Here is a 56,536-nt window from a genome sequence, read left to right on the forward strand (position 1 = left end):
CAATCCACACCAAACCGGAAGGCCCTCACCCGTTCAAGATCCCTCAGCCGAGATCTGGCTCACCCGTCCACAACCTCCCGGGACAGAACACCTAGGCGCCGTCGTCAGATGCGGTAGACGTGCGCGCCCACCTTGTACACACCGACATTGGGGTTGTCCGAGCACTTCGCGCTGGACGTTTTTCCGTTGCCCTGGCCCCGGCCGTACACGACCCACTGGGATCCACGAGGGTCGATGCAGATTACCTTCACTTGCTGACGCTCGAGCAAGGGCAGCATCCCTGTACATTTTGAGTAGCCGGTCCACGGCGCCTTGCTGGACTTCCACACGTCACATTCGGCCTTTTGGGCCCCGACCTCGCCCGCTGTGGCGCTCGGTGCGATCAGTAGAGATCCGGCTACTGCCACGAGAGTGAACGCTGAAGTGATTGAGCGTCTTTTCATCCCTGTTCCCCCTTGTGATGCTGGACTCAAGTTGCCCTTCGAAGATGACTCTCTGGTCGTGTGGGCAAGATGAAGAGTTGCTGGATCAGTGATTTCTCAGTGGTCGAAGGCGAAACCGACTTTGAGGACGCCGACATTCGGGTTGTCAGAGCATTTCGCGGTCGAGGTCTTGGCATTTCCTTTCCAGGGGCCGTAGGCGAGCCACTGAGATCCACGAGGGTCGATGCAGGTGACCTTCACGCGGAACTTGTCGAATTTTGCCATGCCGCTGCAGTAGGCAGAACCGGACCATGGTGCATTGTTCGACACCCAGGTGTTGCAGTCGCCGACTCGCACCCCTGCCGATGCGCTGGGCGCCAGCGTGAGTGTTCCCGCAGCGAGAGTGAGAGTGATTCCTGCGATGGTGGAGATTCTCTTTTTCACGGTTCCCCCTCCGTTTTTCAGAAAAGTCGGGCCAGGTGGTCGGTGCAGTGCCCGGTTTCCGGATGGTGAGATATTTTCCCCATTGCAGTGCGTAACTCTTTGAAAGGTTCGCACTGGCGTGAGTGAAGTGGTCGGTAAATTCTTATCAGTGAACGATCAGGTTTGGCAATGGGATAGGAAAATGTGCAGGTGAGGGTTGCTGAACGGAGGATTCCGTTCCGAATTCGTGCGAGTTCTCCATTCCGTGACATCTTGGGCGGTGATCACGAAGAGTAGTCAAGTGGTTGCTTCGGGGTGCCTGGTGGCTGGCCCCGTCGTGGTTCGCGACAATCCGATAACGACTGGTGAACGGGTGCTTAAGTGACATCTACGCGCGTTACGATCGCCGCGAAACCAGCGCCGGAAGAGGCGCTTCGGTCAGGTTTGAAGGAGCCTTCCCTTGCGCCGGGTATCCAAGATCACCGCTGCGTGTGCCGTCACCGCGACCCTCGCCCTCACCGCCTCCGCGTGCGGTGAGTCGTCCACCGAGAGCTCCGGCTCCGACAAGGGCAAGATGAAGATCGGCATGGCCTACGACGTCGGCGGTCGTGGCGACAACTCGTTCAACGACTCCGCCGCGCGGGGGCTGGACAAGGCGAAGGCCGAGTTCGGCGCCGAGACGAAGGAGCTCACCGCCAAGTCCGGCGAGACCCCCGCCGACCGTGAGCAGCGCCTCCAGTCGCTGGCCGAGGGCGGCTACAACCCGGTCGTCGCGGTCGGCTTCGCGTACAAGGACGCGGTCGACAAGATCGCCCCCAAGTACCCGAAGATCAGCTTCGGTCTGGTCGACTCGGTCTCCGACGCGAAGAACGCCGACAGCATCGTCTTCGCGGAGGAGGAGGGCTCGTACCTCGCCGGTGTCGCGGCCGCGCTGAAGTCGAAGGACGGACAGGTCGGCTTCATCGGTGGTGTGGACCTGCCGCTGATCAAGAAGTTCGCCGCAGGTTTCCAGCAGGGCGTTCTGGACACCAACCCGAAGGCCAAGGTGCAGATCCAGTTCCTGTCCACCGGCTCGGACCTGTCCGGCTTCGGCAGTCCCGACAAGGGCGCCGCCGCCGCCAAGGGCATGCTCGACAAGGGCGCGGACGTCATCTTCGCCGCCGCGGGCGGCTCGGGTGCCGGTTCGATCGAGGCCGTCGCGGGCAAGAAGGGCGCCTGGTCCATCGGCGTCGACTCCGACCAGGCCCTCGACCCGTCGCTGTCGAAGTACAAGGACACGATTCTCACCTCCGTCGTCAAGAACGTCGACGGCGGTGTCTACGACCTGGTCAAGTCCGTCAAGGACGGCAAGCCGCTGACCGGCACGCAGGCGTACTCCCTGGCCAAGGGTGGCGTCAGCCTGACCCCCACGGGTGACCACCTCAAGGACATACAGGCCAAGCTCGACGAGGCGAAGAAGAAGATCGTCGACGGCACCATCACCGTCAAGTCCACCCTCTGATCCGGCCGGCCCGGCCGATTCGGAACCGATCGTGGACGGGGGCCCGGCGAGCCGCTTCGGCTGTTCGCTCGGGCCCCGCCGCGCGTACGGATTCCGCTTCTTTCGCGTAGCCGTATGCGCACGGACTGCCACCTGCTGTCAGATGGTCAACGATTTGGTGATGCTACGCGCGTAGCACACGCGGGGCGCGGTACCTTTTCACGCTCCCTGTCACCTCCGTCCTGCGGGTTTCGTCCCGTCGCGTCCGTCCCTCCGTCCCTTCGCTTCCTTCGAGTTCTGAGCCCCATCGTTCCGAGTTCTGAGCCCCTGTCCCGTCGCCTCCCGCCCTCCGCTCCTGTCAAGGAGAGTGCGCCATCAACGCGTCCAGCAGTCCCCATGCCGTGGAACTCCGCGGTATCACCAAGCGGTTCCCCGGGGTCGTGGCCAACCACGACATCGACATCACCGTGCGCCGCGGCACCGTCCACGCCCTGGTCGGCGAGAACGGCGCCGGCAAGTCCACTCTGATGAAGATCCTGTACGGCATGCAGAAGCCGGACGAGGGCACCATCGCGGTGGACGGCGAGCAGGTCTCGTTCCACAACCCCGGCGATGCCATCGCGCGCGGCATCGGCATGGTGCACCAGCACTTCATGCTCGCCGACTACCTCACCGTCCTGGAGAACGTCGTCCTCGGCTCCGAGAAGCTGTATGGGATCGGCGACCGGGCCCGCGCGAAGATCAAGGAGATCTCCGACACCTACGGGCTCGGCGTCCGCCCGGACGCCATGGTCGAGGACCTCGGGGTCGCCGACCGGCAGCGCGTGGAGATCCTGAAGGTCCTCTACCGCGGCGCCCGCACCCTGATCCTGGACGAGCCGACCGCCGTCCTCGTGCCGCAGGAGGTCGACGCGCTCTTCGACAACCTGCGCGAGCTGAAGGCCGAGGGCCTGACCGTCATCTTCATCTCGCACAAGCTGGGTGAGGTGCTGTCGGTCGCGGACGACATCACCGTCATCCGGCGCGGTACGACGGTGGGCACCGCCGACCCGAGGAACACCACGACCAAGCAGCTCGCCGAGCTGATGGTCGGCAGCGAACTCCCGTCGCCGGAGACCCGTGAGTCGACCGTCACGGACGTACCGATGCTGACCGTCGAGGGGCTGCGGCTGAGCGCCACCGACCCGGACGGTGTGGTGCGCTCGGTGCTCGACGGCATCGGCTTCACCATCCACAAGGGCGAGGTCCTCGGCATCGCGGGCGTCGAGGGCAACGGCCAGTCCGAACTGGTCGACGCCATCATGGGAATGCGCCCCCTCGACGCCGGGACCGTCACCCTCGACGGCGCCGACATCACCCGCACTCCGACCCGCAGGCGCCGCGAGGGCGGCGTGGGCGTCATCCCAGAGGACCGCCACCGGCACGGGCTGCTGCTAGAGGCCCCTCTCTGGGAGAACCGCATCCTCGGGCACGTCACCGAGCCCCCCAACAGCAAGGGCGCGTTCCTCGACCTCAAGGGCGCCCGCGCGGACACCGAGCGGATCGTACGCGAGTACGACGTCCGCACCCCCGGCATCGACGTCACCGCGGCCTCCCTCTCCGGCGGTAACCAGCAGAAGCTGATCGTCGGCCGCGAGATGAGCCACCATCCCAAGCTGCTGATCGCCGCGCACCCCACCCGGGGCGTCGACGTCGGCGCGCAGGCGCAGATCTGGGACCAGATCCGCGAGGCGCGCCGCGACGGACTGGCGGTGCTGCTGATCTCCGCCGATCTCGACGAGCTGATCGGGCTCTCCGACACGCTGCGCGTCATGTACCGCGGCCGGCTGGTCGCCGACGCCGATCCCGGCACCATCACCCCGGAGGAACTCGGCTCGGCGATGACCGGCGCGGCCACCGGACACCTCGAAGCCGCGGACGGCCCGGCCCCCGACCGTGTCGCCGCCGACGCCACCAGCGGTACCGGCAGCGCCGCCAGCACCGAAACCGACCCCCGGAACGGGGGAGAGGACCGATGAAGAAGATCGACAAGGAGCGGCTGCTCCTGGGGATCGCGGCCCCCGTACTCGCGATCGTGGTCGCCTTCCTGGTGACCGCGCTCGTACTGGCCGCCACCGGCAAGGAGCCGTTCAGCGCCTTCGGCATCATGTTCGACTACGGTCTGAAGTCGGACAGCCAGGTCTACATCCTGAACAAGGCGACGACGTACTACCTCGCGGGTCTCGCGGTGGCCGTCGGCTTCCGCATGAACCTCTTCAACATCGGCGTCGACGGCCAGTACCGCCTCGCCGCCTTCTTCGCCGCCGCGGTCGGCGGCGCGCTGACCCTGCCCGGCGTCCTCCAGATCCCGCTGATCATTGTCACCGCGATGCTCGTCGGCGCGATGTGGGCCGGGATCGCCGGTGTCCTCAAGGTCACCCGGGGCGTGAGCGAGGTCGTCGCGACGATCATGCTGAACGCCATCGCGACGGCGATCATCGGCTACCTGCTCCAGCAGGGCCGCCTCGGCCACCTCGACGAGGCCGGCACGAAGATCTCCACCAAACCGCTCCCGGAGTCCGCGCACTTCTTCGAGTTCCCGACCACGCCGACCCCCGTCTGGGGCTTCATCGTCGTCGCGGCCCTCGCGGGCGTCCTGTACTGGTTCACGCTCTCGCGCACCCGGTTCGGCTTCGACCTGCGCACCGTCGGCCAGTCCGGCTCGGCCGCCGAAGCCAGCGGCGTGGACGTCAAGAAGATGGTCGTCACCTCGATGGTGATCTCCGGCGCGGTCGCCGGCCTGGTGGGCATGCCGACCCTCCTCAACGACAGCTACGAGTACAGCGGCGACTTCCCCGTGGGCATCGGCTTCACCGGCATCGCCATCGCGCTCCTCGGCCGCAACCACCCCGTCGGCATCGCGCTCGGCGCCCTGCTCTGGGGCTTCCTGGAGCGCGGCACCGGCAAGCTCGAGTTCGAGGGCTACGACAAGGAGATCGTCGGCGTGATCCAGGGCGTGATCGTCCTGTGCGTCGTCATCGCCTACGAAGTCGTCCGCCGCTACGGACTCAAGCGCCAGCAGAGCAAGGTCGGCGCGGAACTGGCCGCGCAGGCCGCCGCCCGCGCCAACGACCAGGCCGCCCGTACCAACGACCAGCAGGAGGTGTCGGCGTGAGTGCCACGGCGACTTCCACCCCGCCCGCCGCGGCCCCCAAGGTCTCCGGCGGCAAGGGCGGCCGCACCCGCCTCTCCCTCCCCGTCGTCCTGCTGATCATCGCGGGCGCCCTGCTCGCGCTGTCCGCCGTACGCGCCATCACCGGCGCCCAGGACGTCACCTCCGCCGGGCAGATCAGCGCGGCGCTCGCTATGGCCGTGCCGATCGGGCTCGCCGGACTCGGCGGGCTGTGGGCCGAGCGGGCCGGCGTGGTCAACATCGGCCTCGAAGGCATGATGATCCTGGGCACCTTCTTCGGCGCCTGGGCCGGTTGGCAGACCAACCCCTGGCTCGGCGTTCTGGCCGGTGTCGTCGGCGGGATGCTCGGCGGACTGCTGCACGCCGTCGCGACCGTCACCTTCGGCGTCGACCACATCATCTCCGGCATCGCCATCAACATCCTGGCGCTCGGCTTCACCTCCTACTTCGCCAAGCTCTGGTTCAACACGGGCGAGGCGGCGGCCAAGGGCGGCAGCCCGAAGCAGTCCCCGCCGGCCGACGACATCACCTCGGTGACGATCCCGGGCCTCTCCGACTGGCTGCACTCCATCGAGAAGCACCACTGGTTCTTCGTCTCCGACCTGGCGGGTGTGCTCGGCGGCCTGGTCACCAAGGTGTCGCTGCTGACGATCCTGGCCGTGGTCCTCTTCTGCCTCACGTTCTTCGTGCTGTGGAAGACCTCGTTCGGGCTGCGGCTGCGCTCCTGCGGTGAGAACCCGATCGCCGCCGAATCGCTCGGTGTCAACGTCTACCGCTACAAGTACATCGCGGTGATCGTCTCCGGCGGCATGGCCGGTCTCGGCGGTGCCTTCCTCTCGCTCGTCACCTCGCACATCTACAACGAGGGCCAGACCGGTGGCCGCGGCTACATCGGTCTCGCCGCGATGATCTTCGGCAACTGGCGGCCCGGCGGGCTCGCCATGGGCGCCGGGCTGTTCGGTTTCGCCGACGCGCTCCAGCTGCGCAACGGCGGCGAGTCCGTCCACGCGCTGCTCCTGCTGCTCGTGGTCGTCCTCGCGGTGCTCGCCGCCTGGAAGCTCTACCGCAAGAGCTTCGTCCAGGGCGCGGTCAGTGCCGTCGTCGCCACCGCGGTGCTGGTCTGGTACCTCGCCACGGACACGGTGCCCACCGAGTTCGTGAGCGCCACCCCGTACATCGTCACGCTGCTCGTCCTCTCGCTCTCCGCGCAGCGGTTGCGGATGCCGAAGGCGGACGGCATGCGGTACCGCAAGGGCCAAGGCAAGTGACGGCCCCCGCCGAGGTCGACTGGGCGGCGCTGCGCAGCGCCGCCCAGTCCGCCATGACGCGTGCGTACGTCCCCTACTCGCACTACCCGGTCGGGGCGGCGGCGCTCGTAGACGACGGGCGGATCGTGTCCGGCTGCAACGTCGAGAACGCCTCGTACGGCATCGGGCTGTGCGCCGAGTGCGGACTGGTCTCGCAGCTCCACGTCACCGGCGGCGGGCGGCTGACCCACTTCACCTGCGTGGACGGCGCGGGCGAGATCCTGGTGCCGTGCGGCAGGTGCCGGCAGCTGCTGTACGAGTTCGGCGGGCCGGAGCTGGTCCTTCAGACGCCGGACGGGCTGCGCACACTCGACGAGATGCTGCCGCAGGCGTTCGGACCGGGGCATCTGAACCCGTAACGACCTGGGGGCGCGAGCCCGCTCCCTATCGCCCCCAGGTCGTCACCCGCGGCGCCGGAACCGCCGTGGCCCCCGGTTTCGCCGGGGGCCGCGGCGGTTCACGGGAGACCCGCCCCCTCTCCACCCTCTATGCGCGTAGAGTCATACGGGACTCTTGCGCACGTACGTACAGGCCGGAAGGACTCCCAGGACATGGACGCCATCTCCGTCATCCGCACCAAGCGCGACCGGGGCGAGCTGACCCCCGAGCAGATCGACTGGGTCATCGACGCGTACACGCGCGGTGAGGTCGCCGACGAGCAGATGTCCGCGCTGGCCATGGCGATCCTGCTGAACGGCATGAACCGCGCCGAGATCGCCCGCTGGACCGCCGCGATGATCGCCTCCGGAGAGCGCATGGACTTCGCGTCGCTCTCCCGGCCCACCACCGACAAGCACTCCACGGGCGGCGTCGGCGACAAGATCACCCTGCCGCTGGCCCCGCTGGTCGCCGCGTGCGGCGCCGCCGTGCCTCAGCTCAGCGGCCGGGGGCTCGGTCACACCGGCGGCACGCTCGACAAGCTGGAGTCCATCCCCGGCTGGCGCGCGCACCTCACGAACGAGGAGATGCGACACGTCCTCGACACCACCGGCGCCGTCATCTGCGCCGCCGGGACGGCCTCGCCCCCGCCGACAAGAAGCTGTACGGGCTGCGCGACGTCACCGGCACCGTCGAGGCCATCCCGCTGATCGCCAGCTCGATCATGTCCAAGAAGATCGCCGAGGGCACCGGCGCACTGGTCCTGGACGTCAAGGTGGGCTCCGGCGCGTTCATGAAGACCATCGAGGACGCCCGCGAACTCGCCTCCACCATGGTCGCGCTGGGCACCGACAGCGGCGTGCGGACGGTCGCCCTGCTCACCGACATGGCCACCCCGCTCGGCCTGACCGCGGGCAACGCCCTGGAGGTGCGCGAGTCCGTCGAGGTGCTGGCGGGCGGCGGCCCGAAGGACGTCGTCGAGCTCACCCTCGCCCTCGCCCGAGAGATGCTGGACGCGGCCGGGCTCAAGGACGCTGACCCGGAGAAGGCCCTCGCCGACGGCTCGGCGATGGACGTCTGGCGCCGGATGATCTCCGCCCAGGGCGGCGACCCGGACGCCGCGCTCCCCCTCGCCCGTGAGCGGCACGTGGTCACGGCCCCGGCCACCGGCGTGCTGACCCGGCTCGACGCCTACGACATCGGCGTGGCCGCCTGGCGGCTCGGCGCCGGCCGGGCCCGCAAGGAGGACGCGGTGCAGGCGGGCGCGGGCGTCGAACTGCACGCCAAGCCCGGCGACCCGGTCACGGCCGGGCAGCCGCTGCTGACCCTGCACACCGACACGCCCGAGAAGTTCGAGTACGCGCTGAAGGCCCTGCCCGGCGCGTACGACATCGCCCCGGAGGGCACGGACTTCACCCCGACACCGGTCGTGCGCGAGCGCATCGCCTAACGACCTGGGGACCGATGGGGAGCGGGCTCCCTATCGCTCCCCAGGTCGTCACGCGGACCGCGCCAGGCGCACGCGTTGCGCCCCGGACCACCCGACGGGACCCCACTCCCGACCGGGGAACGCGAACGGCCCGTCCGGGCGGATTCCTCCGCCCGGACGGGCCGTTCCGGTGTACCGGTCGGTCCTACTTGCCGAAGTAGGCGTTGTAGATCGCCACCGAGGACTTGTTGCCCTTCTTGTCGGTGACATCGGCCTTGTAGGAGATGGACTTTCCCTTGGCCGGGTTCTTCACCGAGAGCTTGCCCGACTTGACCGCGGTCTTCTTCCAGGTCTTGCCGCCGTCGTAACTGACGTACACCGACAGCGACTTGAGGTTCTTACCGGCGGCAGCGCCCTGGACCGTCACCGGCACGGACGCGGTCTTGCCCGCGGTGACCTTGCCGTCCAGCGTCACGTTGGGCGTGAAGCGGACCGTGGAGACCGGCAGCGCGGTCCGGGTGCCGGTCTTCTTCGACTGGAAGGTCCAACTGGCGTCGATCCGGCCGGAGACGGCCGACACCTTGGGGGAGATCCGCACGGAGGTGGTCAGCCGGTAGTCGGCCGCGCCGGACGGCACGGCGATGGACTCGCCCTCCAGCGGGTTCGTGTTCTGGACGAGCTTCTTGCCGTTGCGGTACAGCACGGTCTTGACCGAACTGTAGGGCTGCGCACCGAGGTTGCCGCTCCCGTCGGCCGAGAGCGGCACGTCCGCGGTGAGCTCGTTGCCCTCGCGGAAGATTCCCAGACCGGAGCCGAGCGTGGGGCCGAACACCGCGATGTTGACCTTCTTCGCGTACGTGGCACCCGCCTTGAAGGACTGCGGGCCGCCGAGCGTGTAGCCCGACTCGACGTTCGGGTAGCCGTCCGGGTCCACCCCGTCTTCCTGCATGAAGCTGAAGTCCCACTTCACCTTGTCGGCGGTGGACACGTACGCGGTGACGGTGCCGGGCAGTTTGTGCGCGGACGCGGCACCCCAGGAGCCGGACGAACCGGGGAGCAGGCCCCACGCTCCGAAGCTGCCGCTCTTGCCCTTGGCGGACGCGCCGAGACCGACGTTCACCTTGGCCATCTGACCGGCGGTGAACTTCCGCTTGTACCCGGTCGCGGCCTGGGTCACCGGCCCGCCGACCGCGATGTCGTACCGGGTCGCGGCCCCCTTGGTCCAGGAGCCGATCCACTGCTGGGAGAGCGAGCCGTCCGTCACCTTCGGGCCCAGGTGCGCGGTACGCAGACCCTTGTACGACTGCAGGTACCAGCCGTAGCCGTAGCCGGTCTTCTTGGTGTCGAACTGGATCTCGGGCGCGGCCAGCACGTCCTTCGTGCCGGTGGCGGGCAGGGTGATCTCCACCGGCTTGGTCGTGCGCGCGTCGAGGGTCACGCTGGTGTTCTTGCTGATGTCCAGCCGCGGCTGGGACAGCCAGTCGGTGCCCTTGGTGCTGTCCTCCGGGTCGGTGTGCACGGCCGTGTTGAGCACGTAACCGCCCTTGGGCACGCGCACCTTCGCCGTGCCGTTCTCGCCCGTCGGGTGGAGCCACGTCTCGCGCCCCAGGCCGGAGAGTCCGGCCAGGTCGTTCTCGTAGAACGCGGCCGGCTTGCCGTCGCGTCCGATGACCTTGAGGGTGAGGTCGTACGACTCGATCTCGCGCTCGACCGCCGCGGCCGTGCGGACGGTCTGGCCGCCGCCGGTTGCGACGACGTACGCCGAGTAGCCGCCGTCGGCGCTGCCGCCGAGCCGGGTGTCCACGGTCAGCGGCACGTCGACGGTGCCGCCCGCGGGGACGGTCACCTTGTCGGAGCCGAGGGTGAAGAAGCCGGCCGGGGCGGGCTCGCCCTTCGGCCCGGTGCCGTTGACCGCGAGGTCGAGCGTGACGTCCGTCGTACCCAGGTTGCGGTACGTGATCTGCTTCGTGACCGGGGCGTCGTCGGTGTGCGGCCACTGCTGCACGCCGAAGTTCAGCGACACCGGGTCGGCGACGACGGTCTGGGCGATGGCCTTGTCGACGGCGATCCGGCCCGAACCCTGCTGGAACGGGGTGTACGCGCCCGGCTTCGTCGAGGCCGTGAGGGCCCCCTTGAGCTCGGCGTACTTCCAGTCCGGGTGCTGCTGCTTGAGGAGCGCCGCGGCGCCTGCGGCGTGCGGGGTCGCCATCGACGTACCGGAGATCGTCAGGTAGCCGGGCGGGTTCTGGCCCTCTTCCCGGTCGATGACGGAACCGGGGGCGGCGGCGGCCGTGATGTCCACGCCGGGGGCGGTGACGTCGGGCTTGATCGCACCGTCGCCGACGCGCGGGCCGCGGCTGGAGAAGTCGGCCAGTTGGTCCTTGTCGTCGACCGCGCCGACGGTCAGCGCGGCGTCCGCGCTGCCCGGGGAGCCGACCGTGCCGGCTCCGTCGCCCTCGTTGCCCGCCGCGATGGCGAACAGCACGCCCTTGTCGGCCGACAGCTTGTTGACGGCCGCTTCGAGCGGGTCGACCTCCGGGGTGTCCCCGCCGCCGAGGCTCAGGTTGACGACGTCCGCGCCCTGCGCGACCGCCCACTCCATGCCCGCCAGGATGCCGGAGTCGTCGCCGTAGCCGTCGTCGTCGAGCACCTTGCCCGCGAGCAGCTTCGCGTCCGGCGCCACGCCCTTGAACTTCCCGCCGGACTTGGTGCCCGTACCAGCGGCGATCGATGCCACGTGGGTGCCGTGGCCGAACCGGTCCTTGGTGTCGGACGAGGCGGAGAAGTTCTTCGCCTCCACCACCTGGCCCTTGAGGTCCGGGTGGGTGTCGTCCACACCGGTGTCCAGGACGGCGATCTTGACGCCCTTGCCGGTGTAGCCCGCCTTCCAGGCGGCCTGGGTGCCGATCTGCGGGACGCTCTTGTCGAGGCTCGCCTTGCGTACGCCGTCCAGCCAGACCCGGTCGATTCCCGCGGCCGCGGTGCGCTGGAGACCTCGCGACGGCTTGCTGGTGAGCGCCTGCCAGATGGCCTGGGCGTCGTCCACCGGCGTGGTCACCGACTCGGCGTTCAGCGACGTCAGGGTCCGGCCGACCCGGGTGTCGCCCGCGTCATGGACCTCGGCCTTCGCGGCCGACGCCCGCGCGCCCCGGTAGGAGACGATCAGCTTCAGGCCGGCCTTCTGGGCCCTGCGGATCTCCGCGCGGTTCAGCTCGGTGATGTCGAACAGCCGGCGGTCCAGCTTCCCGGAGTTGATCAGCCGGTGGGCATCGGCGGGGACGAGCAGGGTGTGCCCGTCGCGCATCTGCCGCTGCACGGGTATGTGTTCACGCCCCTTCGCGGGAACGAACCGCAGCACCCGTCCCTTGGCGTCCACCGTCACGCGGTCGCCGGTGATGAGCGTCAGCTCGTGCCCCGCCCCGGAGGCGGTGCCCGTCGTCCGGGCGGCGGCGGGCTGGGCCGCGGCCGGGGTGGTCATCCCCGCCGCGAGCGCCACGGCGGCGGCCGTGGCGATGGTCGAGACACACGCGTTTCTCACGTGTTTGCGCAACTCTCCCCCTGGAGAATCAGGCGGCCCACGAGGGCCACTGGTCAGTCGGCGCCGACGGTGGTGGCCGAGCGACCGAACAGCCGAGGGCTGAACGGTCGAGCAGTGAACGGCCGAACCGTCGGACCGCTGGTACAGACCGGTCATGTAACTAGAGGGGAAATCGATCGAACAGGTTCACAGGAGGCGTACGAATAACCGGAGTTGACGTAACTTCATCGCTCCGGGAGCGCGTGCGGGAGGCGAAGGCCGGGGGCGCGGGCCGCAACGGGGCCGTGGTGAGGCCGAGTACGGCGAGTGGGCGGGAATACGGAGCGATGAGTTTCGGCCGCGGGACCGGTCTGTTCTGACATGGAATCGATGACCCCGGACGTGCTCGTCGTCACCGGCCGTGTCACACGGGCCGTGGTCCCGGCACTCTGTGCCGAGCTGGAGTCCCTGCTGTACGACGCCGACGGCGCCGTACGCGTCCCGGACGACGACGGGGTCGACTGCGATGTGGGCGGCGTCGTGCAGGTGGATCTGGCCCTGGTCGAGGCCGTGGCGCGACTGGGACTCGTCGCCCGACGGGCGGGCGGCAAACGGCTGCGCCTACGCGACGCGCCACCCGAACTTCTCGCCCTGCTCGATCTGTTGGGACTGTCCGGTGTGCTGGACGTGGGGTACGGGACGGGGCGCGGAGGTTACGGTCCGGGCCCGGGACGGGGGGCGTAGGGCCCGGAGGCCGCGGAGGGGGCGCGGGGGCTCCGGACGGGGACCGGGGAAGCAGAGAGCGGGGCGCGGGGCCCCGGACCGGGACCCGGGAGGCAGGGAGCGAGGTCCGGGCCGTACGGGGCGCGGCCCCGGGGAGCGATGCCTGAAAGTGCGGCGCTCCAGGAGCGCACGCCTCCCGCCCCCTGCCCCGCTCACCGTCGGCCCCAGCCCCCGACCGCCGGCACCACTCGGCCCGCCACGAGCCCGTTGCGCACACCGCGCCGCATGCCGCGTCGGCCGCGTCTCAGACCGCGTCGGCCGCGTCTCACGCCGCGTCGGCGTCGAGCCGGTCCGGCAGCCCGAACAGCGGGAACCAGCGGGGCGTGTCCAGGAAGCAGTGCATCCCGGTGATGGAGCCCTCCACGATGTCGATGACCTGCACCGCCCACGGCACGAACCCCGGCCCTTCCGGGTTCGGCTTGTAGTGCGCGAACGCCGGGGTGCCGTTCGCCTCCGTCGCCACCAGGCGCGAGCCCGCACAGCTCGCGCCGATGGTCTGCATGAAGCCGGTGATGTCGGCACGCCCCCGGAGCCAGAGGTCGAACGGCGGCATGGTCATCACGGCGTCCTCGCGGAGCAGCGCGGTGAGCGCCGCCATGTCGTACCCCTCGAAGGCGGCGACGTACCGTTCGAGCAGTTCGCGCTGCTCCTCGTCGAGCGGGTTCGCGGTGTCGACGAGCCTGCCCTCGTGCTCCGCGAGGGTGGCACGCGCCCGCTGGAGGGCGCTGTTCACCGAGGCGACCGAGGTGTCGAGCAGTTCGGCGACCTCGCTCGCCTTCCAGGCCAGCACCTCGCGCAGGATCAGCACGGCCCGCTGCCTGGGCGGCAGATGCTGCAACGCCGCGACGAACGAGAGCCGCACCGACTCCCGCGCCACCGCGGCCTCCGCCGGGTCGTCGGCCGACGGCAGGATCCGCCCGTCCGGCATCGGCTCCAGCCAGGTCTTCTCCGGCAGCGGGTTGAGCGCGGCCTCGGCGAGCGGCGTCGGGCCCGACAGGTCGACCGGACGGGCGCGCTTGCTGCCCGCGTTCAGCATGTCCAGGCAGACGTTGGTGGCGATGCGGTACAGCCAGGAGCGCAGCGACGAACGCCCCTCGAACTTCTCGAAGTTGCGCCAGGCGCGCACCATCGTGTCCTGTACGGCGTCCTCCGCCTCGAAGGCCGAGCCGAGCATCCGGTAGCAATAGCCGGTCAGCTCGACCCGGTGCCCCTCCAGTCGGCTGTCGACGTCCGCCGTCCCCGCCGAGACCGTCAGATCACTCATCGCTCCACCCCTGTTGCACTGTGGCACAGATCACTTCAATACCTCGGAAGGTACCGGAGCCCACTGACAACAGGGGTGGAAAGCGGGGAAGCCGTGCCCGCTGCGGCACACCGCGAACGGGACGGTGAGGACCACGCGGCGCGGACGGGGTCAGGTGCCGGGCTTGCGCCCGTACACGTACACGTCGTCGCCGTTCTTCAGCAGCTTCCAGTACGCCTTGGCGTCGGCGTCCCGCATGTTCACGCAACCGTGCGACCCCGGGTTGTTCCACATCTTCAGGCCGACCGAGTGGAACGCCTGGCCGCCGTCGAAGAACTGCGCGTACGGCATCCGCACGTGGTAGATCGTCGAGAAGTGGTTGATGTTGCGCATGTAGATCTTCTTGGACCCGGTGCGGGTCTCGTACCCGTCCCGGCCGGTCCGTACGGGAACCGGGCCGTACTTCAGCTTGCTGCCGTCCTGGATCCAGGACAACTGCCGGGTCAGGTCCACGCACGCGATGCGCCCCTTGTTCGTGGGGCACTTCTTGTCCTTGTTGGGGGTCTTGCCGGCCGCCTTCTGGGCCGTGAGCGTCTTCATCGTGCGCCAGGTGACCGGCCCCGCGTAACCGGACGCCGGGGTGACCCCGTAGGTGTTCTGGAACGACCGGATCGCCTTGCAGTCGGCGGCCGACTGCTTGCCGTCGACCGGCCGGTGCAGGTACTTCTCGACCTGCTTCTGGTACGGCCCCGTGGACGTCGTGCAGGACGCCGCCTGCGCGGAACCACCGGTGCCCAGGACGACGGCGGGCACCGCCGCCAGACCGGCCACGGACGCCGCGAGTACGCGCCGCGTCCGGACCCCTCGTATCTTTCCTGCGACTCTCATGCCGCCGAACTCCTCTTCGCGCTCAGACAGGTGCTTTTGGCCACAGCACTAGACGCGCGTAGAGGAGTGGTTGGTTGTGCGGCGAATGTCTCAGTTCGGTACAGGTGCCGACGTCCCTGGTCAGGTACCGCGTCGGGTGCCCTGGTCAGGTACCGCGTCGGTGCCTGCGGACGTCGGCGTCAGTGCTGCGCGCACGCCGCCGGGACCGGCCGACGGCGCGCGGCCCGCGACCCGTACAGCGTGACCGAGACCACACCGAGGACCGCGAGCAGCCCCAGCGCAACCGTTCCGGGCCAGCCGACGGCGTGGAAGGCGACCGCGCCGAGCGTGCCGCCCGCGCTGGACCCCAGGTAGTAAGCGGACTGGTAGAGCGCCGACGCCTGGGCCCGGCCCTTCGTCGCCGTACGGCTCACGGCCGAGGAGGCGACCGCGTGCCCGGCGAAGAAGCCCGCCGTGATCAGCACCAGACCGAGGAGCACGAGGGCGACTTCGTCGGCGAGCGAGAGCAGTAGTCCTGCGGTGGTCGTGGAGACGGCCAGGTACAGCGCACCCCGGCGGCCGAGCCGGGCCACCAGCCTTCCGGCCGCGGCGGAGGAGACCGTACCGACGAGGTAGACCAGGAAGATCGAGCCGACGACACCCTGCGGAAGGTTGAACGGCTCCGCCACCAGCCGGTAGCCGATCACGGTGTAGACCGCGCCGAACACCGTCATGAACAGCGCGCCGATGGCGTACAGGCGACGCAGCAGCGGATCGGCGAGATGACCGCCCACCGTCCGCGCCACGGCCTTCGGGTTCAGCGACCCGGGGGTGAAGTGCCGTGCCCTGGGGACCAGGAAGTGGAACGCGACCGCGCAGACCGCGGCCAGCAGCCCGACCGCGCCGAGGGCCGCCCGCCAGCCCCATAGCTGGGCTGTCCAGCCGGTGAGGATACGGCCGCTCATGCCGCCGATGCTGTTGCCCGCCACGAACAGTCCGATCGCGGCCACCAGCGCCTTGGGCCGCACCTCCTCCGCCAGGTACGCCATCGCGGAGGCGGGCAGCCCGGCCAGTGCCGCACCCTGTACGGCGCGCAGCGCGACCAGCCAGCCCAGCGAGGGGGCGAACGGCACGAGCAGCCCGACCAGTACCGCGACCGTCAGCGACGCGGTCATCATCTGCCGCCGCCCGAACCGCTCGGAGAGCGCGCTCAGCGGCAGCACGCACAGCGCCAGCGCGCCCGTCGCGGCGGAGACCGTCCAACTGGCCTGCCCGGCCGTGGCGCCCAGCGAGGCGGAGATGGCGGGCAGCAGGGCCTGCGTGGAGTAGAGGAGCGCGAAGGTCGCGACCCCCGCGGCGAACAGAGCGAAGCTCATCCGGCGGTAGCCGGGGCGCCCGGGTTCGAGACGGTCCGCCTCGGCGGGACCGGCGGAGTCCGCGGGGCCGGCCGAGGCGGTCGCGTCGGCGGATACGGCGGTGTCGGCGACGGGGGACGGCTGGGGCGAGGCGCCCACGACGATCGTGGACGCCCCGGTACTGGCAGGAGGCATGCTTCGAACGTAGGCCCCTCCCTTTCATGCGTCCAATGCATGAATCGGACATAATCAATCCCATGGTGCATGAACCCAGCTCACGGCCACGGCTGTCACCCAGCAGTTACGAAGAAGACATTCGGGCCGTTCTCGCACCCCGCCTCGCCCACTTCGCGGCCGTGGCCCGCCACGAGCACGTCACCCGCGCCGCGCACGAGCTGGGCGTGCCGCAGTCGACGCTCTCGCGATCGATGGTCAGGCTCGAACAGGACCTGGGGGTCGCCCTGTTCGCCCGCAAGGGCCGCACCGTCTCGCTCACCCCCGCCGGCCGCACCTTCCTGGCCTCCGCCGAGCGGGCTTTGGGCGAGGTCGAGAAGGCCGCCGAATCAGTACGGGCCGACGCGGACCCGGCCACCGGCAAGGTCGCCTTCGGCTTCCTGCACACCATGGGCTCCGAGACCGTGCCCGCCCTGCTCCGCGCCTTCCGCGCCGACCACCCCGGCGTACGCTTCCAGCTCGTCCAGAACTACGGCGAGGCGATGATCGAACGCCTCCGGTCCGGCGGCCTCGACCTCTGCCTCACCTCACCCGTCCCGGACGCCCCCGACCTGGTGGCCCGCCGCCTCGACGAACAGCGGCTGCGCCTCGTCGTCCCCGAGGACCACCGCCTCGCCACCCGCCGCCGCATCCGCCTCGTGGAGGCCGCCGACGAGAAGTTCGTGACCCTCGAACCGGGCTACGGCCTGCGCCGGATCACCGACGACCTGTGCGCCCAGGCGGGCTTCAGGCCCCGGGTCGCCTTCGAGGGCGAGGAGGCGGAGACCCTGCGCGGCCTCGTCGCCGCCGGACTCGGCGTGGCCCTGCTGCCCCCGCCCGCGGTGGCCCGCCCCGGCGTCGTCGAACTGACGGTGACGGCCCCGAGAGCGGCCCGCGAGATCGGGGTCGCCTGGCTCGACGGCCACCCGGACACCCCGCCCGTGGCGGCGTTCAAACGCTTCCTGCTGTCGCGCCGGGGACACCTGTTGCCGGACTGACGGCGGGGGCGGCTCGCCCGCCGGATCGCGCCGGAGGGCGTCGAGCAGCAGGCGGGTGACGGCACGGCGCGGATCGGTCCGCGACGCACGGCCGCGCAGCATGAGCAAAGCCCCGCCGTTCCCTCCGAACCGGAGGGTGTGGCGAGGCTTCGCCGCGCTCGGTGGCGGGTGGCGCGGTGCGGTCAGATGGTGCCGAACTCTCCGGCCTTGACGCCTGCCACGAAGAACGCGAAAGCCTCGGCAGAGGCGTTCAGTACCGGGCCATTCGAGTTCTTGGAGTCGCGAACGGGGACGATGCCCGTGGCAGACGCATGCGCCGGGGCCCATTCGACGCAGGAACCGCCACTGCCGCTGTAGGAGGACTTGACCCAGCGGAGGGAGGAAGAGTCGGTCGTCACGGGGTGCCCTTTCGTACCTCGTCGATCACGGCGACCGATGCCGCTTGGGACAGCGCTTCGGCCTGTAGCTGATGGTAGGCCCTCACCAGCGGCAGTACGGGGTTGCCGTTCCCCGTTCGTCGCCTTACGTAGTGACGAACTCACCTTTGCTGTATCAGAGTTGACCATCGAACTCGCCGCGCGCGGGCCCCAGCTCGCGCACCGCAGGCCCCGGCCGGGAGACCGCGACCATCACGGAAACCTGTGGGTTCGCATGTCGGAGTCCTCGGACGGGCGCCCCCTGTACGCGTCCATGCATGCCTGTCGGCAACGCCGGTCCATGGAAGGTCTGTTGTGTCAGGTGTGCGCCGAACCGGCCGACCGGAACGAACACGGATGGCTGTTCCTCGACTGGCGGCGCCCGGACGCGCCCCTGACCTGGCCCGAGAGGTCCATCACCTCCATGCCGCCCCTGTGCGCCGAACACGCCTGCGTTTCTGTCCGCCAGTGCCCGTACCTCCGCCGAGCCGAGTACGCCGTACTGCGCGTACGCAAACCCCAGCTCTACGGGGTCTCCGGCACCCTCTACCAACTCGCCGACACCGGATGGCACACCTCCGAGAACGACGTGCTCTCCCCGTACAGCAGTCCCCGTCTCCCCGGCATGCTCGCCTCGCGCCTCCACCGCCAGTTGCGCGGCGTGACGGTCGTCGACCTGCCGTAGCCCACATCGCTTCCGTCGGCGGTGAGGGGTGGATCTTGCCTGCGGTGAGTGTTTCTCCGCGCGTGCGGGGCCTCACCGCGCACGCCCCCTCACCCCCGCAACGACCTCCCGAACCCCGCCGCCAAGGGCATCCGCAGGCCCAGCGGCGGTGGGGCCGCGAGGGCGTCGGTGACCGGGCGGGCGTAGGGGTGGCCGAGGAGCGAGCCGCGGATGAAGTTCGTGGCCAGGGCCGTCACTTCCGCGCGGTGCTGGCGCAGGGAGTGGCCGTCGGAGTGGACCTCGAAGCGGCAGGTGTCGCGGTTGGTCTTCTTGGCGCGTTCGGCGAGTTGGAAGGAGAGTTCGGGGTCCGTGCGGGCGTCGTTCGTGCCGTGGACGAGCAGGACCCGTCGGCCGAGCAGGTGCTTCACCGGTTCTGGTTCCGGTTCCGGCCCTGGTTCTCGTTCCGGTTCGGTCGCCGTGTTCCCGGGGAGCCAGGGGGCCATCGCCAGAACGGAGTTGACCGCCGCGTGGCCGCCCGCGCGGAGGGCGGCCCGGCCGCCCATGCCGTGGCCGGCGAGGCAGACGGGGACGTCGCCGTAGCGGCGTACGACCTCGTCCGCAGCCCATTCGGCGTCCGCCGCGAGCTGGGCTTCGATCGTGTTCCAGCCGCGGCAGCGGTAGCGCACCACGTGGACGGCGAGTCCGTCCGTGCGCCCGGCGCGGGCCAGGGTCCGGGCCAGGGGGAGCTGGGAGGCGTACGAGAGGAGGGAGGGGCGGCGGTGCGAGGCGGGTTCGCCGTCCGGGAGCAGCAGGACCACCCCGCTGACCGCGGTCGGTGCTCCGGCCGTGCCGACGGCCCGTCCCAGTCTCGCGGCGGGGAGGGAGAGCGCGCGCTGTGCCATGACAGAACAGTGTCAGAAGGCCGGGTGTACGCCACCCGTCTTCGCGGTCACTGTTACGTATCGACAAGAGACATTCTACGCGCGTAGGAGCTAGAGTGCCCGAATGATGAGTCCCACCTCGCACACGCCCGGCCGGGATCAGATCCGGCGTGCCCCCAAGGTCCTCCTCCACGATCACCTCGACGGTGGTCTGCGCCCGGGGACGATCGTCGACCTCGCCCTCGCGAGCGGATACGACGGACTGCCGGAGACCGAGCCGGACAGGCTCGGCGTCTGGTTCCGCGAGGCGGCGGACTCCGGGTCGCTGGAGCGCTACCTGGAGACGTTCGCGCACACCTGTGCCGTCATGCAGACCCGCGAGGCGCTGGTCCGGGTGGCCGCCGAGTGCGCCGAGGACCTGGCCGCGGACGGTGTGGTGTACGCCGAGGTCCGTTACGCCCCCGAGCAGCACCTGGAAGCCGGTCTGAGCCTCGAAGAGGTCGTCGAGGCGGTCAACGAGGGGTTCCGCGAGGGCGAGCGGCGGGCCCGCCGGGACGGTCACCGCATCCGCGTCGGCGCCCTCCTCACCGCGATGCGGCACGCCGCGCGCTCCCTGGAGATCGCCGAACTCGCCAACCGGTACCGCGACCAGGGCGTGGTCGGCTTCGACATCGCCGGAGCCGAGGCGGGCTTCCCGCCCACCCGGCACCTCGACGCGTTCGAGTACCTCAAGCGCGAGAACAACCACTTCACCATCCACGCCGGCGAGGCGTTCGGCCTGCCCTCGATCTGGCAGGCCATCCAGTGGTGTGGCGCCGACCGGCTCGGCCACGGCGTCCGCATCATCGACGACATCGAGGTCGCCGAGGACGGCAGTGTGACGCTCGGCCGTCTCGCCTCGTACGTACGGGACAAGCGCATCCCGCTGGAGATGTGCCCGACCTCGAACCTCCAGACCGGCGCCGCGGCCTCGTACGCGGAGCACCCCATCGGGCTGCTCCGGAAGCTGCACTTCCGTGCCACCGTGAACACGGACAACCGCCTGATGAGCGGCACGACCATGAGCCGCGAATTCGAGGAGCTGAGCGAGGCTTTCGGATACACGCTCGACGACATGCAATGGTTCACCGTCAACGCGATGAAGTCTGCGTTCATCCCTTTTGATGAACGTCTGGCGATGATCAACGATGTGATCAAGCCCGGTTATGCCGAGCTCAAATCGGAGTGGCTTTTCCAGCAGACCGCTGCGACCAGCACTTCTTCCGCTCCAGTGGAGTGACGCGCACGGTACGGAGGACGGCCGGGCCGCGCGGGAGCGCGGAATTGTCCGGCAGCTTTCCGTGTGGGGGGATGTTTGCGGGAGGGGCGGTGAGCTGACTACTTTTCAGAACCTCTCAGTCCCCCTCCCCAAGGATGAACTCCCCATGAAGCAGTCTGCTGCAAGGACCCTCGGTGTCGCCGTTCTCGGTGCCGCTTTCGCCGCTGCCGCCGCGGGTACCGCCTCCGCCGCCGTGCTGCCGGCCGACGCCGCCACCACCGCCCTGCCGGTCGCCGGCTCCGCTCTCGGCCCCGTGGCCAAGCCCGGACCGGTCGAGGACACGGCCACCAAGCTCCTCGGCACCGGCCAGCAGAAGCTCGTCGACGATGCCACTTCCCCGGCCAAGGGCCTTCTCGGCGGCCTGCCCGCGGGTGGCGCGAAGGCCGGCGGCCTCTCGGCCAACGGGATCCCGCTCGGCTGATTGGTACGGAGACGTGTGGCACACGCCTGTGGGGCGGGCTTCCGGATGGGGAAGCCCGCCCCACAGGCGTGTCGTGCGCACCTCCGGACGTGCGCTCCCGCGCGGCTCCGTGCGTCCTGCGGAGTCGCGCTACCGGGTCACCAGGCGGGGGCCGACGACGTCTTCTCGGACGGGAACAGCACCCACAGCGCCAGGTAGAGCAGGAACTGCGGCCCCGGCAGCAGACAGGACGCCAGGAAGATCACGCGCATCGTTCCCGCGGAGGTGCCGAAGCGCCGTGCCAGCGCAGCGCACACTCCACCGATCATGCGTCCGTCTCGGGGGCGGGCAAGTGCGGCCATGGTGGGCTCCTTCGTGAACCGTTGGTGGTGAGCAGTTCCGTCGTGCTCCCGATGTGTCCATCGTCGCCCGGCGAACGGGGGCAGAGCGTCGCTCTACGGTGCCGTTCCGACCCTGGGAATCGTCGGGGTCGAGCCCTGAGCCGTCTCGTCCGCCGGGCGGGGAACGGACCTGGTCCGCTGCCGCTTCCTGCGGCGCAGCCGCGCCCGGCACATGGGTACGACCAGCAGATGGGCGAGGGCCACGCCGATGGTGTTCAGCAGCAGCGAGTCGACGTCCACCCGCTGTCCCGGAACCCCGGTCTGCGCCAGTTCGATGCCCAGCGATATCAGCGCCCCGGCGGTGACCGTACGGGCCATCGAGGCCCACGGGGAGACGAACAGCCTCCCCCCGGCCATGGGCAGCAGGATCCCGAGCGGGGCGAGCAGCAGCAGCCCCTCACCGATCCGGCGGGCGGCCTCGACCGGGCCGAGCGAGAGGTCGGCTCTGATGCCGGCGAGTGGTCGCAGATTCGATGCGGTCATCCAGGGCACATCGAGTGGACGCAGGGTCAGCCACCCGACGAACAGCAGATGCGCGAGGAGGAGAAGGGCCCCGGCCGCGCGGAAACGGATGACAGCTTGGCTGTCCGAACCTTGACGCACGCCCTCCTAGACGCGTCGGGCGGCAGGATCGGTTCCGGTCGTCGGCTCAGTCGCCCGTACCCGCGTCCGTCTCCGCCCCCGTACCCGCGTCCGTCTTTCCATCCGCACCCGTACCCGCGTCCGTCGCGGTCGTCAGCGGCGTCGCCGTCTGCGGTCTGGCCTTCGTCTCCGCGGTGCAGAGGTAGCCGCGCGCCGGGTACTTCCCGGGGCCGCCCAGGACCACCGTGCCGTTCGGTGCGAGCGTCGTGCTCTCCGCGTACGTGCACACGATCTGTGCCAGCGCCTCGGCCGGCAGGTCCTCCGGCTGTTCGCTGAGCCGCAGCGTGCCCCGGGGGTCTCCGCGACGCGCCGGGCCTATCCGCAGCTTCTCCGGTACGGCCGTGGTGAACCCGGCCTGCCGCTCGTCGTCCGACGGTCTGCGCCCCAGCTCCTTCAGGAGCGCCTGCGCGACCCGGGTCGGGTCCGCGGTCACCTCGTCGACCTGGACGGTGCGGTCCACCGTGGCCAGTTGCGAGGAGCAGACCAGAAAGACCTGCACGGGTATGCCCTGGAGGGCCTGCGCGGTCACGTCCGGTGCGGGCATCGAGCACGGGACGCGGGACGGCGCGGGACCGGCGTCCACCGGGACGGACGTGGTCCTGATCCCGCAGCCCGCGGCCAGCACGGCCGCGAGCGCGGCCCCGGCCAGCGCCGTCCCCGAACGGCGTGCCCGGTGGTTGCTGCCCATCACGTCGCGTCGTCCTCCTCGTCCGGGCGCCCGGCGTCGTCCCCGCCGGTGCCGTCGGCCCCCTCGGTCCCGGAACGGGTGAGCGATTCGGCGTCGCGCGGCAGCCGCAGGACGAACACCGCGCCGTCGCCGTCGGGCGAGTTCGAGGCCGTGATGTCACCGCCGTGGATGTGCGCGTTCTCCATCGCGATCGACAGACCCAGACCGCTGCCGTCGGAGCGTGGGCGCGAGGCGCTTGCCTTGTAGAAGCGGTCGAAGACGTGCGGCAGGACGTCCTCGGGGACGCCGGGGCCGTGATCGCGGACCTCGATGACGAGTTCGTCGCCCTCGGTCCGCACCGCGACCCGTACCGGCGAGCCGCCGTGCTTGAGCGCGTTGCCGATCAGGTTCGCCAGGATCACGTCGAGCCGGCGTGGATCGAGCCGGACCATGATGCCGCGCTCGGCGTCCAGGTCCACCGCGTCCAGCCAGGCACGGGCGTCGACGCAGGCGGTGACCTGGTCGGCGACGTCGACCGTGTCGAGGACGAGCCGGGCCGTGCCCGCGTCGAAGCGGGTGACCTCCATCAGGTTCTCCACCAGGTCGTTCAGGCGCCGCGTCTCACTCACCACCAGATGCACGGCGGGCGCGATCATCGGGTCGAGGCCGTCCGCCTCGTCCTCCAGCACTTCGGTGACCGCGGTCAGCGCCGTGAGCGGGGTGCGCAGTTCGTGCGACATGTCCGCGACGAACCGCCGACTGGCCTCCTCCCGCGCGCTCATGTCCGCGACCCGCTTCTCCAGCGCGCCGGCGGTCCTGTTGAACGTCCGTGCGAGATCCGCGAGTTCGTCGGTACCGGAGACCACGAGCCGGGTGTCGAGCTTGCCCTCGCCGAGCTTGCGCGCGGCGTCGCCGAGCCGCTGCACGGGCCGCAGCACGGTCGTCGCCGCGGCCTGCGCCAGCAGCGCCGAACCGATCAGCGCGAGTGCGGTGGCGATCCCCAGCGACCAGGCGAGGGAGTTCAGGTCCTGCCGCTCCTGGTCCAGCGACTTCAGCATGTAACCGGTCGGGCCGCCGCCGGTGATCCTCGTCCCGCCCACCAGGTACGGCGTGCCGCGGATGCTGGTCCGCTGCCAGAACAGGTGGTACTCGTACGAGTCGTCCGCGCCCACCTTCTGTTCCTCGGTGACCGCCTTCTGCAACGACGGCGGGACGTTGTCGAGCGTGAACGTGTCCAGGTCGGAGTTGCCGACGATCGGCTTGCCGGCATCGCGCTCGTCGACCAGCAGCACGCTGTACCCGGGCGAACTGCTCGCCATCTGCATGGCGGCGTTCTGCAGATCGTCCTTGGTCGGCCGCGGCGGCAGCGACGCCGCCCGGTTCTGCATCTCCTGCCGGAAGTCCCCGAGCGCCGCGTCCTGGGTACGCGTCAGCACCGCCTCGCGGTTCAGCCAGTAGGCGATGCCCGAGGCCGACACCGCGGCGGTCAGCGCCACCAGCCCGAACACGACGACGAGGCGCAGACGCAGGCTCGTCCAGCGCAGCCCCGCGAGCAGGCTCCGTTCGGCGACACCGCTCACTGAGGCGAGTCCAGCCGGTAGCCCACGCCCCGAACCGTACGGATCAGGGTCGGCGACGACGGCACGTCCTCCACCTTGGCGCGCAGCCGCTGCACACAGGCGTCCACCAGCCGGGAGTCGCCCAGGTAGTCGTGCTCCCAGACCAGCCGCAGCAACTGCTGCCGCGACAGGGCCTGGCCCGGCCGGCGGCTCAGCTCCAGCAGGAGCCGCAGCTCGGTCGGCGTGAGCTGGAGGTCCTCGCCGTTCTTCGTCACGGTCATCGCGGACCGGTCGATCACCACGTTCCCGAAGACCGCGGAGTCGGTGGCCTCGCGCTCACCGCGGCGCAGCACCGCCCGGATACGGGCGTCGAGCACCCGCCCCTGCACCGGCTTCACCACGTAGTCGTCGGCGCCGGACTCCAGTCCGACGACCACGTCGATGTCGTCGCTGCGCGCCGTGAGCAGGATGATCGGCAACTGGTCGGTGCGCCGGATGCGACGGCACACCTCGAAACCATCGATGCCGGGCAGCATCACGTCCAGCACGATCAGATCCGGCCGCTGCTCGCGCAGCAGCTTCAGGCCGTCCTCTCCCGTCGCCGCGGTGGCCACACGGTGGCCCTGGCGTGACAGCGAGAGTTCGAGGGCCGTGCGGATGGAATCGTCGTCCTCGATCAGCAACAGGAAAGGCACGGTGGTCATTCTGGCCCATGGTTGAGCCTCAGTTCGACCGCGGGCGCCCACGCGTACACCCCAAGCGCGGGCCACGCGTCGACGACAGGCCCTGTGACAGGGCTGTGACAGTCGGGGGACAGCGTGATGAAACTGCCCCGGCAAGCTCGTTGGCACATGGAACGGCCGGACTCCACCGATGGGGGGCGCGAGATGAACGCAACTCACAGCATCACCGCAAGCGCAGTTGTCACGCGTCTCCACGATGTCGGCCGGAGCACGGAGAAGTCCGGTGCAGGAGCGGGTACGGCCCTGCTCGAACGGGGCCGGGAGCACGGGGGAGCACGGGGGTGCGCCCGTGGCGCCGGACGTTCGCACACGTCGTCGTCCGCGTCCGCCGAGCAGGGCCGACGGCCCTGGATGGCGGTGGTCGACGCGCCCGTGGGGGGAAACGCGGGAAACGGGGGGAACGGGGGAAGCCGCAGGGGGAAGCACGGGGAAACCGCGTACGGGGAGGCCACGGGGGAGCGGAAGGCACCGGCGCCGGCCGAGGACGTCGACACGGCGTTCACGGCCTACGTCCGGGAGCGCCGCGCCTCCCTGTACGCGACCGCCTACCACCTGACCGGTGACCGGTTCGAGGCCGAGGACCTGCTGCAGAGCGCCCTCTTCTCGACGTACCGGGCATGGGACCGGATCAGCGACAAGGCGGCGGTGGGCGGCTATCTGCGCCGCACCATGACCAATCTGCACATCAGCGCCTGGCGCAGGCGCAAGCTCAACGAGTACCCGACCGAGGAGTTGCCGGAGACGCCCGGCGACACGGACGCGATGCGCGGCACGGAACTGCGCACCGTGCTCTGGCAGGCGCTGGCCCGGCTGCCCGAACTCCAGCGCACGATGCTGGTCCTGCGTTACTACGAGGGCCGCACCGACCCGGAGATCGCGTCCATACTCGACATCAGTGTCGGCACGGTGAAGTCCAGCATCTGGCGGTCGCTCCGCCGGTTGCGCGAGGACGAGGTCCTCAGCTTCGGCCGTGACCAGGAGGAGTCCTTCGGCGAGTTGGTGGCCTGAGGGCGGGGGGAACGGGGATACGGGGGTATCACGGGGGCGCTGCTTCGGGGGAGGCGGCGAAGTACAGGGGGGAAGGGGAACGCTGCGGGGGCGGACGGGTCGGGGGGCCTGTCCGCCCCCGTCGGCATGTGGGCATGTGTGGCGGCGTGTTGCCCATGGGGGCGCGGGTGTGCAGGGTATGACGCCTTTTCGGGAGGGTGGGGCCGTCACGCCGTTTCGCGTGTCGTGGGGGTGCGGCGACATCGGCCCGCCGCCGCTGCCGCCAGCCGCCCCAGAGCCTCCTCCTTGCCGCAGGGGTGGGCGCCCAGGGCCGCCTGCCGGGCCACGATCCGCCGCTCCGCCCGCATCAGCCGCCAGCCGCGCCGCAGCAGGAACGGCACCGACTTGCGGCCTTCCCGCAGATCCCGCACCAGTCGGCGGCGGAACGTCGTCGTGGGGCGGCCGCGCAGGCACAGCGCGTCCGCGAGCACACCGAGCTCCTGGCAGCGTTCGACTATGTCCGCCGCGAAGATCCCCTCGGCCACGAACAGCGGCGTGCGCGCGATGTGGAGCGTCTCCCGGCCGACTCGGGAGCTCGTGGCGATGTCGTACACCGGGACGTCCGTGCGTCCGTCGCGGCACAGCTCCTCGATCGCCGCGACCGCCGCGTCGGCGTCCCAGGACAGCACGGAGTCCCAGTCGATGTCCGTGCTGCCGTGGACGAGCGGCAGCGTGGGGTCGTCGCACTCCTTGTAGAAGTCGTCCAGCCGCAGCACCGGCAGTTCGGTGCGGGCGGCGAGGTGGGACTTGCCGGAGCCGGACGGTCCGGCGAGCAGCACGACACGGGTCGGGATCGGTTGGGAATTCACAGAACATGAGTGTGATGCATGGCCCCGGGCAGCGATCCACCGGTGGTCGTGTTGGTATGGAGCATCGCACCTCAACCACGTTGCGCACCCGGTTGATTACTCGCCCGGACTGTACGGTCGACGCGGTCGCGTGCTCACGGCGGCGGCCCCGCGCGCATGAGGCGGCCCGCTCTGCGGAATTCCGGGAAGCGGGCCGCACGCCTCCGTGTCCGCGTCGGCCGCCGCTCCGGACCGGGCGGACACGGGTTCCGCTCCGGCCGGGGCGGAACCCGTGCGGTGCGCCGGGACCCGCCCCGGCCCAGGCTCAGTACGAGGAGCCCGACACGCCGAGCGCGCCCGTCGGGTGCCAGACCGTCTTCGTCTCCAGGAAGGCCGTCAACCGGTGGGTGCCCGGATCGGCCGCCCAGTCGAAGCCGCCCTCCTCGCCCACAGCCTGTGGGCGCAGGACGCGCTTCAGGTTGTCCGCCGCCGCGATCTCCAGCTCCTTCGCCAGGGCCGGGTCCGCGCCCGTGAGGTCGATGGCGTTGACGTCCTGGTGGGACGCGAGCGGCGTCGCGATCTCCGCCGTCCTCCCGGACAGGATGTTCACCACGCCGCCCGGCACGTCGGAGGTGGCCAGCACCTCGCCCAGGGACAGGGCGGGCAGCGGGGACGCGGCCGAGGCGACGACGACCGCGGTGTTGCCGGTCGCGATCACCGGGGCGAGCACCGAGACCAGGCCCAGGAACGAGGACTCCTGCGGTGCCAGGACCGCGACCACCCCGGTCGGTTCGGGTGTCGACAGGTTGAAGAACGGGCCCGCGACCGGATTCGCCCCGCCCACGACCTGGCCGATCTTGTCGGTCCAGCCCGCGTACCAGACCCAGCGGTCGACCGTCGCGTCCACGACCGCCGCCGCCTTGGACTTCGACAGGCCCTCCGCGTCCGCCACTTCGCGTACGAACTGGTCCCGGCGGCCCTCCAGCATCTCCGCGACGCGGTAGAGGACCTGGCCCCGGTTGTACGCGGTCGCGCCCGACCAGCCGCCGAACGCCTTGCGGGCGGCCACGACCGCGTCGCGCGCGTCCTTGCGGGAGGACTGGGGGGCGTGCGCCAGCCACTTGCCCTTCTCCGCCGCGTCAGCGGCTGATGCCTTCGCCGTCACCTCGTACACCCGGCCGCTCTCGGAGCGGGGGAACTTGCCCCCGACGTACAGCTTGTAGGTCTTGAACACGCTCAGACGGTTCGGACGGTTATCGGACATCGAGGTACGCCTCCAGGCCGTGACGGCCGCCTTCGCGGCCGAAGCCCGACTCCTTGTAGCCGCCGAACGGCGAGGTCGGGTCGAACTTGTTGAACGTGTTGGCCCAGACGACGCCCGCCCGGAGCTTGTTCGCCACCGCGAGGATGCGGGAGCCCTTCTCCGTCCAGATGCCCGCCGACAGGCCGTACTGGCTGTTGTTGGCCTTGGCGACCGCCTCGTCGGGGGTGCGGAACGTCAGCACGGAGAGTACCGGGCCGAAGATCTCGTCACGGGCGATGGTGTGCGCCTGGGTGACGTTCGTGAACAGCGTCGGCGCGAACCAGTAGCCCGCGGTGGGGAGTTCGCAGGGAGCGGTCCAGCGTTCGGCGCCCTCCGCCTCGCCCGTCTCGGCGAGCGCGGTGATCCGGGCGAGCTGCTCGGCGGAGTTGATCGCGCCGATGTCGGTGTTCTTGTCCAGCGGATCGCCGAGCCGGAGCGTGGACAGCCGACGCTTGAGCGCGTCCAGCAGCTCGCCTTGGACCGACTCCTGCACGAGCAGCCGCGAGCCCGCGCAGCAGACCTGGCCCTGGTTGAAGAAGATGCCGGTGACGATGCCCTCGACGGCCTGGTCGATCGGGGCGTCGTCGAAGACGATGTTGGCGCCCTTGCCGCCGAGTTCGAGGGTCAGCTTCTTGGAGGTGCCGGCGACCGAGCGGGCGATCTGCTTGCCGACCGCCGTGGAGCCGGTGAACGCGACCTTGTCGATGTCCTGGTGCTCGACGAGCGCGGCGCCCGCGTCCCCGTATCCGGTGAGGATGTTCACGACGCCCCTGGGCAGGCCCGCCTGGCGGCAGATGTCCGCGAAGAACAGCGCGGACAGCGGGGTCGTCTCGGCGGGCTTCAGCACCACCGTGTTGCCGGTGGCGAGCGCCGGAGCGACCTTCCACGCCAGCATCAGCAACGGGAAGTTCCACGGGATGACCTGGCCCGCGACGCCGAGGGGGCGCGGGTTCGGGCCGTAACCGGCGTGGTCCAGCTTGTCGGCCCAGCCCGCGTAGTAGAAGAAGTGCGCCGCGACGAGCGGAAGGTCCGCGTCCCGGGTCTCCTTGATCGGCTTGCCGTTGTCGAGGGTTTCGAGCACGGCGAGCTCGCGGCTGCGCTCCTGGATGATCCGGGCGATGCGGAAGAGGTACTTGGCACGCTCGGAACCAGGCAGCGCCGACCACTTCTCGAACGCCTTGCGAGCCGCCTTCACGGCCCGGTCGACGTCCTCGGCACCGGCCCGCGCGACCTCGGACAGCACCTCCTCGGTGCTCGGCGAGACCGTCTTGAAGACCCTGCCGTCGGCCGCGTCGGTGAACTCGCCGTCGATGAACAGGCCGTACGAGGGCGCGATGTCGACGACCGCGCGCGACTCGGGGGCGGGCGCGTACGCGAAAGCGGACGCGGGTGCGGATGCGGGCGTGGACGCGGTTGTGGAAGTGGAAGTGGATGCGGATGCGGATGCGGATGTCATGGGGATCAGTCCACCGTCACGTAGTCGGGGCCGGAGTAACGGCCGGTGCTGAGCTTCTGACGCTGCATCAGCAGATCGTTCAGCAGGCTGGAGGCGCCGAACCGGAACCAGTGGTTGTCCAGCCAGTCGGCCCCCACGGTCTCGTTCACCAGCACCAGGAACTTGATCGCTTCCTTGGACGTGCGGATGCCGCCGGCCGGCTTCACGCCGATCTGTACGCCGGTCTGCGCCCGGAAGTCGCGCACCGCCTCCAGCATCAGCAGGGTGTTCGCGGGCGTGGCGTTCGTACCGACCTTGCCGGTCGACGTCTTGATGAAGTCGGCGCCCGCCATCATGCCGAGCCAGGAGGCGCGGCGGATGTTGTCGTACGTGGACAGCTCGCCGGTCTCGAAGATCACCTTCAGCCGGGCGTCGGGGCCGTCGGCCCGTGCGCACTCGGCCTTCACGGCGAGGATCTCCTCGTACACCTTGAGGTAGCGGCCGGAGAGGAAGGCGCCCCGGTCGATCACCATGTCGATCTCGTCGGCCCCGGCGGCCACGGCCTCACGCACATCCGCGAGCTTCACGTCGAGCGCGGCGCGCCCGGCGGGGAAGGCCGTCGCCACGGACGCCACCTTCACGCCGGACCCGGCCAGCGCGGCGACGGCGGTCTCCACCATGTCGGGGTAGACGCAGACCGCCGCGGTGCGCGGGGTCGTGCGGTCGGGCTCGGCATCCAGGGGATCGGAGGAGAGCCGAGGCGAAGCGTAGCGAAGCGGGTCGGGGTGGACGGCCTTGGCGGCGAGGGCCCGGACCTTGCCCGGGGTGTCCGCGCCTTCCAGCGTCGTCAGGTCGATCATCGAGATCGCCAGATCGATGGCGTACGCCTTGGCCGTCGTCTTGATCGAACGGGTTCCGAGGGATGCGGCACGCGCTTCGAGGCCGACGGCGTCGACGCCGGGCAGCCCGTGCAGGAAGCGGCGCAGCGCACTGTCGGACGCGGTCGCGTCGGAGAGGGGGGTACCGCCCCGCTCGAACGCGGTCGAGAGCCTGGGGGAGGGAGCTGTGGTGGGCATGGTCACCAGATGAGCATATCTACGCGCGTAGCGGCGTGTACAGGGGGTCGGATCCTCCGTGGGCGCGCGGGAGCGTCCGCCCCGACGGCAACCCGGTTCGCGCGGGAGGGGCTTCGTGGGCGCGCGGGAGCGGGTGAACCGGCGCCCGTACGCCTTCCTCCGCGGGCGCGCGGACGGGGACGACTGCCCCCGGGACCCGAGACCGCTCACGACGTCGAACCCTCCGCGGGCGCGGGGACGGGGACGACTTGGCGAGCAGGGGGAGGGCGGCGTGGCCGAACCCTCCGCGGGTGCGCGCGGGGACGGGGGTCCGGCTCCTTTGGGGTCCTGTGCGGTGGCCGGGTCCGGCTCTCCCGAGTGGTGCGCGGCGGAGGGGCCGGGCTCCTTCGGGGGCTCACGTGACGGCGAGGTCCGGCCGCCCCTCCCGGCCTCCGGCAGGCGTCAGGCACAATCGGGCCCATGACGAGCCCCACACCGCCCGCCGAGCCGACCTACGCCGACCGGACCTTCCGGTCGTCCGCCGGGATCGTCGGCGGTGTCCTGCTGCTTCTGTTCATCTGCTGGCTCGGCGGGGACGCCCTGCTCAGGGGGCGCGGCCGGACGCCCTGGCTGGCGCTGGCCGGGCTGCTGACCGTGGTGCCGCTCGTCGTCGCGTTCTCCGTGCGGCCCGCCGTCCTCGCGAACGAGCGGCGCGTCCGGATCCGCAACCCGTTCCGGACGATCACCCTGCCGTGGACCGAGGTCGCGGATCTGCGCGCCGCATATTCGAGCGAGCTGTTCACCGAGGACGGCACCAAGTACCAGATGTGGGCGGTGCCGGTGTCGCTGCGGCAGCGCAAGAGGGCGGCCCGGCAGCAGACCCGGGACGCGACGACGGATCCCCGCGGCCGGACCTCGGGGCCGGCGGACGTCCGTGACAGCAAGTCCCCGATGGCGCCGGCGGACCGGACCATGGCGGATCTGCGCGAGATGGCGGAGCGCGCCAAGGCGGTCGCGTCGGCCCCGTCCGAGGCGCCGGGCTCGTCCGGGGCTCCCGAAGCCCCCGGATCGGTGCGGTGGGCGTACGAGGTGATCGCGCCGGCGGTGGTGGGTGTGGTGCTGTTCGTCGTGCTGCTCGCGACCGGCTGAGGCGCGACCGGCCGAGGCGGGTCGGGCCAGGGAGGGCCGGGACCGGTCGGCCGCGATCGGGCGGGCCAGAGGCCGGGCGTGGCGGACGCGGGGCCGGGCAGGCCGTCAGTCACGTTCGAAGTGGTGCGTACGGCCGACGACCGAGAAGCCGCGGCGTTCGTACCAGTGGCGTGGCCAGTCAGCGGCATCAGCGGTGAGGAATCGCGTACCGCAGCCCGCGTCGGCGGCCAGACTCAGGGCGGTGGCCAGGACGGCGTCCGCGTGGCCACGCCCGAGGTGGGCCTGCGAGGTGATCAGGTCCTCGACCTGGGCGGTGCCCGTCTCCGGGTCCAGGTAGAGGTCGGCCCATGAGACGACCTCGCCGTTCTCCGCGCGGGAACCGATGAAGTGCACGATGGCGGCGCCGCGGTGCCGGGCCTCGCGCCGGTCGACGAGGTGACGTATCACGTCGCCGTCGGCGTCCGGCAGGAAGCCCCGCCAGCGCCGGGCGAGCGGGGCCCGGATCTCGTCGAGGTCCACCACCTCCGCGTGGCCGCCGTCCGGCACCGGCCCTGTGTGCAGCATGACCAGACAGACGGAATGCGTGTAGCCGGCCCGGACCAGCGGCCCCGCGCACGCGGTGGCGAGAGCGTCGTCGAGTACGGAGACCAGCCGGTACGGCAGATGCCCCAGCACCTCGTCCGCGACGGCGGGCAACGCTTCGGGGTCGGCGGCCCGGCCGATGGTCCCGCCGACGGCCGGGTCGATGACGAGCTGGTTGTTCGCGCGGGAGTGGGCGAAGGCGTCGTCGAGCACGGCGAACCCGCCGGGAAGGTCGACGGTGCGAGCGGCCTGGCGGCGGGCGAAGTCCGACAGGAAGGTGTGGATTCGTTGCGGTTCCGGGCGAGGCATGCGCGGCAGCCTAGTTGTACTGCCCTTGCCGTCTGTGCCGCTGCCCTGGCCGTCCGCCGCCTGCGCCGCTGCCGCCTGTCGTGGCCGGGCAGCGGCAGGTTGACGACAGGGCCGGGGTCATGTGCGGCCCGGTGGCCTCCGGGACTGCCGGGCCCTTCGGGCTACGGCCACTCGGTGGCCCTGCCACCCGTGGGCGACGGCAGTGCCACCGTGCGCCCGGTGTTCGCGCGGCAAGGCGTGCGCAGGCGACGGGCGGGGACGGTCAGCACTCCGAGGCAGGCGATGACGAGGACGATCCCGGCCCAGCCGAGGGCGGGCAGCCGCTCGCCCACGACCAGCACCGCGAACACCGCCGCCACGGCGGGCTCCAGCAGGGACAGGGTGGTCGCCGTGCTGACCGGGACGCGGGCCAGACCGAAGCCGAACAGGACGTATCCGGTGAACATCGGCACCAGCGCCATGTAGAGGCCCACGCCTGCGTTCGTCCAGGTGGCGACCAGCGGCGCCCCGGTGAGGAGCAGCATCGGCACGAGCATCAGCCCGCCCAGTCCGAACACCGAACCCATGGCCGCGCGCGACGGCACGCCTCGCGTGATGAGGCGGTGCGCCGCCCACGCGTACACGGCGTAGGTCACGCCCGCGAGCAGCCCGAGGCCCACGCCGACGACGGTCCGGACGGCCGAGCCCGTACCGGGCCCGGATCCCGAGCCGACCCGCGCCGCCTCGGCCGCGCACAGCAGCACGGTGCCGATCAGCCCCAGTGCCGCGCCCGCCATCCAGCGCCGGGACAGGCGCCGCCGATCGACGCCCCGTTCGATCAGCGCGGAGGCCAGTGGGGCCGAGCCGATGGAGATGACCGTGCCCACCGCGACACCGGCCAGATGCATGGAGGTGTAGAACGCCAACGGGTACAGCGCCACCCCGGCTCCGCCCACGAGCACGGTCCGCCACCCCGCCCGGAGGTCCGTGCGCACCCGCGCGATGCTCCGCCCGGCCACCGCCGCCTGGAGCAGCCCGCCCAGGCCCATCGCCGCGGCACCGATCGCCAGCGGCCCCACCTGTGGTGCGAAGGTCGCCGCGGTGCCCGTGGTGCCCCACAGCACCGAGGCCACCAGCACGGCGAGCGCGCCCGCCCCTGCCCCCGTTCCCGGCCCGGCTCCTGTCCTTCTTCCGGAGGCACGTGCGGCGGGTCGCGTCACAGGTCGTCCACCAGGCGCGCCGCCAGGTCGCGGGCATGCCGCATGCGCGTGCCGTCCCCTTCGAGGCCCGCGCGGACGATGGCGCCTTCGAGCAGGAAGGCCAGGTGTTCGGCCGTGGCGCGGATCTTCTCCTCCTGGCCGGGCAGCAGTTCTGCCAGGTGCCCGGCCAGGATGTCCTCCACCTCTTCCTTGTGCCGGCGCACCACCGTCCGGCCCTCGTGACCGCTCGGCAGTTCGGCGGCGGCGTTGAGCAGTCCGCACCCCCGGAAGCCGTGCTCGTAGGCGAGTCGGGCGTGGTCGGCGTACGCGTCGAAGACGGCGAGCACGGCCTCGCGCGGACCCCGTGCGCCGGCCAGGCGCTCCTGGTAGAGGCCGAGCCATTCCTCGTGCCGGGCCTGGAGGTAGGCGCGGACCAGATCGGCCTTGGAGTCGAAGTTGTTGTAGAGACTCATCTTCGCCACGCCGGCCTCGGCCGTGATCGTGTCGATTCCCGTCGCCGCCACGCCGTCGGCGTAGAACCGGCGCGCCGCGGCATCGAGGATCCGGGCCCGTGCGGCCCCGCGCCTGCGCGTCACGGGCCGTTCCTCGGCGGCTTCCGTCTCGGACATGGCTACCCCTCTCCGTCATTAGGTAGACCAGTCTATCTAATGACGGAGAGGGTGAGGGGAGAGGGTGAGGTGTGTGAAGGGCGCCCGGCTCGATTCCGGCGGTCCGGGGCCCGTGTCATGTCGTGCGGTGGGAGGGGTGGTTCATGCCATGAGGCGGTGGTTCACGCGGTGAGGCGGGTGGGCGGTTCAGTAGTCCCAGTCGTCCCAGCCGCCTCCGTGTCCGTGCCGAACCACACGGAAGCTCGCGCCCACGCCGTTGAACACGGACACGCCTCCCTGGACGTGCTGCGGGATCACTCCGGAGGTGTCGCCGTACGGCCCGACGACGGCGATCGGCCCACCGTTGTCGCAGGTCGCCCCGGAGAAGACCTCGACGGTCATCCGGCTCTCGTTGAAGATGTTGAAGCTCGTGGAGCCGAGGCCGCTGGCCGCGGTGACGCAGCCGTCGGGGTAGGCGGGGTACGTGCGCTCGTTGAAGTGGATGCGGCCCACCTTGTGGCCCCTGTCGTATCCGCCGCCGTCTCCTCCGTCGCTCTCGTGGTCCTGGCCCTCGTCGTGGCCCCCGCCCCGCCCGTAACCCCCGTCGTCCTCGTCGTCGCCCTGGTCGTTGCCGCGATCCCCGCCATCGTCGCGCACCTGGCCCTCGTCGCCCCCTTCCTCCCCGCGCCCGCGCTCGTCGCCTCTGCTCTTGCTCTCGGCGCCGTTCGCCCCGGTGTCGCCCTTGTCGGCCTTCTGGGGGGTGGCCACCTCGTGCGCGGCCGGGGCGGGGGCGGCGGCCTGCCGGGCGACCGCCGGGGTCTCGGGCTTCTCGGTGCCGTCGGCCGAGGCGAAGGTGGAGTTGGTGGCGGCCAGGGCCGCCGCGGCCGCGGCGGCGACGGCGACGGTGGTGGTGGCCGTGATGATGGTGGAACGTGTGACCATGTCACTTCCTCCTGTCTGAGGGAGGTTGGCTGGGTAGCCGACCCGCTACCGAACGTACTTATGGTCATCTTTTGTGTCATGTCGGGCATATCGAACGGCTGGCGTCCGGGTGTCGAGTGGTTCGGCGCGCGGCGTCCCGCCGGGGCGTGACGACCGGGGCTCGGCGACGAGACGACGAAAACGCCGGGCGGTCGAGGGTCGATGTCCACCGCGCGCACAGCCGCGACGGAGCCGCGACGCGCACAGCAGCCCACGACGGGTCCTGTGGATGAGAGGCGCGGAGGGTGTGGGTCGGGAAGCCCGTCGGAGAGGCGGTCGGTGAATTGGCCCTTCGGGCGCTGAGCCGTCTTCTGCCGCTGGGGGCTGGGCCCTCGCGTTCTGGGCCGGCGCCGGAGCCCTGGACTCGCCCTCGGTGTCATGGCTGCGCTGCTGCCCGGTGGCCTCGCCGCGGTCGCCACGGTCGCCATATGGCGACCGCCCCGACCCGACCCGCCCCGACCCGCCCCGACCCGCCCCGCCCCGCCCCGGCCCCGCGGATCGGGGCAGGTCGGGACGATGGGGTGACGCTGCTCGCCGCTCTCGTCGGCTCATCGCCCGGTTGGCCCGGAACGGCGGCAACTATGCCTCTATTTGGGTGAGTTGAGGAAGCCGTTCAATCGTGTGCGCCTCGGTGGCCGGGACGGTGCGCGGCCTGCGCGGGGAGCGGCTGGTGACGTCCCTCCACGACCGAGTGCTGTCCCGTTGGGGAGGGCGCCGGGTTCCGGCCCGGGCATCCGGACGCCGGGTTCCCGGCCCGGGCGCTCCGGCGCCAGGCCCCGGACCCGGTCCTCCCGAAGGCAGGTCCGGGCCCGGGACCCCGTGTCAGATCCCGGCCGCCGCCGCCAGGTCCCGCTTGATTCCGGCGAGCAGCCGGGCTCCCTCCGCACGGGCCTCGGGCAGGCCGTCCGCCGAACCGACCGGCACCACGACCTCCAGGTAGCACTTCAGCTTCGGCTCGGTGCCGCTGGGACGGACGATCACCCGGGCGCCCCGGAGGTGGTAGCGCAGCCCGTCGGTGGGCGGCAGCTGCGCGCTGCCCCGCGTCAGGTCCTCGGCCGAGACGACGTCGATGCCGCCGAGCGAGGCGGGCGGACGCTCGCGCAGCCGCCGCATGGCCTCGGAGATGACCGACAGGTCCTCCACCCGCACCGACAACTGGTCGGTCGCATGCAGCCCGTGCTCGACCGCCAGGTCGTCGAGGAGGTCGAGGAGCGTACGGTCCCGCTCCTTGAGGACGGAGGCGAGTTCGGCGACGAGCAGCGCCGCCGTGATGCCGTCCTTGTCACGCACGCCCTCCGGGTCGACGCAGTAGCCGAGCGCCTCCTCGTATCCGTACCGCAGGCCGTCCACCCGGGCGATCCATTTGAAGCCGGTCAGCGTCTCCTCGTACCCGAGGCCCGCCCGCTCGGCGATCTTCCCGAGCAGCGAGGACGACACGATCGACTCGGCGAACACGCCCGTCGCGCCCCGGTCCACCAGATGCGCGGCGAGCAGCGCGCCGACCTCGTCGCCGCGCAGCATCCGCCAGCCCCCGTCGGCAGCCGGGTCCGGGACGGCGACGGCGCAGCGGTCGGCGTCCGGGTCGTTGGCGATGACGAGATCGGGTTCGACCCGGCGCGCGGTGGCGAAGGCGAGATCCATCGCACCGGGCTCCTCCGGGTTGGGGAAGGCGACGGTGGGGAACGCCGGGTCGGGATCGGCCTGCTCGGCGACGAGCACCGGCTCCGGGAATCCGGCGCGGGCGAAGGCGGCGGTCAGCACGGAGGTGCCGACGCCGTGCATCGCCGTGTACACGACCCGGGCGGTGCGCGGCGATCCGGGGGCGAGCACGGCGTCCGTACGGGCCAGGTACGCGTCCAGGACCTCGTCGCCGAGGATCTCCCAGCCGTCGTCCGGGCGGGGCACGGTGTCCAGCGGGCCGACCGCGGCGATCTCGGCGGCGATCCGGGCGTCCGCCGGGGGGACGATCTGCGAGCCGTCGCCGAGATAGACCTTGTAGCCGTTGTCGCGCGGCGGATTGTGGCTGGCGGTCACCTCGATGCCCGCGACGGCCCCCAGATGCCGTATGGCGTACGCGAGCACGGGAGTGGGCAGCGGACGCGGGAGCACGGCCGCGCGCAGGCCCGCGCCGGTCATCACGGCGGCGGTGTCGCGCGCGAAGTCGGCCGACTTGTACCGGGCGTCGTACCCGATGACGACGAGCCCGTCGCCCTGTCCCTCGGCCTTGAGGTACGCGGCGAGCCCGGCTGCCGCCCGGATGACGACGGCGCGGTTCATCCGCATCGGCCCGGCCCCCAGCTCTCCGCGCAGCCCGGCCGTGCCGAACTGGAGCGTGCCGGCGAACCGCGCGGCGATCTCGGCGGTGCTCTCGGCGTCCTCGGCGTCGAGGAGCCCGGCCAGCTCGTCACGGGTCTCGGGGTCGGGATCCTCGGCGAGCCACGTCCTGGCCCGGGCCATGAGGTCCTGCTGCATGGATCCGCCTTTCTGCGGGGGTGGGTTGGGGGGTGCCGACGCCTGTCGGGGCGCGGCATCCGTTCCGGGGCCGTCGCGCCCGCCGCGCCGGGCCGGTGCCTGCCGTGTCGGGTCGACAGCCGCTGTGGCCGGCCGGTGCCTGCCATGTCGCGCAGGACGCGCACGCCGCGATCGGTGTCCGTCGCGCCCGGCCGGTTCGTGCCGTGCGCAGTCGGTTCTGCCGTGCCCGGCCGACATCCGCCGTGCCCGGCTCAGATCCGTTCGAGCACCCGGGCCAGCAGCGTGCCCATCCGTGCGGCGGAGTCCCGCCCCGCCTGGAGCACCTCCTCGTGGTTGAGCGGTTCGCCGCTCAGCCCGGCCGCCAGGTTGGTGACCAGCGAGATGCCCAGCACCTCGGCCCCCGCCTCGCGTGCGGCGATCGCCTCCAGCACGGTGGACATGCCGACCAGGTCGCCGCCCATGACCCGGACCATGTTGATCTCGGCGGGCGTCTCGTAGTGCGGGCCGGGGAACTGCACGTACACACCCTCTTCGAGGGTCTCGTCGATCTCCTTGCACAGTGCGCGCAGCCGCGGCGAGTACAGGTCGGTCAGGTCGACGAAGTTGGCACCGACGATGGGCGACGCCGCCGTCAGGTTGATGTGGTCGCTGATCAGGACCGGCTGGCCGGGGCGCATGCCCTCGCGCAGCCCGCCGCACCCGTTGGTCAGGACGACGGTCTTGCAGCCCGCCGCGACGGCGGTGCGCACCCCGTGCGCGACGGCGGCGACGCCACGGCCCTCGTAGAAGTGCGTACGGCCCAGGAACACCAGGGCCCGCTTCTCGCCGATCCGGTACGAACGGATCGTGCCGCCGTGTCCCTGTACGGCGGGCGCCGGGAATCCGGGGAGTTCGGTCACCGGGAACTCGGCCTCCGGAGTGCCGAGCGCGTCGCCCGCCGGGGCCCAGCCGGAACCCATCACGAGCGCGACATCGTGGGTCTCGGTACCGGTCAGCTCGCGCAAGCGGGCGGCGGCGTCGGCGGCGGCCTGGGGACCGCCCTGGATGTTGTCCGGAATAACTGATGCGTTCACGCGGACGAGCGTAACCGCTGATTCCCTACGCGCGTAGATGCCCACGTGCAGAGACTGCGCAGGCTTTCTCGTGCAATCACACAAAATTGCCGGTGGGGAGGGGAATTTCGGACGCGTACAGGCCGGAACGGTTCAAGCGGCCGATCACGGCGCGGCCGGGATCGGCCGCATCACCGGACCCGTACCCATCAGGACCGGTACGGACCAGTACCGGCTACGGACCGGAACCAGGGAGCAGGAGGACGGGGCCTGCACGAACCGGGGCCGGTGCGGATCGGAGCTCCTACGAAGCAGGTCCGGCGCCGTCAGGTCCGGCACCGCCAGGACCTGACCGCCAGGCACGGCCACGGTCGGTCGGCACGGTCGGGTCCGGCGCCGGGTCAGCAGGGGCGCTTGCGCAGTTCCATCACGTAGTCGTGCGGTGCGCCCGCGGATTCCGCCGCGTCCGCGATCTCGCCCAGGTAGCGGGCGGACGGCAGCCCGCCCTCGTATCCGTTCAGCACGTACATCCAGGCCGGTTCCTCACCGTCCAGGGTGTGCACGCGCACCCGCATCCGCCGGTAGACGTCGAGGCCGACACCCTCCCAGCGGTCCATGGAGTCCTCGTCCATCGGCGCGATGTCGTACAGCGCCACGAAGACCTGGGAGCGGGGGGCCTCCACCAGCGTGGCGAGCGCGCCTTCCCAGCCCATCTGCTCCCCGCCGAAGGTCAGCCGCCAGCCGTTGAGCCAGCCCGTGCCGCGCAGCGGGGAATGTGGTGCGCGGCGCGTCATCAGCCGCGCGTCGAGGTTGCCGGCGTACGCGGCGTAGAGCGACATGTGATCGAGGGTACGGGAGGTCACGGCCGGAACGCCGATTCCGGGGCGGAAGAGCCCTTACGGGGTCGCGAGGCCGCCGCTCACGGGCTCGCCGAGGCCGCCGCGGGTGGCCGGGGCCCGCCGGACGGCGCGCCTTCCCGGCAAACCTTTCCGCGGTACTGGCCGACCCGTTCGCGGCGGCCGGCACGCGGGGGTGGGACGGGGCCTCGCGCACGGATGGAGGGCCCCGGGGCGAAGCACCTTGGCGCGTGCGGGACAATGAAGTACGTACTGCATTCCCCCGGGGCGATCCCCCGGACCCCCGGCCGGGGTGGCGGACGGCCGCGGGATGACACATGCGAGGCGGACTTTTCGTGACCCGGATCGTGATCATCGGCGGCGGACCCGGCGGCTACGAGGCGGCGCTGGTGGGCGCCCAGCTCGGCGCGGAGGTGACCGTCGTCGACTGCGACGGCCTCGGCGGCGCGTCCGTGCTCACCGACTGCGTGCCCTCGAAGACGCTGATCGCCACGGCGGAAGTGATGACCACCTTCGACTCCTCGTACGAGGAACTGGGCATCATCGTCGCCGACGACACCCCCCACATCGACCAGCCGGCCCGCGTGGTCGGCGTCGACCTCGGCAAGGTCAACCGGCGTGTGAAGCGCCTGGCGCTCGCCCAGTCCCACGACATCACCGCCTCGGTGACCCGCGCGGGCGCGCGGGTGGTGCGCGGCCGGGGCCGCCTGGAGGGCCTCCAGGCGGCCGACGGCTCCCGTACGGTCCTCGTGACCGCCGCCGACGGCACGGAGGAGCGGCTCACCGCCGACGCCGTGCTGATCGCGACCGGCGGCCACCCCCGGGAGATACCGGACGCGCAGCCCGACGGCGAACGCATCCTCAACTGGACCCAGGTCTACGACCTCGACGAACTCCCCGAGGAGCTCATCGTGGTCGGCTCCGGTGTGACGGGCGCCGAGTTCGCGGGCGCGTACCAGGCGCTCGGCTCGCGCGTCACCCTGGTCTCGTCGCGCGACCGGGTGCTGCCGGGCGAGGACCCGGACGCCGCCGCCGTGCTGGAGGACGTCTTCCGGCGCCGCGGCATGAACGTCATGGCCCGCTCCCGCGCCCAGGCCGCCAAGCGCGTCGGCGACCGGGTGGAGGTCACCCTGGCCGATGGACGGGTCATCTCCGGCACGCACTGCCTGATGGCCGTCGGAGCGATCCCGAACAGCGCGGGCATGGGCCTGGAGGACGCCGGGGTCCGGCTCAAGGAGTCCGGCCACATCTGGACCGACAAGGTCTCCCGCACCACCGCCCCCGGCATCTACGCGGCCGGTGACGTCACCGGGGTCTTCGCTCTCGCCTCGGTCGCCGCCATGCAGGGCCGGATCGCGATGTACCACTTCCTCGGCGACGCGGTGGCCCCGCTGGACCTGAAGACGGTGTCCTCCAACGTCTTCACCGACCCGGAGATCGCCACCGTCGGCTACACCCAGGCCGATGTCGACTCCGGCGCGATCGACGCCCGGGTGGTCAAGCTGCCGCTGCTGCGCAACCCGCGCGCCAAGATGCAGGGCATCCGCGACGGCTTCGTCAAGATCTTCTGCCGTCCCGGCACCGGCATCGTGGTCGGCGGCTGCGTCGTCGCGCCGCGCGCCAGCGAGCTGATTCACCCGATTTCGATCGCGGTCGACAACAATTTGACGGTGGAGCAGATCGCAAACACGTTCACCGTGTACCCGTCCTTGTCGGGTTCGATCGCGGAAGTGGCCCGGCAGTTGCACACCCGCAAGCGGGCGGGCGACGCGTAGGGTCCGGCGTACCTCCGGCGTACCTCCGAAACCCGGCGGTCACCGGGCGGGACTCGGCAACTCGGGCCAGGGAACGGCCGTCGGACGACCAGTACGGAACAACAACAGGGCTGCTTATACCACTTGATGACCCCTTGTGTGCGCAACTTCTGTTATTCGGTGCAAAGTGCTGAAAACACTCGGGCGATCGCGTTACTGTCAGTTTCGTGTTCGCTGCAGAACGTCGCCAATTGATCCTCGAAATGGTGCGCGCCAACGGGGCGGTATCGCTCCGTGAGCTCGCCCGCGTCGTCCAGACCTCCGAAGTGACCGTACGGCGGGACGTGCGGGCGTTGGAGTCGGAAGGACTCCTCGACCGCCGGCACGGCGGTGCGGTACTGCCGGGTGGGTTCACGCGGGATTCCGGCTTCCCGCAGAAGTCCCATCTCGCCACGGCGGAGAAGACCGCCATCGCCGATGTGGCCGCCGGACTCGTCGAAGAGGGCGAGGCCATTGTCGTGGGGGCCGGTACGACCACGCAGGAGCTGGCCCGAAGGCTCGCGCGTGTGCCCGGCCTGACCGTCGTGACCAACTCCCTGCTGGTCGCCCAGGCGCTGGCCCATGCCAACCGGGTGGAAGTGGTGATGACCGGCGGCACGCTGCGCGGTTCGAACTACGCGCTGGTGGGCAGCGGGGCCGAGCAGTCCCTCCAGGGGCTGCGGGTCTCGCGGGCGTTCCTCTCCGGGAGCGGGCTCACCGCGGAGCGCGGCCTCTCCACGTCCAACATGCTCTCGGCGAGCGTGGACCGGGCCCTGGTGCAGGCCGCGGCGGAGGTGGTGGTTCTGGCGGACCACACCAAGCTCGGTTCCGACACCATGTTCCAGACGGTGCCGACGGACCTCATCACCCGTCTCGTGACGGACGAGCCGCCCGCCCACGACGACCGCGCCGCCACCGAACTCCAGGCCCTGGCGGACCAGGGGGTGCAGATCGCGGTGGCCGGCGCGGGGAGCGGCCCGACGGCGGCCGAGGCGCCGCCGTCGGGACGGCAGGCGCGCCGCGACATGCCGCTGCCCGGCCAGCGCCGCGCCCGCGGCGGCAGCCCCGGGAAGCCGGGGGCGCAACCCCTGCGCGGCGCCGCGGTGCTGCCGGACCAGGGGCAGGCGCCGCAGGACCGGGCAAGGGTGGCGGACCTGCGACGCCGATAGGGCGCTCCGGGGAGCCGCGCGCCCCCTGGAAGCGCGCGGCCCATGGGGCGGTAGGGGCCGGTGCCGGCTGGTACGGGTCGTTACGGGTCCGACGGGGCCGTTACGGGGGCGATGGGGGCCCGGACGAGCCGCAGCGCCTGACATGGCCTGACACGGTCCGATGCGGCCCGGCGGGGTCGACGGAACCGGTGGGGTGTGCGTGAGGCTCAACCGCCCTGCGCGCCGGGCCCTTTCAGTCCGCGCAGGGTCAACATCAGGAGGCGGTCGGCCAGTTCGGGGTCGTCAGGCGACTGTTCCGACGCCAGCGCGATCGCGTTCGTCAGCTGCATCAGGTCGTCGATGGAGACCTCGGCCCGTACGGCCCCGCACGCCTGAGCCCGCGCGAGCAGGGCCGCGCCCGCCTCGCGCAGCGGCACATTGCACTGCGCGAGGGCCGAAGTCTCGTCCCGGCACGTCGACATGAGCGCCTGCGCCAGGCCCCGGTACGCGCCCGCGTGGGTGATGATCGCGCCCAGCCACTCCACCAGACCCCGGCACGGCTGCTCGGCCGCCGCGAGTTCGCGCGAACGCCTGATCAGCTCGGCCAGGGCCTCCTGGAAGACGGCGTTCATCAGCGCGTGCCGGTTCGGGAAGTGCCGGTACAGCGTCCCGATCCCGACCCCCGCACGGCGCGCGATGTCCTCCAGGGCCGCGTCGGTGCCGTGTTCCGAGAAGGCGCTACGGGCCGCGCTCAGCAGCCGGTCGTAGTTCCGGCGCGCGTCGGCACGCATGGGCCGGGACGGCGTCCGCGCCGTGCTCGTCGCCGTGCTCGTCACCATCGGGCCTCCCTCGTCATCCGCCCCGTGATCCAGGATGCCATCGTGGACGGGCGGGCCGGGGCTCCTCGCGCGAACGAACGGGCCCCCGCGGGTGCCTTTCGGCCTCGCGGGGGCCCGGTGCGGAACGTCCGGCGCGCAACCTCCGGCACGGAACGCACGGTGGGGTCCGGACACCGCTGCGGACGCCGGGCGGACGCCGTCCGTGAGATCGCGGACGGCGGCCCGTGACGACCCGGGGCGGCGTTTTCTGCGGACGTCAGTCCTTGATCTCGCAGATCACGGCACCGGAGGAGATGGAGCTGCCGACCTCGGTGGTGAGGCCCTTGATGGTGCCGGCGCGGTGGGCGTTCAACGGCTGCTCCATCTTCATGGCCTCCAGGACGACGACGAGGTCGCCCTCCTGCACCTGCTGGCCCTCCTCCACGGCGATCTTGACGATGGTGCCCTGCATCGGGGAGGCCAGGGTGTCGCCGGAGACCGCGGAGCCGGCCTTCTTCGCCGCACGGCGCTTGGGCTTGGCGCCCGCCGCGAGACCGGTGCGGGCCAGGCTCATGCCGAGCGACGACGGCAGCGAGACCTCCAGGCGCTTGCCGCCGACCTCGACGACGACGGTCTCGCGCCCCGTCTCCTCCTCCGCCTCCACGTCGGCGGGGGCGGCGAAGGGCTTGATCTCGTTGACGAACTCGGTCTCGATCCAGCGGGTGTGGATCTTGAACGGGGTGCCGTCGGCCGGGGCGAACGCCGGGTCGGCGACGACCGCGCGGTGGAACGGAATGGCGGTGGCCATGCCCTCGACGTCGAACTCGGCCAGCGCCCGGGCCGCCCGCTGAAGGGCCTGCTCACGGGTCGCGCCGGTCACGATCAGCTTCGCCAGCAGCGAGTCCCAGGCGGGGCCGATCACGCTGCCGGACTCCACGCCCGCGTCCAGGCGGACGCCGGGACCGGACGGCGGGGCGAACACGGTCACCGTGCCCGGGGCGGGCAGGAAGCCCCGGCCCGGGTCCTCGCCGTTGATCCGGAACTCGAAGGAGTGACCCCGCACGGCCGGGTCGCCGTAGCCGAGCTCCTCGCCGTCGGCGATGCGGAACATCTCGCGCACGAGGTCGAGGCCGGTGACCTCCTCGGTGACCGGGTGCTCGACCTGGAGGCGGGTGTTGACCTCCAGGAAGGAGATGGTGCCGTCCGCGCCGACCAGGAACTCGACCGTCCCCGCACCGACGTAACCGGCCTCCTTGAGGATGGCCTTCGATGCGGCGTAGAGCTCGGCGTTCTGCTTCTCGGAGAGGAACGGCGCGGGCGCCTCCTCGACCAGCTTCTGGTGGCGGCGCTGGAGCGAGCAGTCACGGGTGGAGACCACGACCACGTTGCCGTGCTTGTCCGCCAGGCACTGCGTCTCGACGTGGCGCGGCTTGTCCAGGTAGCGCTCGACGAAGCACTCGCCGCGGCCGAACGCGGCCACGGCCTCGCGGACCGCGGAGTCGTACAGCTCCGGGATCTCCTCCAGCGTGCGCGCCACCTTCAGCCCGCGGCCGCCACCGCCGAAGGCGGCCTTGATCGCGATCGGCAGCCCGTGCTGCTCGGCGAACGCCACGACCTCGGCGGAGCCCCCGACCGGGTCGGGCGTGCCGGCCACCAGCGGGGCGCCGGCGCGCTGCGCGATGTGACGGGCGGCCACCTTGTCACCGAGGTCCCGGATGGCCTGCGGCGGCGGGCCGATCCAGGTCAGGCCCGCGTCGATGACGGCCTGGGCGAACTCGGCGTTCTCCGACAGGAAGCCGTAGCCCGGGTGGATCGCGTCGGCCCCCGAGTCCTTGGCGGCCTGGAGCACCTTGGCCATGTCCAGATAGCTGGTGGCGGGGGTGTCACCGCCCAGGGCGAATGCCTCGTCGGCCGCGCGGACGTGCAGAGCGTCACGGTCCGGGTCGGCGTAGACGGCTACGCTCCCGATCCCGGCGTCCCGGCATGCCCGGGCTACGCGGACAGCGATTTCGCCACGGTTGGCGATGAGCACCTTGCGCACGATGGCTCCCTCCTTGAAACAAGCTGAGTTTAGGGACTACCGACACGGCGCTACGACCCGTCCCCAATGGTGAGCTTGCCCACACGGAGTGTGATTCGAGGCTTGCTCAAGTCGCGAAATCCCTTGTGGCACCACGGTACGCCGGGATTCATGACCGCACAGTAGCCACGAGGTGTGGTCCGGGTCTCTGTTCATGCGACCAGCCGCGTTCGGTGTTTCTTTGTGGAGTCCCCACTAATGGACGAACGATTCTTTGCCCGGCGCACGAAAGGGCGCCAGCCGTGTGGGTGTGGGAGGGGGAGTGGTGGGGGCGGGTGGGGTCCGGGCCGCGCGAAGTCTTGTCCCGGGCGTTACCCGTTAGTAGGGTCCGCGCTGTCGGGCGTACTGCAGGTAACACACCAGGGGTACTAGTGACTAGGGAGTGTGCGTCGTGATGCGCAGACCGGTGGCGTTCGTGGCCGCGCTCGCGCTGCTCGTGGAAGCCGTGGGCGTCGTGCTCGTCAACGGCGTTCTCGCGACGGTCGTCGAGAACCAGGACATGTCCCTGGCCGGTCTCGAATCCGGCGCTATGTCGGGTGGCACATGGGCCATGGGCGGCGTGTCGGGCCTCGGCCTGCTGCTGTGCGGGCTGGTCCTGCTGCTGATCGGCGTGCGCGACCGGGCCCCGGGGCGGTTCGGCCGCATCGCGCTGATCGTCTGCGCCGTGGCACACGGGTTGCTGGGCGCGCTGGCCGTGGGGCTGCTCGGCTGGACCGTGTTCGCGTGTCTGATGGTGGTGCTCGGGCTGATCGTGCTGACGCTGGTGATGTACGGCCCCGGGAGCGGCCGGCCCCTCGGCACCGGACCGTCCGCCGCCGCCGACGGCCCCGCGGACGGCGGATCCGTGGACGGGGCCGGGCAGGGTGCCCCCGCGCCGGTCTGACCGGCGACGGCCCGGTCGGCCGGGTCTGGTCGGGTCTGGTCGGTGACGGCCCGGCCGACTGGGTCCGGTCGGCGATGACATGGCCGACTGCGGTCTGACCGGCTGGGGTCCGACCGGCGATTGGCTGATCGCTTGGTCGGCTGTGGCCTGACGGGAGGGGCTGGGCTGGGCGGAGGGCTCAGGCCCACAGGTCGGTGACGGAGATACCCAGTTCGCCCAGGAGCCGGCGCAGCAGCGGCAGCGAGAGCCCGATGACGTTGCCGTGGTCGCCCTCGATCGAGTCGACGAACGGGGCCGAACGGCCGTCCAGGGTGAACGCGCCCGCCACGTGGAGGGGCTCGCCGGAGGCCACGTAGGCGGCGATCTCGGCGTCCGTCGGTTCACCGAAGCGGACGGTCGTGGACGCGGTGGCCGAGGCCGTGCGTCCGGTGGCGGTGTCGACCACGCTGTGGCCGGTACGCAGCACACCGGCCCGGCCGCGCATGGACTTCCAGCGGGCGGTGGCCTCCTCGGCGTCGGCGGGCTTGCCGAGCGCCTCGCCGTCGAGTTCGAGCACCGAGTCGCACCCGATGACCAGGGCGCCGGCCGTCTCCGGCAGGCCGGCCACGGCCGCTGCCTTCGCCTCGGCGAGCACCAGCGCCAGTTCGGCCGGTGTCGGGGCGCTCAGCGCGTCCTCGTCCACGCCGCTGACGATCACCTCGGGCGCGAATCCGGCCTGCCGCAGCAAACCGAGACGGGCGGGGGAAGCGGAGGCGAGCACGAGACGGCGCTGATCTGTCATACGCGCCATCGTAGAAGGGGCGGGACGCCATCCGGCCCGCCGGTCCGCCTGTCCGGGCCGGGCCCCGGGCCCAAGTGCACCCGGACCAAAGTCTGCGCGGGCCGAACTCCCGCGCCGGCCGAACCCGGACCGAAGTCCAAGGGGACCGAAGTGCACCCGGGGCCGCTGCCCACCCGGACCGAAGTTCGGTCCCGGCCCCACCGAGGTCCGTCCGTTCCGGCTCTCAGCGTGTTCCGAGCGCCAGCATCGCGACGAGCATCGCGAGAGCGAGCACCAGGCCCGCGCGCCGGATCATGTCCTGGGCGTCGCGCAGTTCCTTCGGCGGCTTGTTCTCGGGATCGGACCACAGCATGATCCGATCTTGCGGCGATGACGCACCACGGCGCCTGAGTACAGGTACTCAGGCGCCGTGGTGCCTACGGGCCAGATCGCGCTCGTGGCCACCGTCCGGTGCGTTCGAAGGACGTGAAGGACGTACCGACTGCGCACAGGATCGCCCGTGCCCGGCGCGTCACCCGGGCCAGTACGTCCGTGCCCAGGCGCGCGGCCCCGGCACATGGCGCGCACGGCGGGCGATGCGTCCCGGGTCGGCCCACTGCCCGGGCAGCACCGACGCGCCGGAGGTCCTGTCGGACGCCGCTGCCGCCGTCGTCGCGGCGCGCGCCCGGACCACCGTGAGCGCGGCGGCCAGCTCCTCGGGACTCGGGTTGCCCCGTACGACCTTGATCATGGCAATGACCCTTTCCGCAGGGGGAGTTGTCTAGAGGGGGATGTTGCCGTGCTTCTTCGGGGGCAGGGACTCCCGCTTCGTGCGCAGTTGGCGCAGCGCCCTCACGACGTGGGCGCGGGTGTCGGACGGCATGATCACCGCGTCGACGTAGCCGCGCTCGGCCGCCACGTACGGGTTGAGCAGCGTGTCCTCGTAGTCGGCGATCAGCTCGGCGCGGAGCGCCTCCGCCTCCTTGGGGTCCGTGGCGGCGGCGATCGTCCGGCGGTGCAGGATGTTCACCGCGCCCTGCGCGCCCATGACGGCGATCTGGGCGGTCGGCCAGGCCAGGTTGATGTCGGCGCCCAGGTGCTTGGAGCCCATCACGTCGTACGCGCCGCCGAACGCCTTGCGGGTGATCACCGTGATCAGCGGGACGGTCGCCTCCGCGTAGGCGTAGATCAGCTTGGCGCCCCGGCGGATGATGCCGCCGTACTCCTGGTCGACGCCGGGCAGGAAGCCGGGGACGTCGACGAAGGTCAGCACGGGCACGTTGAACGCGTCGCAGGTGCGGACGAACCGGGCAGCCTTCTCGCTCGCGTTGATGTCGAGGCAGCCCGCGAACTGCATCGGCTGGTTCGCGACGACGCCGACCGGACAGCCCTCGACCCGCCCGAAGCCGGTGATGATGTTCGGCGCGAACAGGGCCTGGGTCTCCAGGAATTCGCCGTCGTCCAGCACGTGCTCGATGGCGGCGTGCATGTCGTACGGCTGGTTCGCGGAGTCCGGGATGAGCGTGTCGAGCTCGCGGTCCTCGTCGGTGGTGGTGAGGTCCGCCTCCTCGGGGTAGGACGGCGGCTCCGAAAGGTTGTTCGAAGGAAGGTACGACAACAGCGACTTGACGTACTCGATGGCGTCCTTCTCGTCGCCCGCCATGTGGTGCGCCACGCCGGAGACGGTGTTGTGGGTGCGGGCGCCGCCGAGCTGCTCGAAACCGACGTCCTCGCCGGTGACGGTCTTGATCACGTCGGGGCCGGTGATGAACATGTGCGAGGACTGGTCGACCATGACGGTGAAGTCGGTGATCGCGGGGGAGTAGACCGCGCCGCCCGCACACGGTCCGACGATCAGCGAGATCTGCGGGACGACGCCCGAGGCGTGCACGTTGCGGCGGAAGATCTCGGCGAAGAGACCGAGCGCGACGACCCCTTCCTGGATGCGCGCGCCGCCGCCGTCGTTGATGCCGATGACCGGGCAGCCGGTCTTCAGCGCGAAGTCCATCACCTTGACGATTTTCTCACCGTAGACCTCGCCCAGCGAGCCGCCGAAGATCGTGAAGTCCTGGGAGTACACACAGACGGGACGGCCGTCGACCGTGCCGTAACCGGTGACGACGCCGTCTCCGTACGGGCGGTTCTTCTCGATGCCGAAGTTCGTCGACCGGTGCCGGGCGAACTCGTCGAGCTCCACGAAGGAACCCTCGTCGAGCAGCAGGCCGATCCGCTCCCGCGCGGTCAACTTGCCCTTCGCGTGCTGCTTCTCGACCGCCCGTGCGGAGCCCGCGTGCGTCGCCTCGTCGATACGGCGCTGCAGGTCCGCGATCTTGCCCGCGGTGGTGTGGATGTCGATCTCTTCCGGCTCGGACATCGGGTGGCGGCTCCCTGCCTGGTCACGGGGACGACGACTGTGGTGCTGATCACGATCAGGTGCTGGGCACCGGCTGATCAGGTGCTGTCAGGTTCTGGAACTCCTACTGATCCGTAGCGTATCGGCGCGGATACCGTTCGGCAGTGCGTCGTTTACCACACCTAGTCTGGCTTGCATGACACCTTCGGATGCGCACAGCCGCTGGTCGGACCTGGACCGGCCACCCCTGAACGTCCACGCGCTGCGCCGCGGGCTGCTGCGGCCGGGCGGCCTGTGGACCTCGCTCGACGTCGTGGAGACCACCGGGTCCACCAACTCCGATCTGGCCGCGCGGGCGGCGTCCGGGCTCGCCGAGGGCGCCGTGCTGGTCGCCGAGGAGCAGACGGCGGGACGCGGCCGGCTCGACCGCACCTGGACGGCCCCGGCCCGTTCGGGGCTGTTCTTCTCCGTCTTCCTCACCCCCGGCGACATCCCGGTCGCGCGGTGGGGGTGGCTGCCGCTGCTCACCGGCGTCGCCATGGCCACCGGGCTGGCCCGCGCGGCGGGCGTCGACACGGCCCTGAAGTGGCCCAACGATCTGCTCGTCACCGTGGCGGGCGAGGAACGCAAGACGGGCGGCATCCTCGCCGAGCGCGCCGGGGACGGCGTCGTCGTCGGCACCGGCCTCAACGTCACCCTGCGCGCCGCCGAACTCCCCGTCCCCGCCGCCGGATCGCTCGCCCTGGCCGGGGCCGTCTCCACCGACCGGGAGACCCTGCTGCGGGGCGTACTGCGCTCGCTGGAGCACTGGTACGGCCGGTGGCGGGAGGCCGACGGCGACGCGGCGGCCAGCGGGCTCCAGCAGGCGTATGCGGCGGGCTGCGCGACGCTCGGCCGGACGGTACGCGCCCAGTTGCCCGGCGACCGCACGCTCACCGGTGAGGCCGTGGCGATCGACGGCGACGGCCGACTGGTCCTGTCCACGGACGAGGGCCTGCGTGAACCCCTGTCCGCGGGCGACATCGTGCATCTGCGGGGCCCCGGGGACGAGCTGACCTGACGTGCCCCGGGACGTCCCACCGGGCCCACCCGCCCACCGGGTTCCGGGACGTCCTTCCGGCCGCCCACCGGGTTCCGGGCCGTCCTTGCCCGGCCGCCCCGCATTGCCCTGGACCGGTCTGCCCGGCGACCGGGAACGTCCTGCCCGGTCACCCCGGGAACGTCCTGCCCGGTCACCCCGCGACGTCGGCGTACGCCTCACGGACGTGAGCCACGGCACACCTGCCGTAAAGTTGAGGCGATCCACCGACAGATCGGGCAGGGAAGTGCGCAGGGAACGGGCAGGAGGCGGCTGGTGACCGTCGACGACACGACCTCCGGCGCGGGCGATGAGCCCCCGTCGGAACCCTCGGTCCACCCGACACCGCATCACGAAGTCGACCATACGGCGGAACCGACCGACGACCCTCTCGCGATCCGGCTGGAACAGCTCATCCTGGGCGCCGACCGCCGCTACACGCCCTTCCAGGCGGCCCGGACCGCCGGTGTCTCGATGGATCTGGCCTCCCGGTTCTGGCGGGCCATGGGCTTCGCCGACATCGGTCAGGCCCGGGCGCTCACCGAGGCCGACGTGCTGGCGCTGCGCCGCCTCGCCGGTCTCGTCGAGGCCGGTCTGCTCAGTGAGCCGATGGCGATCCAGGTCGCCCGGTCCACCGGACAGACCACCGCCCGGCTGGCGGAATGGCAGATCGACTCCTTCCTGGAAGGGCTGACCGAGCCGCCCGAGCCCGGCATGACCCGTACCGAGGTCACGTACCCGCTGATCGAACTGCTCCTCCCGGAGCTCCAGGAGTTCCTGGTGTACGTGTGGCGGCGCCAGCTGGCCGCCGCCACCGGCCGGGTCGTGCAGGCCGCCGATGACGAGGAGATGGTCGACCGGCGCCTGGCCGTGGGCTTCGCCGACCTGGTCGGCTTCACCCGGCTGACCCGGCGGCTGGAGGAGGAGGAACTCGGCGAACTGGTCGAGGCGTTCGAGACCACCGCGGCCGACCTGGTCGCCGCCCACGGCGGCCGGCTCATCAAGACCCTCGGCGACGAGGTCCTCTATTGCGCCGACGACGCCGGGACCGCCGCCGAGATCGCGCTGCGCCTGATCGAGGCGATGAACCAGGAAGAGGCCATGCCCGCGCTGCGCGTCGGCATCGCCTTCGGCACCGTCGCCACCCGCATGGGCGATGTCTTCGGTACGACGGTGAACCTCGCCAGTCGGCTGACCTCCATAGCGCCGAAGGACGCCGTGCTGGTGGACGGCGCGTTCGCGGAGGAACTGACCCGCACCGGCGACGCCCCGGCCTCCGAGGCACAGGCCGCCGAGCAGGCGGCGGCGGCCGAGCAGGAGCGCCAGGAGGGTCTGGAGCCGATGGCCCTGCCCACGTACCGCTACGGGCTGCAGCCCATGTGGCAGCGGCCGGTGCGTGGCCTCGGCGTCGTCGAACCCTGGCTGCTGGCCCGCCGGGGTACGTCCTGAGCCGCCCGTCCAGGCCGGGGTACGTCCTGAGGCTTGCCCGTCCGGCCTGCGGTACGTCCTGCCTGAGCCCGGTCGTGCCGCCCGCGGTACGTCCTGAGGCCGCTCGCGCCGCCTGCGGTACGTCAGCAATCCCGCTCGCACCGTCCGCCGTACGTCGTCCTGATGCCCGCCCGTACCGCCCGCGGCACCGTTCGCGGGGTTTTCGGGCGCCCTCGGTGTCCCGGCCGGCTCATCCGTGCGGCCTCGGCCGAACCGCCGTCGGGGCCGCCTCTGTCGGAGCCGCCTCGTAGGATCCCTCCGGTAACGATCGTTAACCGGAGGGGTGAAGTCATGACCGTCGCGTCCGTCACGTCCGAGCAACGGTTCGGGGAGTTCGTCGTCGTACGGGTCCACGAGGAGCAGGAGCACGTCGCTGAACTGGTCCTCGACCGACCCAGGGCCATGAACGCGGTGTCCACGGACATGGCCCGCTCGATCGCCGCCGCCTGCGCCGCGCTGGCCGCCGACCCCGCCGTGCGGGTCACCGTCCTCACCTCCAGCCACGAACGGGCCTTCTGCGTGGGCGCCGACCTGAAGGAGCGGAACTCCTTCACCGACGCCGAACTGCTGCGCCAGCGTCCCGTCGCCCGCGCCGCCTACACCGGGGTGCTCGAACTGCCGATGCCGACGATCGCGGCGGTGCACGGCTTCGCGCTCGGCGGCGGGTTCGAGTTGGCCCTGTCCTGCGACCTGATCGTCGCCGACCGCACGGCCGTGGTCGGCCTGCCCGAGGTCTCGGTCGGTGTCATCCCGGGTGGTGGCGGCACTCAGCTGCTGCCGCGGCGGATCGGCGCGGCGCGGGCGGCCGAGCTGGTCTTCACGGCCCGGCGGGTGGAGGCGGCCGAGGCGCACGAGACCGGTCTGGTCGACGAACTGGTGGAGGCGGGCCGGGACCGCGAGGCGGCGCTCGCGCTTGCCGGGCGGATCGCCGCCAACTCCCCGGTGGGGCTGCGGGCCGCGAAGCGGGCGCTGCGGCTCGGGCAGGGCCTCGATCTGCGGGCCGGCCTGGAGGTCGAGGACGCCGCGTGGCGGTCGGTGGCCTTCTCCGGCGACCGGGCGGAGGGCGTGGCCGCGTTCAACGAGAAGAGGAAGCCGGACTGGCCCGGCGAGTGACGCCGGGAGAAGAGCCGCGAGTGACGCCGAGCCGAGAGGCGCGAGTGACGCCGAGCCGAGAAGTGCGGGTGATGTCGAGCCGAGAAGTGCGGGCGATATCGGCGAGGAGGCGTGAGTGGTGCGGGTGAAGTGACGTTGAGTGTTCAAAGGGACACGCAGTGAATATTTTCGGTGCCTCAAGCTGATCAAATCACCACAAAACTACATAAGCTGTGGTGATGGGTGGTGAAGATGCACGGCTGCGGGCCGTGGTTGCGCTTGCGCAGGCGATGGCGGCGGCGCACACGCCTCGGGGGTCGTGGCGAGCGGCCGCGCTGGGGGCGTGCGAGGCGCTGGGCGGCACGTTCGCCGCGCTCTCCGTGTGGGAGCGCGGGCGCGGCCGGTTGCGCGTGCTGGTGAACGCGGGCGAACGGGGCGAGGGGGAGGAGGAGTTCCCCGAGGACGAGACGTATCCCGTGCACCGGTTCCCGGAGATCACCGAGTTCCTGCACGAGCGGTGGGCCGCCGGTGGCGAGCCCGACGCCTGGGTGGAGTCCGCCGATGGTCCGGTGGACGGTGCGCCGGGTGCGGGAGTGCCCGGGCGCGGGTACTGCCACCAGCGGGTGGTCGCCCTGCGTCGGCGCGGGCGCGGGTCCTGTGTGGTCGCGCCGATCGTCCTGCACGGACGGGCCTGGGGCGAGCTTTACGTGGCACGCCCGGCGGGGGAGCCGGTGTTCGGGCGGGAGGACGCGGACTTCGCCACCGTGCTGGCCGCCGTCATCGCCGCCGGTATCTCCCAGGCCGAACGGTTCGAAGAGGTCCGCAGGCTCGCCTTCACCGATCCGCTGACCGGGCTGGCCAACCGGCGCGCGGTCGACGTGCGGCTCGACGAGGCGGTGGAGCGGCACCGTGTGGACGGCGCGGTCGTCAGCCTGGTCGTCTGCGACCTCAACGGGCTGAAGCGGGTCAACGACACGCACGGTCACGCGGTCGGCGACCGGCTGCTGGAACGTTTCGGTTCGGTGCTGTCCCGTTGCGGTGCCATGCTCCCCGGCGCGCTGGCGGCACGGCTCGGTGGCGATGAGTTCTGTCTGCTCGTGATGGGCACCGAGACGGACGAGGTGATCCGGGTCGCCACCGAACTCTGTGAGCGCGCGGACGAGTTGGAGCTGGGGGACGGTGTGGCGTGCGGGATCGCCTCGACCGGCGACCCGATCGGTCCGGTGATCTCGGCGCGACGGCTCTTCCGGCTCGCGGACGCGGCGCAGTACCGGGCGAAGGCGGCCCGCTCCACGGGGCCGGTGGTGGCCGGGCGCGACGGCGAGGTGCTGCGCCTGGCCGACGCGCCGCCCCAGTCCCCGCACGAGCGACGCCATCTGCGCGGCAGCCACCGCTGACCGTCGTGCCGGTTGCCCCTGCGGTGATCCGCCGATCCGTGCGGTCGGCCGGGGCCGGGTGCGCCGTGCGGGCGGCTGGGCCGCACGAGCAGGCGGGCTGCGCGACCGGAGTGGCGGGTCGTACGGCCCACCGGGCAGGCCGGGCCGAAGGGGCCGAAGGGGCCCGGGGGACGGGCAGGGCCGAAGGGACGTGTGACGGCCCGGCGCCCGCGTGAACGGCCCGGCGCCCGCGTGAACGGGGCGGCGAGCCGTGCGAAGGAGGTGGGGCGTGTGACCGGATCGGTAAGGAGCCAACCGCACGACCACTGGTGACATGGCGGGATTCAGTCCGTACGCTGCTGAATATGGATATGCACACAGTCGTGGTGGGGACGTCCGGAACCACGGCCCAGGACGTCATCGCCGTGGCCCGCGACAACGCTCGCGTCGAGCTCTCCGAGGCCGCCGTGAACGCGCTCGCCGCCGCGCGCGAGGTCGTCGACGCGCTCGCCGCCAAGCCCGAGCCGGTCTACGGCGTCTCCACCGGATTCGGGGCACTCGCCACCCGGCACATCGGCCACGAACTCCGCACACAGCTCCAGCGCAACATCGTCCGCTCGCACGCCGCCGGCATGGGCCCGCGGGTCGAGCGCGAGGTCGTCCGCGCCCTGATGTTCCTGCGGCTCAAGACGGTCGCCTCCGGGCGCACCGGCGTACGCCCCGAGGTCGCGCAGACCATGGCCGACATCCTCAACGCGGGGATCACCCCGGTCGTCCACGAGTACGGCTCGCTCGGCTGCTCCGGCGACCTGGCCCCGCTCTCCCACTGCGCCCTGACCCTGATGGGGGAGGGGGACGCGGAGGGCCCCGACGGCGTCGTGCGCCCCGCAGGCGAACTGCTCGCCGCCCACGGCATCACCCCGGTCGAACTGCACGAGAAGGAGGGCCTCGCCCTTCTCAACGGCACCGACGGCATGCTCGGCATGCTCGTCATGGCCCTCGCCGACCTGCGGAATCTCTACACCTCCGCCGACATCACCGCCGCGCTCTCCCTGGAGGCACTGCTCGGTACGGACAAGGTGCTCGCCCCCGAACTGCACGCCATACGGCCGCATCCGGGCCAGGGCGCCAGCGCCGACAACATGCTGCGGGTCCTCGCCGGATCCGGCCTGACCGGCCATCACCAGGACGACGCGCCGCGGGTGCAGGACGCCTATTCGGTGCGCTGCGCGCCCCAGGTCAACGGTGCCGGGCGCGACACCCTCGCCCACGCCGCGACGGTCGCGGACCGCGAACTGGCCGCCGCCGTGGACAACCCCGTCGTCCTCCCCGACGGGCGGGTCGAGTCGAACGGGAACTTCCACGGCGCGCCCGTCGCGTACGTACTCGACTTCCTGGCGATCGCCGCCGCCGACCTCGGTTCGATCTCAGAGCGCCGCACCGACCGACTGCTGGACAAGAACCGGTCGCACGGGCTGCCGCCGTTCCTCGCCGACGACGCGGGCGTGGACTCGGGCCTGATGATCGCCCAGTACACCCAGGCCGCCCTGGTCAGCGAGATGAAGCGGCTCGC

50 protein-coding genes and 2 pseudogenes (1 of these 52 cut by a window edge) are annotated in these 56,536 nt (G+C 71.3%); 21 read left to right on the plus strand and 31 right to left on the minus strand.

Annotated elements, in window-relative coordinates; translation table 11 throughout:
- Nucleotides 1-104 precede the first annotated feature (104 nt).
- The gene (locus ACGF2V_RS25895) at nt 105-251 is read right to left on the minus strand and encodes a hypothetical protein (protein ID WP_362709516.1); all 147 of its coding nucleotides are present in this window, start codon (nt 249-251) and stop codon (nt 105-107) included.
- Nucleotides 252-539: 288 nt separating this feature from the next.
- Nucleotides 540-866, minus strand: coding sequence for a hypothetical protein (locus ACGF2V_RS25900; RefSeq protein WP_362709518.1), 327 nt, complete (start codon nt 864-866; stop codon nt 540-542).
- 439 nt (nt 867-1,305) lie between these two features.
- On the opposite strand from ACGF2V_RS25900, the gene ACGF2V_RS25905 reads away from it, so the two are divergent.
- From ACGF2V_RS25905 to ACGF2V_RS25930, 6 genes and pseudogenes are all read left to right on the plus strand, one after another.
- Nucleotides 1,306-2,346, plus strand: a complete 1,041-nt coding sequence (locus ACGF2V_RS25905; protein WP_362709521.1) for a BMP family ABC transporter substrate-binding protein — start codon at nt 1,306-1,308, stop codon at nt 2,344-2,346.
- Nucleotides 2,347-2,726: 380 nt separating this feature from the next.
- Complete coding sequence (locus ACGF2V_RS25910) at nt 2,727-4,343, plus strand: ABC transporter ATP-binding protein (RefSeq protein WP_362709523.1); 1,617 nt, start codon at nt 2,727-2,729, stop codon at nt 4,341-4,343.
- Entirely contained in the window at nt 4,340-5,479 is a 1,140-nt protein-coding gene (locus tag ACGF2V_RS25915) for an ABC transporter permease (protein WP_362709526.1), read from the plus strand. The genes ACGF2V_RS25910 and ACGF2V_RS25915 overlap by 4 nt, the downstream gene beginning before the upstream one ends.
- Complete coding sequence (locus tag ACGF2V_RS25920; protein WP_362709529.1) at nt 5,476-6,765, plus strand: ABC transporter permease; 1,290 nt, start codon at nt 5,476-5,478, stop codon at nt 6,763-6,765. Before ACGF2V_RS25915 ends, ACGF2V_RS25920 begins: the two co-directional genes overlap by 4 nt.
- Entirely contained in the window at nt 6,762-7,163 is a 402-nt protein-coding gene (locus ACGF2V_RS25925) for a cytidine deaminase (protein ID WP_362620950.1), read from the plus strand. Before ACGF2V_RS25920 ends, ACGF2V_RS25925 begins: the two co-directional genes overlap by 4 nt.
- Before the next feature lie 192 nt (nt 7,164-7,355).
- Nucleotides 7,356-8,632: pseudogene (locus tag ACGF2V_RS25930) on the plus strand (thymidine phosphorylase).
- Nucleotides 8,633-8,816: 184 nt separating this feature from the next.
- Here ACGF2V_RS25930 and ACGF2V_RS25935 read toward each other — a convergent pair.
- Nucleotides 8,817-12,089 carry a S8 family serine peptidase gene (locus tag ACGF2V_RS25935; RefSeq protein ID WP_362709628.1) on the minus strand — a complete coding sequence of 1,091 codons (3,273 nt, stop codon included), beginning with the start codon at nt 12,087-12,089 and terminating at the stop codon, nt 8,817-8,819.
- A 429-nt stretch (nt 12,090-12,518) separates the two neighbouring features.
- Between ACGF2V_RS25935 and ACGF2V_RS25940 the strand changes: the two genes are divergently transcribed.
- Nucleotides 12,519-12,872 carry an STAS domain-containing protein gene (locus ACGF2V_RS25940; protein ID WP_362709531.1) on the plus strand — a complete coding sequence of 118 codons (354 nt, stop codon included), beginning with the start codon at nt 12,519-12,521 and terminating at the stop codon, nt 12,870-12,872.
- A gap of 304 nt (nt 12,873-13,176) precedes the next feature.
- On the opposite strand, the gene ACGF2V_RS25945 is transcribed toward ACGF2V_RS25940, so the two are convergent.
- The 3 genes from ACGF2V_RS25945 to ACGF2V_RS25955 form a co-directional block, all read right to left on the minus strand.
- The gene (locus ACGF2V_RS25945; protein WP_362709533.1) at nt 13,177-14,175 is read right to left on the minus strand and encodes a sigma-70 family RNA polymerase sigma factor; all 999 of its coding nucleotides are present in this window, start codon (nt 14,173-14,175) and stop codon (nt 13,177-13,179) included.
- Nucleotides 14,176-14,325: 150 nt separating this feature from the next.
- Nucleotides 14,326-15,042 carry a L,D-transpeptidase family protein gene (locus ACGF2V_RS25950; protein WP_362620958.1) on the minus strand — a complete coding sequence of 239 codons (717 nt, stop codon included), beginning with the start codon at nt 15,040-15,042 and terminating at the stop codon, nt 14,326-14,328.
- A gap of 179 nt (nt 15,043-15,221) precedes the next feature.
- Entirely contained in the window at nt 15,222-16,571 is a 1,350-nt protein-coding gene (locus tag ACGF2V_RS25955) for an MFS transporter (protein WP_362709536.1), read from the minus strand.
- A 62-nt stretch (nt 16,572-16,633) separates the two neighbouring features.
- Between ACGF2V_RS25955 and ACGF2V_RS25960 the strand changes: the two genes are divergently transcribed.
- Nucleotides 16,634-17,587 (plus strand): LysR family transcriptional regulator, encoded by a 954-nt coding sequence (locus ACGF2V_RS25960; RefSeq protein ID WP_362709539.1) that lies wholly within the window; start codon nt 16,634-16,636, stop codon nt 17,585-17,587.
- A gap of 182 nt (nt 17,588-17,769) precedes the next feature.
- Here the strand turns inward: ACGF2V_RS25960 and ACGF2V_RS25965 are convergent, their stop codons facing one another.
- Together ACGF2V_RS25965 and ACGF2V_RS25970 are read right to left on the minus strand one after the other, a co-directional pair.
- Nucleotides 17,770-17,985 carry a DUF397 domain-containing protein gene (locus tag ACGF2V_RS25965; RefSeq protein ID WP_362709542.1) on the minus strand — a complete coding sequence of 72 codons (216 nt, stop codon included), beginning with the start codon at nt 17,983-17,985 and terminating at the stop codon, nt 17,770-17,772.
- A pseudogene (locus tag ACGF2V_RS25970) lies at nt 17,982-18,083 on the minus strand (transcriptional regulator); the annotation flags it as partial. The pseudogene ACGF2V_RS25970 and the gene ACGF2V_RS25965, both read right to left, overlap by 4 nt.
- A 221-nt stretch (nt 18,084-18,304) precedes the next feature.
- Here ACGF2V_RS25970 and ACGF2V_RS25975 point away from each other — a divergent pair.
- Nucleotides 18,305-18,688 carry a hypothetical protein gene (locus ACGF2V_RS25975; RefSeq protein WP_362620966.1) on the plus strand — a complete coding sequence of 128 codons (384 nt, stop codon included), beginning with the start codon at nt 18,305-18,307 and terminating at the stop codon, nt 18,686-18,688.
- A gap of 89 nt (nt 18,689-18,777) precedes the next feature.
- Here ACGF2V_RS25975 and ACGF2V_RS25980 read toward each other — a convergent pair whose 3' ends face one another.
- Nucleotides 18,778-19,485: an alpha/beta hydrolase gene (locus ACGF2V_RS25980; protein WP_362621054.1), complete on the minus strand. Its 708-nt coding sequence runs from the start codon at nt 19,483-19,485 to the stop codon at nt 18,778-18,780.
- Nucleotides 19,486-19,675: 190 nt separating this feature from the next.
- Here ACGF2V_RS25980 and ACGF2V_RS25985 point away from each other — a divergent pair, with 190 nt between their 5' ends.
- Nucleotides 19,676-20,827 (plus strand): adenosine deaminase, encoded by a 1,152-nt coding sequence (locus tag ACGF2V_RS25985; protein ID WP_389044616.1) that lies wholly within the window; start codon nt 19,676-19,678, stop codon nt 20,825-20,827.
- A gap of 145 nt (nt 20,828-20,972) precedes the next feature.
- Nucleotides 20,973-21,287 (plus strand): hypothetical protein, encoded by a 315-nt coding sequence (locus ACGF2V_RS25990; protein WP_362620969.1) that lies wholly within the window; start codon nt 20,973-20,975, stop codon nt 21,285-21,287.
- Between the two features lie 137 nt (nt 21,288-21,424).
- Here ACGF2V_RS25990 and ACGF2V_RS25995 read toward each other — a convergent pair whose 3' ends face one another.
- The 5 genes from ACGF2V_RS25995 to afsQ1 form a co-directional block, all read right to left on the minus strand.
- Entirely contained in the window at nt 21,425-21,628 is a 204-nt protein-coding gene (locus ACGF2V_RS25995; protein ID WP_362620971.1) for a PspC domain-containing protein, read from the minus strand.
- Nucleotides 21,629-21,721: 93 nt separating this feature from the next.
- The gene (locus ACGF2V_RS26000) at nt 21,722-22,270 is read right to left on the minus strand and encodes a VanZ family protein (protein ID WP_362709546.1); all 549 of its coding nucleotides are present in this window, start codon (nt 22,268-22,270) and stop codon (nt 21,722-21,724) included.
- Between the two features lie 46 nt (nt 22,271-22,316).
- Nucleotides 22,317-22,997 (minus strand): hypothetical protein, encoded by a 681-nt coding sequence (locus ACGF2V_RS26005; RefSeq protein WP_362620975.1) that lies wholly within the window; start codon nt 22,995-22,997, stop codon nt 22,317-22,319.
- On the minus strand, nt 22,997-24,556 hold the full coding sequence (locus ACGF2V_RS26010; protein ID WP_362620976.1) for a HAMP domain-containing sensor histidine kinase: 1,560 nt from the start codon (nt 24,554-24,556) through the stop codon (nt 22,997-22,999). The genes ACGF2V_RS26005 and ACGF2V_RS26010 overlap by 1 nt, the downstream gene beginning before the upstream one ends.
- Complete coding sequence (gene afsQ1 / locus ACGF2V_RS26015; protein WP_362621056.1) at nt 24,553-25,230, minus strand: two-component system response regulator AfsQ1; 678 nt, start codon at nt 25,228-25,230, stop codon at nt 24,553-24,555. The genes ACGF2V_RS26010 and afsQ1 overlap by 4 nt, the downstream gene beginning before the upstream one ends.
- A gap of 192 nt (nt 25,231-25,422) precedes the next feature.
- On the opposite strand from afsQ1, the gene ACGF2V_RS26020 reads away from it, so the two are divergent.
- The gene (locus ACGF2V_RS26020; protein ID WP_362620978.1) at nt 25,423-26,286 is read left to right on the plus strand and encodes a SigE family RNA polymerase sigma factor; all 864 of its coding nucleotides are present in this window, start codon (nt 25,423-25,425) and stop codon (nt 26,284-26,286) included.
- Between the two features lie 206 nt (nt 26,287-26,492).
- Here the strand turns inward: ACGF2V_RS26020 and ACGF2V_RS26025 are convergent, their stop codons facing one another.
- The 4 genes from ACGF2V_RS26025 to deoC all read right to left on the minus strand — a co-directional run bounded on the left by ACGF2V_RS26025 (nt 26,493) and on the right by deoC (nt 30,927).
- A complete protein-coding gene (locus ACGF2V_RS26025; protein ID WP_362620979.1) occupies nt 26,493-27,134 on the minus strand; it encodes a uridine kinase in 642 nt (213 codons plus the stop codon).
- 304 nt (nt 27,135-27,438) lie between these two features.
- Nucleotides 27,439-28,377 (minus strand): aldehyde dehydrogenase family protein, encoded by a 939-nt coding sequence (locus ACGF2V_RS26030; RefSeq protein ID WP_362709549.1) that lies wholly within the window; start codon nt 28,375-28,377, stop codon nt 27,439-27,441.
- Entirely contained in the window at nt 28,367-29,872 is a 1,506-nt protein-coding gene (locus ACGF2V_RS26035) for an aldehyde dehydrogenase family protein (RefSeq protein ID WP_362709552.1), read from the minus strand. The genes ACGF2V_RS26030 and ACGF2V_RS26035 overlap by 11 nt, the downstream gene beginning before the upstream one ends.
- A 5-nt stretch (nt 29,873-29,877) precedes the next feature.
- Nucleotides 29,878-30,927 carry a deoxyribose-phosphate aldolase gene (gene deoC / locus ACGF2V_RS26040; RefSeq protein ID WP_362621058.1) on the minus strand — a complete coding sequence of 350 codons (1,050 nt, stop codon included), beginning with the start codon at nt 30,925-30,927 and terminating at the stop codon, nt 29,878-29,880.
- Nucleotides 30,928-31,386: 459 nt separating this feature from the next.
- Between deoC and ACGF2V_RS26045 the strand changes: the two genes are divergently transcribed.
- Nucleotides 31,387-32,055, plus strand: coding sequence for a PH domain-containing protein (locus tag ACGF2V_RS26045; protein WP_362620984.1), 669 nt, complete (start codon nt 31,387-31,389; stop codon nt 32,053-32,055).
- A 105-nt stretch (nt 32,056-32,160) separates the two neighbouring features.
- On the opposite strand, the gene ACGF2V_RS26050 is transcribed toward ACGF2V_RS26045, so the two are convergent.
- The 7 genes from ACGF2V_RS26050 to ACGF2V_RS26080 form a co-directional block, all read right to left on the minus strand.
- Complete coding sequence (locus ACGF2V_RS26050) at nt 32,161-32,946, minus strand: GNAT family N-acetyltransferase (protein ID WP_362620986.1); 786 nt, start codon at nt 32,944-32,946, stop codon at nt 32,161-32,163.
- A gap of 161 nt (nt 32,947-33,107) precedes the next feature.
- A complete protein-coding gene (locus ACGF2V_RS26055) occupies nt 33,108-34,145 on the minus strand; it encodes a DMT family transporter (RefSeq protein ID WP_392913220.1) in 1,038 nt (345 codons plus the stop codon).
- The gene (locus tag ACGF2V_RS26060) at nt 34,142-34,753 is read right to left on the minus strand and encodes a helix-turn-helix domain-containing protein (RefSeq protein ID WP_362620988.1); all 612 of its coding nucleotides are present in this window, start codon (nt 34,751-34,753) and stop codon (nt 34,142-34,144) included. The genes ACGF2V_RS26055 and ACGF2V_RS26060 overlap by 4 nt, the downstream gene beginning before the upstream one ends.
- Before the next feature lie 186 nt (nt 34,754-34,939).
- The gene (locus ACGF2V_RS26065; RefSeq protein WP_362709554.1) at nt 34,940-35,674 is read right to left on the minus strand and encodes a hypothetical protein; all 735 of its coding nucleotides are present in this window, start codon (nt 35,672-35,674) and stop codon (nt 34,940-34,942) included.
- A gap of 861 nt (nt 35,675-36,535) precedes the next feature.
- Complete coding sequence (locus ACGF2V_RS26070) at nt 36,536-38,185, minus strand: phospho-sugar mutase (protein ID WP_362620992.1); 1,650 nt, start codon at nt 38,183-38,185, stop codon at nt 36,536-36,538.
- A gap of 251 nt (nt 38,186-38,436) precedes the next feature.
- A complete protein-coding gene (locus ACGF2V_RS26075) occupies nt 38,437-39,258 on the minus strand; it encodes a purine-nucleoside phosphorylase (RefSeq protein ID WP_362620994.1) in 822 nt (273 codons plus the stop codon).
- A gap of 380 nt (nt 39,259-39,638) precedes the next feature.
- Complete coding sequence (locus tag ACGF2V_RS26080) at nt 39,639-40,076, minus strand: gamma-glutamylcyclotransferase (protein ID WP_362620995.1); 438 nt, start codon at nt 40,074-40,076, stop codon at nt 39,639-39,641.
- A gap of 353 nt (nt 40,077-40,429) precedes the next feature.
- Between ACGF2V_RS26080 and ACGF2V_RS26085 the strand changes: the two genes are divergently transcribed.
- Both ACGF2V_RS26085 and ACGF2V_RS26090 read left to right on the plus strand, forming a co-directional pair.
- Complete coding sequence (locus ACGF2V_RS26085) at nt 40,430-41,869, plus strand: NAD(P)H-quinone dehydrogenase (RefSeq protein ID WP_362621061.1); 1,440 nt, start codon at nt 40,430-40,432, stop codon at nt 41,867-41,869.
- A gap of 242 nt (nt 41,870-42,111) precedes the next feature.
- Complete coding sequence (locus tag ACGF2V_RS26090) at nt 42,112-43,056, plus strand: DeoR/GlpR family DNA-binding transcription regulator (protein ID WP_392913268.1); 945 nt, start codon at nt 42,112-42,114, stop codon at nt 43,054-43,056.
- Nucleotides 43,057-43,262: 206 nt separating this feature from the next.
- Here the strand turns inward: ACGF2V_RS26090 and ACGF2V_RS26095 are convergent, their stop codons facing one another.
- Both ACGF2V_RS26095 and ACGF2V_RS26100 read right to left on the minus strand, forming a co-directional pair.
- Nucleotides 43,263-43,826: a TetR/AcrR family transcriptional regulator gene (locus ACGF2V_RS26095; RefSeq protein ID WP_389044624.1), complete on the minus strand. Its 564-nt coding sequence runs from the start codon at nt 43,824-43,826 to the stop codon at nt 43,263-43,265.
- 304 nt (nt 43,827-44,130) lie between these two features.
- Nucleotides 44,131-45,894 carry a biotin carboxylase N-terminal domain-containing protein gene (locus tag ACGF2V_RS26100; RefSeq protein ID WP_362621000.1) on the minus strand — a complete coding sequence of 588 codons (1,764 nt, stop codon included), beginning with the start codon at nt 45,892-45,894 and terminating at the stop codon, nt 44,131-44,133.
- 433 nt (nt 45,895-46,327) lie between these two features.
- Here ACGF2V_RS26100 and ACGF2V_RS26105 point away from each other — a divergent pair, with 433 nt between their 5' ends.
- Nucleotides 46,328-46,816, plus strand: a complete 489-nt coding sequence (locus ACGF2V_RS26105; RefSeq protein ID WP_362621063.1) for a hypothetical protein — start codon at nt 46,328-46,330, stop codon at nt 46,814-46,816.
- A gap of 178 nt (nt 46,817-46,994) precedes the next feature.
- On the opposite strand, the gene ACGF2V_RS26110 is transcribed toward ACGF2V_RS26105, so the two are convergent.
- From ACGF2V_RS26110 to ACGF2V_RS26125, 4 genes are all read right to left on the minus strand, one after another.
- Entirely contained in the window at nt 46,995-47,606 is a 612-nt protein-coding gene (locus ACGF2V_RS26110) for a nucleoside triphosphate pyrophosphatase (RefSeq protein WP_362621001.1), read from the minus strand.
- A 214-nt stretch (nt 47,607-47,820) separates the two neighbouring features.
- A complete protein-coding gene (gene mmpB, locus ACGF2V_RS26115) occupies nt 47,821-47,949 on the minus strand; it encodes a morphogenic membrane protein MmpB (RefSeq protein ID WP_362621003.1) in 129 nt (42 codons plus the stop codon).
- A 159-nt stretch (nt 47,950-48,108) separates the two neighbouring features.
- Entirely contained in the window at nt 48,109-48,327 is a 219-nt protein-coding gene (locus ACGF2V_RS26120; protein WP_362709557.1) for an acyl-CoA carboxylase subunit epsilon, read from the minus strand.
- Nucleotides 48,328-48,357: 30 nt separating this feature from the next.
- A complete protein-coding gene (locus ACGF2V_RS26125) occupies nt 48,358-49,950 on the minus strand; it encodes an acyl-CoA carboxylase subunit beta (RefSeq protein WP_362709560.1) in 1,593 nt (530 codons plus the stop codon).
- A 175-nt stretch (nt 49,951-50,125) separates the two neighbouring features.
- Here ACGF2V_RS26125 and ACGF2V_RS26130 point away from each other — a divergent pair, with 175 nt between their 5' ends.
- The 5 genes from ACGF2V_RS26130 to hutH form a co-directional block, all read left to right on the plus strand.
- Entirely contained in the window at nt 50,126-50,989 is an 864-nt protein-coding gene (locus ACGF2V_RS26130; protein WP_362621007.1) for a biotin--[acetyl-CoA-carboxylase] ligase, read from the plus strand.
- Between the two features lie 294 nt (nt 50,990-51,283).
- Nucleotides 51,284-52,456 carry an adenylate/guanylate cyclase domain-containing protein gene (locus ACGF2V_RS26135; RefSeq protein WP_362621009.1) on the plus strand — a complete coding sequence of 391 codons (1,173 nt, stop codon included), beginning with the start codon at nt 51,284-51,286 and terminating at the stop codon, nt 52,454-52,456.
- 330 nt (nt 52,457-52,786) lie between these two features.
- Entirely contained in the window at nt 52,787-53,608 is an 822-nt protein-coding gene (locus ACGF2V_RS26140; protein ID WP_362709562.1) for an enoyl-CoA hydratase-related protein, read from the plus strand.
- A 218-nt stretch (nt 53,609-53,826) separates the two neighbouring features.
- Nucleotides 53,827-54,984 (plus strand): sensor domain-containing diguanylate cyclase, encoded by a 1,158-nt coding sequence (locus ACGF2V_RS26145; protein WP_362621013.1) that lies wholly within the window; start codon nt 53,827-53,829, stop codon nt 54,982-54,984.
- Between the two features lie 344 nt (nt 54,985-55,328).
- Nucleotides 55,329-56,536: the 5' portion of a histidine ammonia-lyase gene (gene hutH / locus ACGF2V_RS26150; protein WP_362621014.1), read on the plus strand. 343 nt of this gene lie beyond the right edge of the window; the window shows 1,208 of its 1,551 coding nt (coding positions 1-1,208); it begins with the start codon at nt 55,329-55,331; the stop codon falls past the right edge of the window.

It is taken from the genome of Streptomyces sp. NPDC047982, assembly GCF_043204165.1.
In the GTDB taxonomy this organism is placed as follows: domain Bacteria; phylum Actinomycetota; class Actinomycetes; order Streptomycetales; family Streptomycetaceae; genus Streptomyces.

Bases quoted from the DNA above. Each gene is read 5' to 3' on its own strand.
- ACGF2V_RS25915 (WP_362709526.1), top strand. From the start codon at position 4,340: ATGAAGAAGATCGACAAGGAGCGGCTGCTCCTGGGGATCGCGGCCCCC.
- ACGF2V_RS25935 (WP_362709628.1), bottom strand. From the start codon at position 12,089: ATGACCACCCCGGCCGCGGCCCAGCCCGCCGCCGCCCGGACGACGGGC.
- ACGF2V_RS25940 (WP_362709531.1), top strand. From the start codon at position 12,519: ATGACCCCGGACGTGCTCGTCGTCACCGGCCGTGTCACACGGGCCGTG.
- ACGF2V_RS25945 (WP_362709533.1), bottom strand. From the start codon at position 14,175: ATGAGTGATCTGACGGTCTCGGCGGGGACGGCGGACGTCGACAGCCGA.
- ACGF2V_RS25950 (WP_362620958.1), bottom strand. From the start codon at position 15,042: ATGAGAGTCGCAGGAAAGATACGAGGGGTCCGGACGCGGCGCGTACTC.
- ACGF2V_RS25955 (WP_362709536.1), bottom strand. From the start codon at position 16,571: ATGCCTCCTGCCAGTACCGGGGCGTCCACGATCGTCGTGGGCGCCTCG.
- ACGF2V_RS25960 (WP_362709539.1), top strand. From the start codon at position 16,634: ATGGTGCATGAACCCAGCTCACGGCCACGGCTGTCACCCAGCAGTTAC.
- ACGF2V_RS25975 (WP_362620966.1), top strand. From the start codon at position 18,305: ATGGAAGGTCTGTTGTGTCAGGTGTGCGCCGAACCGGCCGACCGGAAC.
- ACGF2V_RS25985 (WP_389044616.1), top strand. From the start codon at position 19,676: ATGAGTCCCACCTCGCACACGCCCGGCCGGGATCAGATCCGGCGTGCC.
- ACGF2V_RS25990 (WP_362620969.1), top strand. From the start codon at position 20,973: ATGAAGCAGTCTGCTGCAAGGACCCTCGGTGTCGCCGTTCTCGGTGCC.
- ACGF2V_RS25995 (WP_362620971.1), bottom strand. From the start codon at position 21,628: ATGGCCGCACTTGCCCGCCCCCGAGACGGACGCATGATCGGTGGAGTG.
- ACGF2V_RS26005 (WP_362620975.1), bottom strand. From the start codon at position 22,997: ATGGGCAGCAACCACCGGGCACGCCGTTCGGGGACGGCGCTGGCCGGG.
- ACGF2V_RS26020 (WP_362620978.1), top strand. From the start codon at position 25,423: ATGAACGCAACTCACAGCATCACCGCAAGCGCAGTTGTCACGCGTCTC.
- ACGF2V_RS26030 (WP_362709549.1), bottom strand. From the start codon at position 28,377: ATGTCCGATAACCGTCCGAACCGTCTGAGCGTGTTCAAGACCTACAAG.
- ACGF2V_RS26035 (WP_362709552.1), bottom strand. From the start codon at position 29,872: ATGACATCCGCATCCGCATCCGCATCCACTTCCACTTCCACAACCGCG.
- deoC (WP_362621058.1), bottom strand. From the start codon at position 30,927: ATGCCCACCACAGCTCCCTCCCCCAGGCTCTCGACCGCGTTCGAGCGG.
- ACGF2V_RS26045 (WP_362620984.1), top strand. From the start codon at position 31,387: ATGACGAGCCCCACACCGCCCGCCGAGCCGACCTACGCCGACCGGACC.
- ACGF2V_RS26050 (WP_362620986.1), bottom strand. From the start codon at position 32,946: ATGCCTCGCCCGGAACCGCAACGAATCCACACCTTCCTGTCGGACTTC.
- ACGF2V_RS26060 (WP_362620988.1), bottom strand. From the start codon at position 34,753: ATGTCCGAGACGGAAGCCGCCGAGGAACGGCCCGTGACGCGCAGGCGC.
- ACGF2V_RS26065 (WP_362709554.1), bottom strand. From the start codon at position 35,674: ATGGTCACACGTTCCACCATCATCACGGCCACCACCACCGTCGCCGTC.
- ACGF2V_RS26070 (WP_362620992.1), bottom strand. From the start codon at position 38,185: ATGCAGCAGGACCTCATGGCCCGGGCCAGGACGTGGCTCGCCGAGGAT.
- ACGF2V_RS26080 (WP_362620995.1), bottom strand. From the start codon at position 40,076: ATGTCGCTCTACGCCGCGTACGCCGGCAACCTCGACGCGCGGCTGATG.
- ACGF2V_RS26090 (WP_392913268.1), top strand. From the start codon at position 42,112: ATGGTGCGCGCCAACGGGGCGGTATCGCTCCGTGAGCTCGCCCGCGTC.
- ACGF2V_RS26095 (WP_389044624.1), bottom strand. From the start codon at position 43,826: ATGCGTGCCGACGCGCGCCGGAACTACGACCGGCTGCTGAGCGCGGCC.
- ACGF2V_RS26105 (WP_362621063.1), top strand. From the start codon at position 46,328: ATGCGCAGACCGGTGGCGTTCGTGGCCGCGCTCGCGCTGCTCGTGGAA.
- ACGF2V_RS26110 (WP_362621001.1), bottom strand. From the start codon at position 47,606: ATGGCGCGTATGACAGATCAGCGCCGTCTCGTGCTCGCCTCCGCTTCC.
- mmpB (WP_362621003.1), bottom strand. From the start codon at position 47,949: ATGCTGTGGTCCGATCCCGAGAACAAGCCGCCGAAGGAACTGCGCGAC.
- ACGF2V_RS26120 (WP_362709557.1), bottom strand. From the start codon at position 48,327: ATGATCAAGGTCGTACGGGGCAACCCGAGTCCCGAGGAGCTGGCCGCC.
- ACGF2V_RS26125 (WP_362709560.1), bottom strand. From the start codon at position 49,950: ATGTCCGAGCCGGAAGAGATCGACATCCACACCACCGCGGGCAAGATC.
- ACGF2V_RS26130 (WP_362621007.1), top strand. From the start codon at position 50,126: ATGACACCTTCGGATGCGCACAGCCGCTGGTCGGACCTGGACCGGCCA.
- ACGF2V_RS26140 (WP_362709562.1), top strand. From the start codon at position 52,787: ATGACCGTCGCGTCCGTCACGTCCGAGCAACGGTTCGGGGAGTTCGTC.
- ACGF2V_RS26145 (WP_362621013.1), top strand. From the start codon at position 53,827: ATGGGTGGTGAAGATGCACGGCTGCGGGCCGTGGTTGCGCTTGCGCAG.